This is a genomic window from Rhizobium ecuadorense, from assembly GCF_001187535.1.
GTDB classification, from domain to species: domain Bacteria; phylum Pseudomonadota; class Alphaproteobacteria; order Rhizobiales; family Rhizobiaceae; genus Rhizobium; species Rhizobium ecuadorense.
This window is the reverse complement of the sequence record NZ_LFIO01001579.1, coordinates 1-56,490: the sequence shown is the minus strand read 5'-3', so window position 1 is coordinate 56,490 and position 56,490 is coordinate 1. Positions and strand designations below refer to the sequence as shown.

Here is a 56,490-nt window from a genome sequence, read left to right as displayed (position 1 = left end):
GCCCATTGGTCGGAGAATGGCGATGGCGCCGGCGACTCTGCGCTGCCCGCAGGTGTCACGCCGCTCCTCGCCCATATTAGCGCGCCTGCCGCACTCACCCGCCGCCTGCGCCAGATCGGCTTGGTCGCCGATGGGGACGCCAAGCGCCTGATGGCGGCGCTGCAGCCCGGCCAGCGGCTGGTGACGAAAGCGGGCGCCGTCTATCGCTGGGATGGCCACGTGACCGGCGCCGACGCGCCGAGCGCCGCAGCCCTGCGCCTTGCCCAGAAGAACCGGCTCGCCGAACTCGAAGGCGAGGCGGCCCTTGCCCGTGACGTGCTTGCCGAAGCCGAGGAGCGGCAGGCGGCCGCCACTGATGCGATCCGCGGCGAGGAGCGCCGGCTTGCCGAGGCCCGCGACATGAGCCGTCTTTCGGCCCGTCATCTCACTGAAGCGCGCGAAGCGCTTGTTACTGCCGAGCGCGCCTCCGGCGACCTGATCCGCCGCCGCGATGTCGTCAGCGAGGCCGTCAGCCAACTCGGCGCGCAGCTGGAGGAGATCGGCATCCAGGAGGAGAATGCCCGCATCGAGCTGGAGGATGCGCCCGATCTCACCGCGATCGACGAGCGGCTGCGCTTCCAGCAGGCGGAGGTCGCGACCGATCGCGGCGCGCTCGCCGAGGCCCGCTCCCGCCATGAGAGCCTGGCGCGGGAAAATGAGGCCCGTCAGCGCCGCATCATGGCGATCGGCCAGGAGCGCGAGACCTGGCGCCAGCGGGCGGCCAGCGGCGAGGATCAGGTTGCGACGCTGCGCGAGCGCGAGGAAGAGGCGCGCGAAGAGGCAGCCGAACTCGAAATGGCGCCGGATGAATTCGACGACAAGCGCCGGGCTTTGCTCAGCGAATTGCAGAAGGCCGAAGAGGCGCGCCGCAATGCCGGCGATCTCCTGGCCGAGGCCGAACGCATCCAGCGCGAGGCCGACCACCAGGCGGCAACCGCGCTGTCGGAACTTGCCGAATGCCGCGAACGCCGCGGCCGCGCCGAGGAGCGCCTGGTCTCCGCCCGCGAGAAGCGGCAGGAAAGCGAAAGCCGCATCCGCGAAGTTTTGAACGTCGCCCCGCACGAGGCGCTGCAGCTGACCGGGCGCCCGGCCATGCAGGCGCTTCCCGACCCGCGCGAGGTCGAGCGCGAGTTGGAGCGTCTGCGGATCGAGCGCGAGCGGCTCGGCGCCGTCAACCTGCGCGCCGACGAGGAACAGAAGGAACTGAGCGAGAAGCTCGAAGCGCTGATCAAGGAGCGTGACGACGTCATCGATGCGATCCGCAAGCTGCGCGGCGCCATCCAGAGCCTCAACCGCGAGGGCCGCGAGCGGCTGATCGCCGCCTTCGACGTCGTCAATGCCCAGTTCCAGCGGCTGTTCACCCATCTGTTCGGCGGCGGCACCGCCGAGCTGCAGCTGATCGAATCCGACGATCCCTTGGAAGCCGGCCTCGAAATCCTGGCCCGGCCGCCCGGCAAGAAGCCGCAGACCATGACGCTGCTCTCCGGCGGCGAGCAGGCGCTGACGGCGATGGCGCTGATCTTCGCCGTCTTCCTCACCAATCCGGCGCCGATCTGCGTGCTCGACGAGGTGGACGCGCCGCTCGACGACCACAATGTCGAGCGCTACTGCAACCTGATGGACGAAATGGCGGCCTCCACCGAAACCCGCTTCGTCATCATCACCCACAATCCGATCACCATGGCCCGCATGAACCGCCTTTTCGGCGTCACCATGGCCGAGCAGGGCGTCTCCACCCTCGTCTCAGTCGACCTGCAGACGGCTGAACGCCTGCGTGAGATTGCTTGAGGGACTGCGTTGGGGGCGTGCCGGCAGGAGGCGCAGACTGAAGGAGGCGCCAGCGCATTCCTATCCGGCCATCGCTGTTTTGCCGCGGAGGTCACCCCACCCGCCGTCCTCCTCGGGCTTGACCCGAGGATCCACCTTCGTCTCCATCGCAGCAGGGCGTGGATTCCAGGCGCGAGAGCGATTGGCGGGAGGTGCACGGTCATATTGCGTAACACCTCGCCATAAGCCGTGATAATTTGCGGCTGACGGAACTGCGGGTGATAGGCCAAAATGGTCAGGCTGAAGGCCGAAACAAGCCGAAAACGCCTGCACTTTCACCAGAATTGTCGTAACCACCAAAAAAGGTCGGCTTCTTTGCGGCCTGTACCCCATTTGGGTGATGCTCTTTGCGATGACTTGCATTAGAAGTTGTTTCAACGCAACCTGCTGCTTCAGCGCAAGCGTGGGCGGTCAAGGTTGCTTATTGTCGAATTTGCATGCGGTTTTCCGGGCAGAGGGCAAGGACCGGAAAATCTGGGGCAATTCCAGGAAACGCGCCAAGCGGCTTTCGCAGGAATTGCGTGAAGATGAAGCGATAGGGCATTCCATTATTTGAGGAAAGTGCCCTGGGTTGAGGGACCCCCCGTCCGGTTTTCCTGGCCGGACGGAAACAAGGCTTTGCGGGACCTGTTGCAGTCCCGCAAAGCTTTTTTTATGCCTTCCTCTGCATCCGGCGAAGTTTCAATCGTTTCGAACGCGGCCGGGCCGAAGATTTATTGTGCAACGCAACATTCCGCCGCATTTGTCGATTTTCATTTCAACACCAACGGATTAAGCTAATCCCGGTTTGGTGTTGGGGGGAAGATGACCAAGTGGGTCTATACGTTCGGCGACGGGCAGGCTGAGGGCCGGGCGCGCGATCACGAGATTCTGGGCGGCAAGGGCGCCAATCTGGCGGAGATGTGCGCGCTGGGATTGCCCGTTCCGCCGGGTCTGACGATCATCGGCGATGCCTGCAACACCTATTACAGGAACGGCCGCCATATCGAGGACGGTGTGAAGGCCGAGGTGCGAGCCGGCATTGCTGGCATTGAGGCGATCACCGGCCGCCGCTTCGGCGCCGGCAGCCAGCCGCTGCTGCTTTCGGTGCGCTCCGGCTCCCGTGTCTCGATGCCGGGGATGATGGACACGGTGCTCAATCTCGGCCTCAACGACGAGACGGTGCAGGCGCTCGGCCACGATGCCGGCGACGCGCGTTTTGCCTGGGACAGCTACCGCCGCTTCATCCAGATGTATGCCGATGTCGTCATGGGCCTCGGCAACGATGCTTTCGAGGAGATCCTCGAAGACGAGAAGGCCAAGCTCGGCCATGAAACCGATACCGAACTCAGCGCCACCGAATGGCAGCATATCGTTTCCCTCTACAAAAGGCTGATCGAGGAGGAACTGGAGCAGGAATTCCCGCAGGATCCCGAGGTTCAACTCTGGGGCGCGGTCGGCGCGGTCTTCTCAAGCTGGATGAGCGCACGCGCCGTCACCTACCGCCAGCTGCACAATATTCCGGGAGCCTGGGGCACGGCGGTCAACATCCAGGCGATGGTCTTCGGCAATCTCGGCAATGCCTCGGCCACCGGCGTCGCCTTCACCCGCAATCCCTCGACCGGCGAGAAGGCGCTTTACGGCGAATTCCTCGTCAATGCGCAGGGCGAGGATGTCGTTGCCGGCATCCGCACGCCGCAGAGCATCACCGAGGAAGGGCGGATTTCCTCCGGCTCGGAAAAACCCTCGATGGAAAAGCTGATGCCGGAGGCGTTTCGCGAGCTCTGCCGCATCTGCAGCGAGCTCGAGATCCATTACCGCGACATGCAGGATATCGAATTCACCATCGAGCGCGGCAAACTGTGGATGCTGCAGACCCGCGCCGGCAAGCGCTCGACCCGGGCGGCAATGAAGATCGCCGTCGACATGGTCGATGAGAAAGTGATTACCGAGGAACAGGCGGTGCTGCGCATCGAACCCTCCAGCCTCGACCAGCTGCTGCATCCGACGATCGATCCGCGCGTCACCCGCCAGGTGATCGGTACCGGGCTTCCGGCCTCGCCGGGGGCGGCCACCGGCGCCATCGTCTTCACCGCCGAGGAAGCGGTGGAGGCCGAGGCCGAGGGCCGCAAGGTCATTCTGCTCAGGGTCGAGACCAGCCCGGAGGATATTCACGGCATGCATGCCGCCGAAGGCATTCTGACGACGCGCGGCGGCATGACCAGCCATGCGGCGGTCGTCGCCCGCGGCATGGGCATCCCCTGCGTCGTCGGCGCCGGCACCATGCGCATCGATCAACGCAACGAGCGGCTGCTCGGCATGGGCGTCACCCTGAAGAAGGGCGATATCATCACCATCGACGGCTCGGCCGGCCAGGTGCTGAAGGGCGAGGTGCCGATGATCCAGCCGGAACTCTCGGGCGATTTCGGCCGCATCATGGGCTGGGCCGATCGCGCCAGGCGCATGACGGTGCGCACCAATGCCGATACGCCGGCCGATGCGCGCGCCGCCCGCTCCTTCGGCGCCGAGGGCATTGGCCTTTGCCGCACCGAACACATGTTCTTCGAGGGCGAGCGCATCCATGTGATGCGCGAGATGATCCTGGCCGAGGACGAGAAGGGCAGGCGGCTGGCGCTCGACAAGCTGTTGCCGATGCAGCGCCTGGATTTCACCGGCCTCTTCACCGTCATGCACGGCCTGCCGGTGACGATCCGCCTGCTCGATCCGCCGCTGCACGAATTCCTGCCGAAGACCGACGACGAGGTGGCCGAAGTCGCCTTCGCCATGGGCATGGAGGCTTCGGCCTTGCGCCAGCGCGTCGATGCGCTGCACGAATTCAACCCGATGCTCGGCCATCGCGGCTGTCGGCTGGCGATCTCCTACCCTGAGATCGTCGAGATGCAGGCCCGCGCCATCTTCGAGGCGGCGGTTGCCGCAGCCAAGGAGACTGGGGCGGCCGTCGTGCCTGAAATCATGGTGCCGCTGGTCGGCCTGCGCTCCGAGCTTGATTACGTCAAGGCGCGCATCGACGAGGTTGCCGGCAACGTCATGAACGAGGCCGGCATGAAGATCGATTATCTCGTCGGCACGATGATCGAGCTGCCGCGTGCGGCGCTCCGCGCCCATGTGATTGCCGAAGCCGCCGAATTCTTCTCCTTCGGCACCAACGATCTGACGCAGACCACCTTCGGCATCTCGCGCGACGACGCCTCGGCCTTCATCCCCACCTATCAGCGCAAGGGCATCATCGAGCACGACCCCTTCATCTCGCTCGATTTCGACGGGGTCGGCGAACTGATCAGCATCGCCGCCGAACGCGGCCGGCGCACCCGCAACGACATGAAGCTCGGCATCTGCGGCGAACATGGCGGCGATCCGGCCTCGATCCGCTTCTGCGAGACGATCGGGCTGGATTATGTCTCCTGCTCGCCGTTTCGCGTGCCGATCGCCCGATTGGCGGCGGCGCAGGCGGTCATATCGGAAAATCTGAAGGCGCCGCCGGGGAAATAGCCGAAGCGCTGCATGCGCCGGCATCTGCGCTCGCGGCAGCCCTTTCGGCGCGGGGTCAGCCCTTTGGGGCGCCCGGGCAGCCCTTTGGGCGCCTGGGGTCAATGATGATGGTGCCAGTGATTGCGGTAGACATAAGGCCCGTTGAGATCCCAGGCCATGCTCTGCATCATCTCCGCACTCTGCGCCCGCGATTCGGCCCGCCGGTCGAGCTCGATGCGCTGCAGGCAGGTGGCAAAACCATCGGTGCCGCGGCGGAAACCATAGCTCAGGCACTTCTGCTCATCCGCCGCCCGCCGCTCCTCCGGCGTCATCGTCTGGCAGGCGGACAGGACGGCGGCGAGGGTGGCCATGGTGATGAGAAGGCGGATGCGCATCGGGTATTCCTTGCTTTTCCCTGAGGAAATGCCATTCGGGTGCGGGCGTCAAGCGGGGAGGCCGAGATGCCCCTCATCCGCCTGCCGGCACCTTCTCCCCGCGCGCGGGGCGAAGGGGATATGCCGCAACCTCTCCGTCCCTCGCCAACCTCTCGCGGGGCATGTCCCCTCTCCCCGTCAGAACGGGGAGAGGGTTAGGGTGAGGGGCAACCACACGGCACAACCAAAATCAAGCCGCCCCAGCCGGATCGCCGATCGGCAACAGTGCCGGATCGAGCGGCGGATCCTGCGGGTTCTTCGTATCTCCAGGGTCCTGCACCGGTGTCAGCGGCGGTTTTTGCTGGATGGGGTCGGGAATGCCAGGCGTCGGCGTCGGGCCGCGCGGGGTGTCGGTTGTCGGTGTTGGGATGGGATCTCTGTTCGGCATGATCGCCTCCTTTTCAAAAAAGGAACGGCATCCCTGGCATATGGTTCCACTTTCACGAGTCGGCATTCCTCTGTATGAGGACACCTGCAAACACTGGAAACCAGCATGGCCATCCGCGATCGATTTTCGAAAAAACTGAACTGCCCGCAATGCGGCAATGAGGGCTTTGCCGAGGCCTCGGAGATCGATGATCCCAAGCGCAAGCACCCGGATTTCAAGGTCGATCAGCTGCCGCGCGGTTTTGGCGTGCAGCGCCCGTCCAACCACCAGGAGAGCTTCATGCTCAAATGCGAATGCGGCCGCAAGTTTCCCTTCCGCAGCCTGGCGGAAGCGGCGGCCGAGCGGCGCTAAAGCAATTCCAGGAAAAGTGTGCAGCGGTTTTCCCAGGCAAAGCGCGAAGCGCTTTTGCCGGGAATTGCGCAAAAAAATCAAACTTAAATCCGCTCCAGCAGCTCGACAAAAGCATCGGCGAAGCGCACCAGATGCGCGGTCTCCTCATCGGGCGCCTGCATGCGGATCTCGGTGCCGGCATAATCGAGCAGCGCCAGCACGACGCGCATCTCGTTGCCCTCATCGGGAATGCGCAGCACCGCGATGCGCCGGCAATCGGCGATGAGGCCGCCGGCCGGCAGGTCGAACAGCAATTCGCCGCCCGCCCGGTTCGCCGCCTGGCGCACCGCCTCGCAGAAGCCGGCATCGCCGCCGGCATAACCTTCGAGCGAAAGTTCGAGCTCGACGAGCTCCAGCGGCAGCATCGGCTCGCTGTGGTCGATCCCGCCAAGCGCAGACGCCTGCGGCCTGGCTGCTATCTCGGGTGAAATCATCCCGCCTCTCCTTGCCTTTAAATCAGGAGATGAAACCGCGGCAGAATGACCTTTTTTTGCCATATCAGCAAGGGCTCATGAATCGGCCCGGCCATCGCCTCGATCATGTCAGGGGAATTCCAGCTGATATTCCAAGACAACAGTTTCAATTCAGCCGAATCTTGCCCAGATCCGGATGATTTTAGGCCGGGCCGGCCTAAAATCTGAATCCGGATCTGAATCAAAGAAATAGAGCATGATGTCGTCCGAAAACCGCTTCACACTTTTCGGCATCATGCTCTAAACAAGGATATGGCGATTTGCGTGGTCGAGGACGCGGCGCTGACGAGCAACCGGTAAGTTTGATGGCCATCCGTTACGACCGTCCCGTTTCCAGCGCCGCCCGCTTTGCGCGGCTGCTCGGGGCGTTTTCGCTGGTGCTGGCGCTGGCGGTGCTGATCGCCCATCGCTTCGGCGGGCTGGCCACCCCCTATCTCGTGCTGCTCTTGATCGCCGCCGCCGGCTGCGGGCTGCTGGCCGCGCTGCTGGCCGCCGTCGGCCTGCGCAGCCTCTGGGTCTCAGGCGCCGAAGGCGGGCTCGCCGCACTCGCCGCCCTGATCTATGCCGCCTTTCCGCTTACGATCGGCGCCTTTGCCGCCGAGCAATATCTCAGCCTGCCGGATATCTACGACGTCTCCACCGATCCGGTCTCGGTGCCGGACTGGCTGTCGCCGCCGCACGCCGATCAGATCTGGCTGAAGCGCAATCCGGTGACGCCGGAGGATCGCGAAAAGCAGATGACTGCCTATCCCGAGCTGACCGGCCGGCGTTATGAGGGGGCGCTCGACCGGGTGCTGGAAGCGGTGCGCAAGGTCGCCAAGCAGAGTGGCTTCACGATCGTCAGGAGCAGCGGCACCAGCGAGCCGGATCGCGACCCGGAGGACGGACCGGCCAAACCCGCCCCCGGCGACGAGGCCGTCGCCGATGCGCCCGGCATCATCCCGGTGCCGACGCCGCGCCCCTATGACGACGATGTCGCCAAGCTGATCCGCGGTGCCAACGGCGTGACGCTGCAGGCGAGCAACCGCACGCTGATCCTCGGCCTGCGCTTCGATATCCTCATCCGCCTGCGCGAAGAGGCCGAAACCACCTTCGTCGACATCCGCGTCGCCTCCCGCTACGGCCAACACGACCTCGGCTTCAGCGCCGCCATCGCCGGCGATTATCTGAAGGCGCTGGATTCCGAACTATTAGGGATTGCGGGTGGGTGAGCCGCGGTGGCGCAAAGCGCCAGCAATCGATCCAGTGAATCGATTGCAGCGGCGAACGCCCTGAGCCAAAGCGAAGGGCCGGGAGAGGGTGCGGCAGGCTCCGGCCTCCTATCACCGCACACCAGCGAAAATTTTAGCGCGAATGCTACCCCAACCTCCCTCATTCCTGTGCTCGTCACAGGAATCCAGTGCGCCCAAGTCTTTGGGCGCGGAAGACATTTCACGCTTGGTGAGAGTCAATCACCGCGCAGACGCGCGGTGGCTGGATTCCTGTGACGAGCACAGGAATGAGGGAGGAAAGGGTGTGCCGTGCTGGCCCCCCTCTGCCCTACCGGGCATCTCCCCCACAGGTGGGGAGAACACAAGTGGCCCAAACTTCGCGCCCCCTCTACCGTTCCGACGGGCTGCAACGTCAGTTGTTTGGGGAAGCCAGCGCTCCCAGCCGATCTCCCCACCTGTGGGGGAGATGCCCGGCAGGGCAGAGGGGGGCTCACACGGCAGGCCGGCTGAGGTGAGGAAGAACGACCTCACTCCACCACCAACCACCCCGTATACCGCACCACCAGCCCTGTCAGCCGCCCGCCGATCTCGACGTGAAAATGGAACCGCCCCTCACGCTCCTCCTCGAACGTCTCCCCGCCCGGCGCCAGGAACAGCGGCAGCGGGATCCCGCAAAAGCGCCAGCCGCGCACCACCAGCCGCAGCTTGTTTCCTTCAGGCACCAGCGCCACCAGCACCCGGAACGGCCCGAAGACTTCCGCCAGCAGGTGCCGGTCGCGGCCCTTGTCCTCGAGCTGCAGGCTGTGGAAGCTCTTGCCCCCGAAATCCCGCGTCCAGATCTCGTTGTCGCCATCGGCGGCGAAGCGCACCGTGACCGGCACATCCTCACTCGCCGGAGGAAAGCCGATCAGCCGGGCGACGATCCTCGCCAGCCACCCGCTGCCGCGCTCGATCCGCGCCCGGCCGGAGGCGACACGCGCGCCGCCCGCATGCATGGCTGATATGGCCGGCGGCAGCCGCTCGAAGGCGCTGCCGAGAACCCTGTGGTAAAGCGGCAGGCCGGCGCCCTCGCTTTCCGCCCTGATCCCTGTTGCAATCGAGAAGCGCTGGAATTCCGCTTCGAAATCCGCGAGCTGCAATTCCCCCGCCGCCGGCCGGGCGCCATTTTCCGGCCGGACACCCTTGAGCAGCCGGCGCACCAGCGCCGCCACGCCGGTGACCGGAATGAACGGCCCGTCATCCCCCTCGGCAATCAGATGCCAGCCGCAGGCAAGCGGTTTGCCGGCGGCATCGAGGCCGCTCAGGCGCACGAACATGCCGCCGCGATGCTCGCCGATCGCCAGGCCGTGGCTCGCCCGCTGCATCAGCCGCGCAAAGGGCGTCAGCGACGGCAGCAGCTTCAGCCGCGTGAGCCCCGCCGCAAACCCGAGCAGCCGCTGCAGCGCCTGCGGCTCCGTTCCGACCCCGGTGAAGCTCGATTGCAGGCCGGCAAAACGCCTCGGCAGCAGCGCCAGATCCGGCGCATCCACCAGCAGGAAATTCCGGCTGCGGAGCGGCGCCACGCCGGGTGGCGCCACCGTCACCCGCATCGCCTCGATCAGCCCGCGTCCCTGCGCCGGCCGCCCCTGGCGCAGCACCGAGACCGGCTTGCCGGCATAACTCGCAATTGCTCTCACGACATTGAGGCCGATCTTCACATGCGCCGACGGGGCAATGCCCGCAGCCACCGCATCGATCCGGGAAAACCGCGGCACCATCACATCGAGCGCTGCGAAGGACAGCGCCGGCAGGCTGCTGAGGCCGGAAAGCGCAAAAACGCCCTTCGCTTTCGCTTGCGTATCGAGCCCGCCGATCCCAGCGACGAAGCCGGTGCTGTCGGCGAGATCGGCATAATCGATGTCGAGCCCGATGCAGGCGCGCACGACCTTATAGGGGTCTTCCCCAAAACTCTGGAACGGCCCGGAGGCATCGACGACGAGATCGGGCTGCAGCCGCATCAACTGTTCGCTGAGATCGCCGTCACGATCGAAGCGCACGGCCTGCAGGCTCGCCCCCAGATTGCTGCTGCCCAGGCCCTCGGATCCATCTTTCGGCGATCTGAGATCGGCAACGAAATCGTCGGCCTTCTCAAGCGACCGCCCCCCGATCAACAGCCTGAGCCGCGGTTCATCGCCAAGCAGCCGCGCCAGCCGGCCGCCGAACGTGCCGTAGCCGCCGATGATCAGCAGCGAAAGCCGCTCGCCGCTCATGCGATGAAGCGGCTGCGCTGCTCCGCCGTCGGCACCATGCAGCTCTGCCGGCCGGCGATCTTCAGCCGGTTGCGGGCGATGAATTCATAGAGCGTATCGGCAAGGCGGCGCGGCAGCAGCCGGAAGAGCTTGACCAGCGAATAGGGAAAGCCGAGGCCGGCCACCATGCGGATCGAGCCGTCGGACTTGAAGAAGGCGCGGCCATTCTCGATGAAGATATTGGTCTCGTAATCGCGCTCATTCAGCCCATAATGCCGGTAGAGGGCTGCGCCGAGCGGCGACTGGGCGGCGAGGAAGCGGTATCGCCGTTGCCTGTCATGCTTCAGCGCGAATTTCACCCAGCCGGAGCAGAAGACGCATTCGCCATCGAAAATGATCAGCGGCTGGTCATCGGCAAAATCCGGCACATCGGCATCATCGCGATAGCTGTAAGCGGTGCGCGTCATGGTAATCTCCCCATCTCCCGCTTACAACAGCCGGTAGGTGGCGGCAAGAGAAGGCGGCCCATCCGCGGCGATCTCGCCGCGCTCGACGAGATCCTCGATATGGGCGAGCACGGAAAGGGCCGCCGCCCCATGCAGCTTCGGGTCGGTATCGCTGTAGATCGCCTTCACCATCTCGGCAATCTTAGCGTCGCCCGCCCGGATGCGTGCCAGCACCGCCCGCTCGCGCTTCAGCCGATGCGCCTTCAGCGCCGGCAGAAAACTCGCCGGCGCCGTCACCGCCCCGCCATGGCCGGGCAGCAGCAGACGATCCTCACGCGCTATCAGCCGCTCGAGCGAGGCCATATAATCCGCCATCGACCCATCCGGCGGCGCGACGATCGAGGTCGACCAGGCCATGACATGATCGCCGGAGAAGAGAATATCGCGGCCTTCGAGCGCGAAGGCGGCATGATTGGCCGTATGCCCCGGCGTCAGCACCGACGTCAGCGCCCAGCCATCGCCCGCAATGGTCTCACCGTCGCCGATCGCGATATCGGGCGCGAAGTCCAGATCCGAGCTTTCGGCAAACGGATTGATCTCGCCATCTCTGAGCCGCCGTGCCGGCCGGTGCGGCCCTTGCCCCACCGTCACCGCCCCCGTTTCCGCCTGCAGCCGGCGGGCCAGCGGCGAGTGGTCGCGATGCGTATGGCTGACGAAGATATGCGTCACCTCCCGCCCGCCAAGCGCTGCCATCAACGCCTGAAAATGCGCCTCATCCTCCGGCCCGGGATCGATGACCGCGACCGAGGCGGCGCCGACGATATAGCTGTTGGTGCCGAAAAAGGTGAAAGGCCCGGGATTCTCCGCCGTGACCCGCTCGACCCCTGGCGCCACCGGCACGGCGCGCCCATAGGCCGGCTCGAAAGCAAGGTCGAATGCGGGGCTTTCCATGAGGGACGATGCTCTCGAGGCCGATGACACCGCCCATTCCTAGCACGGCCCTTTGCGCTCTGCAGCGCATAAATCTGCGCGAGGGGCAACTTAGTCATTGTGACAGACGGAGAGCTTTGCTAATCAGGCGTCGAATTGAGCCGGCGCTTCGCGCCGAAAGCTCTGGTGGGGCGTCGCCAAGCGGTAAGGCAACGGTTTTTGGTACCGTCATCCCTGGTTCGAATCCAGGCGCCCCAGCCATCTTCACCCCGCTGCGCTCTCGTTCAATCCTCTGATCACCTCGACGAGCTTCTTCGTCTTCTCGAAGTCGAAGACCTGCTGCGGACCTTCTGGTGCAACATCGATGAATGGGCTTTCGTAGAGCAGGGCGGGATCCATGACGCCTCTCTCCGTCAAGTGCTCAATGACCATTTCGATGAATTCGATCTGGTCGGCCGTGGCGCCGCTGTCGGAGACGAAGCCGGAGAAGGCTTCGGCGACGGCCGCCCGGTCGAGCCCAACCAGCGAGCGGACGAACGCGCCGAAGCCGTGCGCGACTTCCGTCGCCTTCTCCAGATGCTTGACATCGCCGATGCCGGCCGAAAGCAGCATGGCCTGCAACTCTTCGATATCGGTCGGCGTCAGCGGCCTGCCGTGGCGCAGCTTGGCGATGGCGATGTGGTCCTCGTGCTCGCGCAGGAAATGCCGGGCCTTCCGCTTGAAGCGGGCGAAATCCACTTCGCCGACCTCCGGCAGATCGATCTCAGCGCCCAGGCCCAACTCGTCCTCGAAATCGGTATAGACGATCTTGCGCTTGCCCTTCTCGATGTGTTGCACCAGCCCACGAAGCCTCAGCCGCACCAGTTCGAGCAGCGGCACGGTAATGCCTTCCCACCAGGGGTCCGAGAGGATGTCGAGGATTAGCGGATGCTGGGCGGCGATGATCGGGATCGCAGTCTGTTCGTCCAGCGCCGAGGCAATCTCGATCAACTGCTTCTTCAGCCGGTCGAAGCTTTTCGAACCCTTGAGCAGCGCCAGCTCCAGCCCGAAAATCAGAAGATCGAAGCGTTTGGCTTCCTCCGGCTCGCCCTTCACTTCGGTTGGCAGCGGCGCAACCTCGTCGAGCAACTCGTCACGCACCGCGTCTGTCAGCTGGTTCCAGGCCTCAGCGGATTTATATTTCTCCACCGTCCGCCGCTTCGCCCGTACGATGAAGTTATCGAAATTCATGCCGGCAACGTAGGTCTGCAATGCATCCAGCGCTTCGTCGCGGATCGCCTGCTCATTGAGCGGCTTGCCAGCGCCGGCGTCGTAACCTTCCTGGCGGGCCTCGGCCATGCCAGAAGCGTCTAACCTGTGCTTGTTGTCCAGAGCGCGGACGAGATTGAAGCGGGCGGCGAACAGGCTTTCGTTCAGGCTTTTCGCATTACGGCCGTCGTCGGGCTGCGGGTTCTGGCGGAAGAATTCCAGGTTCTGGCAATAGTCGAAGACGCGGAAGAATTCCTTGTCCTCACCGGGGCCGAAGAGATCGGGGCAAAGTCGCGTGCCGCGCCCGATGATCTGCCAGAATTTCGTCTTCGAGCGGATCAGCTTGAACAGCACGAGGTTGACCACCTCAGGCACGTCGATGCCGGTGTCGAGCATATCGACGGAGATGGCGATATGCGGATTGCCGTCCTTCTTGGAAAAGTCGTCGATCAGGCTCTGGGCATATTCGGTCTTGAAGGTGATGACGCGGGCAAAATGGCCGGCAAGATGCGGATAGGCGCGGTTGAAGCGCTCCTCGATGAACTCAGCATGCTGCTGGTTCTTGGCGAAGATGATGGTCTTGCCGAGCCGGTCACCGCCAGCGACTTTCAGGCCCTCGGTCATCACATGCGCCAGCACCTTGTCGACGGTGTCGGCGTTGAACAGCCATTTGTTGACGGCTTCGGCGTTGACCGTATCAGGCGGATCGCCATCCTCCTCGTCCCATTCCAGCATGTCCCACTGCTCTTTTTCCTCCTCGGAAAGATCGTCGTAGCGGATGCCTTCGCGCTGGAATTTGAGCGGTACGGAGACCGAATGTGGCGGCACGAGATATTCGTCTTCCACAGCCTTGTCGAGGGAATAGGCGTCTGTGGGAACGCCATCCTCGAGGTCGAACAGACCAAAGGTGTTGTGGTCGATCTCGTCCTTCGGCGTGGCGGTGAGGCCAACCAGCAGACTGTCGAAATAATCGAAGATCGCGCCGTAGCGCTGATAGACAGAGCGGTGCGCCTCATCGATGATGACGAGATCGAAATGGCCGGGGCCGAAGCGGGCTTGTCCCGCTTGCCGCTCGTCGATCAGGTTCATCATCGTCGGATAGGTGGAGAGGAAGACGCGGCCTTCGGCGTTTTTCTCCGTTACCAGGTTGACCGGCGAGGTCTCCGGCAGTTGCCGCTTGAACTCCCGCACCGCCTGGTTCACCAGCGCCACGCGGTCTGCCAGAAAAAGCACGCGCTTCACCCAGCCGGCGCGCATCAAAAGGTCGACCAGCGCGATTACCGTGCGGGTCTTGCCGGAGCCGGTCGCCATGACCAGCAGGCTCTTGCGCTGCTTGTGGGCCTCAAAGCTCTCGGCGACACGCGAGATGGCCCGGGTCTGGTAATAACGGCCGGCGATTTGTCTGTTGACGGGCAGTCCGGCAATCGGCTTGCGGCTCGCCCGCCGCTGGATCATCAGGGCCAGCTCGTCCTTCTTGTAGAAACCGGAAACGGCGCGCTGCGGATAGGCGGTATCGTCCCAGATCCAATGCTCGTAGCCATTGGAGGTGAAGATCACCGGCCGCTGACCGAACTGCTTTTCCAGGCAATCGGCATAGAGCTTGGCCTGCTGCTGGCCGGCGCGCGGATCACGCTTGGTGCGCTTGGCCTCGATCAGCGCTAGGGGTTTGCCGTCGTCACCCCAAAGCACGTAATCGACGAAACCCTTGCCCTCGCTGTTCGGCATGCCCTCGACAGGAAACTCCCGATCACGCGGCTGGTTGAGCTTCCAGCCGGCTTCCTTCAGCAACAGGTCGATATAAAGATCGCGTGTCTGCGCTTCCGAATAATCGTGATGGTCGGGCTGCGCCTCGTTTTCATGGCGGGCAGCGGCCACTTCAGCGCGCAGCCGCGTCAACTCGGCGTCGAGATCGGCCTTGTCACGCAGCATGGCTTCGAAGGCGGCGTCCTTCGCTTCCATCTCGCTCTTCATGCGGGTGAGTTCGGCGAAGGCGCGCTTCACGACGTCGGCCTTGCGGGTGAGATGCACGGGATCGAAGGCGAGCCCGTCGGCCGGGCGATCCTTGCGTGCATAGGTGCGGGCCAGCCAGAAGCAGAGATGGAACAGCTCACGCACGGCATTCGCCGCTTCGGCGGGCTTCGTCTCTCGGCTTTCATGGACGGCCTGGTTGCCGATCTTGATGATGACGCGGGCTTTGGAAAACACCGCCTGGCCGGTGAGCTTCTGAAAACTCGGCTCGTGGATCAGCGCCGAGATATTGCTCTGATAGGGGAAGTTCAAGGCCGGGTCATGTTTGTAAGCCCATTGCACCGCCAGTTCCACCGTTCGCCGTGCATAAAACGCCGCCGCCCGCGGATCGCCCTCGGCCAGAGCTTCCGCCCGCTTCGCGCTGTCGAAGATTTCTGGAAATTCGGCGGCTAGGAAGGCGAAGTTGGACATGGAGCCTCAGAGCTGACCGGAGAAGGCGCGGTGCTGGAAGGAGGAGAATACCTCATCCATTCTCAAAGTCATGACCTCGATCGCGCCTAGGCTGCGTTTTATTGATGCTACCCGTTTGGAGAACTGTTGTTGAATTTCGATTGGCGGGACTCTGAATGCAAACGATCGGCAGGCTGGGAGTGGCAGATGTTTCACGGTCGAGCCCGATGAGCCTTGTCTAAACTGCTCCGACAAGAATTTTGATTGAAATGAACGAAGCATGTATTCAGAAGTCATTTTTTTTCGGTCGGGTCGATAAAGCATTAGTCTCTGACCAAGGAAAAAATTACCGGGAACGTCTAGTATGCCGACTTCACCTACTGGGGCCTCGCGAGTCAAAATCACGTCGCCGATTTGCGGCGTGGCTCTCCTGTTCCATTTGGTAAATGTTTCTTCATCAACGTAGCGAACCTCTGAGAGTAAAAGACGTCCATTCTTGACGTTCGTCGTTCGAATCATTTTGAAATCGGTGGAGCGCTCCGCCAGAGGCGCAGTGCGATTGACACAATCAACGATAAGTTCGCAAAAGTTTTCTACCGTTTGCGTTTCCCAGCCCATCGGATTACTCACCACATCGCCGAACATATCCAGAAAGATCGACTGGGTGAGGCTGTCGAGCAGCGCGATGGCCTGGCGGCGCTTCTGGCGCAGCTGATCGGCCTTATCCAGGATCGCAGCAATCCGCCTCTGCTCGGTGAGGGGTGGGAGCGGGATTTCGAATTTGGCAAGCGCTTTAGGGCTAAGCCGAGGAAGATTCGCGCCTTCGGACCGAGATGCTGCGAAGTCGATCATCGAAGGTTGGCGGAGAAAGTGGCCGAGATAATTACGATCAAGATTAGGCCCCGGTAAAATCGGGAGAATGTCGGTGCTGCAGATGCCTTCAAATTCCGGTAGCGCTATTTTTGCCAAATAGGGCCGAAGCTTTCCGTAAAGAATATGTTTTGTTCCGAAGGCGAACTTCGTGCTTTTTAACTCGCCATTTGAAACAGGCTTGATATCGAGCAACCTACCGCCAGACTCGATATGCTCCAGCCCAACGTATGGCGTTTCTCCGTCCAACGACGTTGGATCAATAGCCGTCCGCTCAATCGTCGCAACTTCGTCCAGAGCTACAGATTGCCAGCTCACAGCATCGCCTCCAGCTCTTTCAGGCTCTCGGCAATGTCGTCCTCCAGCATCAGCAATTCCGCAATGATCTCCTTCGGCGGGCGGTGTTCCGTCGCCTCATGCACCACTTCCTTATAGCGATTGAGCGACAGGTCGTAATCGGCCCTGGCGATCTCGTCCCGGTTCACCGTAAAGCTTTGGCCGGTGCGCGGGTTATCGTGCTCGCGCCCATTCCGCTCAGCCCAGCGGGCGACGACATCCGGCAGGTTGTTCTTCGCGTTCTCGCCGTCGCCGAGCTTTTCCTTCGGAACCGGGCCGAACTTTTCCTCCGGCACCAGCAACTGGCGCTTGTCGTCGAGGCTCATGCCGTCGGCCTGCACGTCGTAGAACCAGACGTGATCCGTGCCGCCGGAATTGGTCTTGGTGAAGAAGACGATCGCCGTGGAGACGCCGGCATAGGGCCTAAACACGCCCGACGGCAGCTTGACGATGGCATCGAGCTTGTGGTCGTCGACCAGCATCTTGCGGATCGCCTTGTGGGCCGTCGACGAGCCGAACAGTACGCCATCCGGCACGATCACCGCCGCGCGGCCACCGGGCTTCAGAAGCTTCAGGAACAGTGCCATGAACAGAAGCTCGGTCTTCTTCGTCTTGACGATGGCAAGCAGGTCGTTGGCGGTCGTCTCGTAATCCAGCGAGCCGGCAAAGGGCGGGTTGGCAAGGATCAGCGAATATTTGTCGGCATCGTCGCCATGATTGGAGGAGAGCGAATCCCGGTAGCGGATATCGGCGCCCTCGACGCCATGCAACTGCATGTTCATCGAGCCGATGCGCAGCATGGTCTGGTCGAAATCGTAGCCGTGGAACATCGTGTTGTGGAAATGCTTATTCATCGACGTATCCATGAACAGCTTGCTGTGGTGCTCGCGCAGATATTCGCCGGCCGCGACCAGGAAGCCGCAGGTGCCGCTCGCCGGATCGCAGATCACGTCCTGCGGCGTCGGTTTCGTGAGTTCGACCATCAGCTTGATGATATGGCGCGGCGTGCGGAACTGGCCGTTCTGGCCGGCCGAGGCGATTTTGCCGAGCATATATTCGTAGAGATCGCCCTTGGTATCGCGGTCTTCCAGCGGAATTTCCGCCAGCATGTCGACCACCTTGGCGAGCAGACCGGGCGTCGGGATGGTGAAGCGCGCGCCCTTCATATGTTCGGAATGCGCGGTGCCGGCCTCAGCCATCTCTCGCAAGAAGGGGAAGACGAATTCCGACACCAGCAGGAACATGCGCGCCGGATCTTCATTTTTAAGCAGCGACCAGCGCAGCTCCTGATAGTTGACATCCTTGCCGTCCCGATCCTGCCGATAGACGCCTTCGGGAAAGATCACCCGCTCGATTGGCCGGCCAAGCATGTTGGCCTTGTTCTCCTCGCGCGTCTGGATGTCGTCCAGACCGCGCATGAAGAGCAGATAAGTAATCTGCTCGATTACTTCGAGCGGATTGGCAATGCCGCCCGCCCAGAAGGCATTCCAGACCTGATCGATCTTCGCGCGAATTTCACCTGTGAGCATGCGTATTCCTTCACCAAATCAGTGAGGGAGACATTACCCGGGAGATTATGAGGCGCAAGCACCGAGGTCGGTCTGATGGTCGGTATATTCACAGTTGCATGGCCGCTGACGGCGTTGGCCCGGCGGATGATCTACGCGGAACGTACCAGTCTTGCGCCTTAGGGAGGCTCCACAAACGGCAGAACCGCAGTCGATCCCGCAAGCTTCTCCGCCAGCGCAGCCCGAAACCCGACCTCACCCACCTCCGCAGCCATCGAATGGTCATGCCCTACATCGAAATCATAAGGGCGTGATATGACCAGGAAGGATTGATGCGCTTGTTAAATTTCCTGCGGGGGATCTAGGATGAGGCGAACGCATATCTAAGAAATGGGAGGGGCAATGGATATCTCAGAAGAACAGGCCCGGCGGTCTGCAATGACTTCGCGTCTGGTTGATACAGGATGGGCGGAAGAGCTAAACACGGCACTCCAGCTCGAAGCTCGTAACCTCAGAGTCATATCTCCGTTTCTCAAGCAGAAGGCCATCAGGCGCGTCTTGTCGCATGCCGCTCAGTCGGTGCGGGTAATAACACGCTTCAATCTTGCAGACTTCGCGGAAGGAGTAAGCGACACCGCAGCGATTAGAAGCTTGCTAATCGGTGGTGCAAAGGTGCGCGGGATTCGGAATCTTCACGCCAAGGTGTATGTCTTCGGTTCTAGGCGCACAATCGTGACATCTGCCAACTTGACGGAGGCCGCGCTGACCAGAAACCATGAGTTCGGTCTCGTTTCCGACGATGCAGAAGTAATTTCCGCATCTACTCGTTATTTCGATGCACTCTGGGCGCGCGCCGGAACAGATTTAACGGCAAGGCAGCTGGATGAATGGGAGCAAACGGTCACGATGCACCTCGCCAGCGGAGGACCGCGCTTTCGCCTCGAGACGTTACCGGATTACGGCACCGATGCTACAGGGGTTCTTTACTCCGGCGCACCGCCAGTTCCAGTTCCGGTACCCCAGGCTGAGCAAGCGTTCGTGAAGTTTCTCGGCGAGGGCAGCAATAGGGTTCCTCTGTCCTTTTCGACGCGAGATGAAATCGACAGTGCTCTTTGTCATTGGGCGCTTGCATATCCGGCCACTAAGAGACCCCAAGCAGTCAAGGAAGGCGCGGTGATGTTCATAGGCCGGCTGACCTATGATCCAACAGACATCAGGATATTTGGCCGCGCCACGGGGATGCGACACCTGCCTGGACGTGACGATGCCTCGGCAGATGAAATCGCGCAACGGCCATGGAAGAAGACATGGTCACGATACATTCGAGTCCATCATGCTGAATTCGTCGCGGGAACGATGGAGAATGGAATCTCCCTCAATGAATTGATGGGCGCCCTCGGCCCCGATGCATTTACCTCGACACAGCGAAATCAAGCTCGGGGTGAGGGGAATACGAACCCGTACAACGCCTATCGACAACAGGCAGCAGTTGAACTCTCGCCCCAAGGGCAGCTTTGGCTGAGCGAGCGGCTACAGAGGGCTTTGGAGGTGCACGGCATGGTCCCACAGGAGGATCTGAACAAGCTTGGATGGCCGAAGATCCATAAAAACTTGATCGCTACGTCGGCATAGTCTACCGGGTTGTGCGACTGCTCAAATAACTCTGTGAGGGCGGGCCGGTTGCTCAAGCGCCGGCGTCGCTCCTCCGCCTCAGCCGTGCCGTTCAAAGAGACGAACACCTGTGAGGTCAACCAACTTCTCCACCATCGCATCCTGAAACCCAACATCACCAACCTCCGCCGCCGCCTCCCGCCGCTGCCGATGATACCAATACCCGCCGCTGACCCTGGCCGCAGCATCATCGCTCGTCGCCAGCCACGTCTGCGTGAGATGCCCCATCTCCAGATCATCCGGCGCCCCGGCACCGCCCATCTTGGTCGGCACCCAGCCGGGATCCACCGCGTTGCTCAGAACATCTGGCCAGTGGCGGGCGAGGGCGGCGGCGAGGGTGGCGATGTAGAGCTTGCTTTCCGAATAGGCCTGGCTGGCGTTCCATGGCCGCCGCTGCCAGTCGATATCGTCGAGGCTGCTGGCGCCGCTACGGTGCATGCCGCTCGTGAGATAGATCAGGCGGTGGGGCCGCGTGATCCAGGCGGTGAGGAGGTAGGGGGCGAGCAGGTTGACCGCCAGCGTCTTGGCGTGACCATCCGGCGTTTCGCCGCGGCTGCGTTCGAGGTAGATGCCGGCATTGTGGATGACGGCGTCCATGCGGCCGATGGCGTTGACCTGGTCGGCGATGGAGCGCGTCTCGGCGGCGCTGGCGAGATCGCCGATGACGAGGCCGAGGGCGGCGGTTGACGTGTCTGCGATGGCGGCGGCGCGCTCGCGGGAGCGGGCGTGGAGGACGACGTCGTGGCCTTGGCTGATGAGGGTGCGGGCGGCTGCTAGGCCGAGGCCATCGGTGGAACCGGTGATGAAGATGCGGCTCATGGGGGTTCCTTTCGCGTGCGGCGTGGATGAGCCTAGAGTGCTTGGCTGTGGGTCCTCGGGTCAAGCCCGAGGACGACGGAGAGTGGGGAGAGGGGATTGGCTGGAGGCGGAGGGTAGTGTGACTCTATTAGTATGTGGGGGCGGTTTTGCCTGTGGTTTTGCCCCTCACCCTAACCCTCTCCCCGTAAAAACGGGGCGAGGGGACGTGCCATGCGAGACGTTGGCGAGGGACCGAGAGGTTGCGGCATATCCCCTTCTCCCCGCGTGCGGGGAGAAGGTGGCGGCAGCCGGATGAGGGGCATTTTCGCGGTGATTTCAGCGGCTTGACGCCGGTTCCCGTCGTCGTCATCGGCGAGGGGCGTGGATCCTCGGGTCAAGCCCGAGGATGACGGAGAGTGGGGTGGGCTCAGCGAAAACGGCAGCGTCGTCAGCCTGCGCTACTCCCCCTCAACGCGATCCTCATTCTCCCTCCCGCCGCCGCTCCGCTCCGGCCGCAATCGTCTGCACCAGCTCGTCCACCTCCCTTGCCAGCCGCTCCAGCGGCAATCCCACGAACCGGCCTTCGAGGCTGATGCTGACGACCCCGTGCACGGCGCCGAAGAGGGTGCGGGCGCGGATGGCGCGGTCTTCGGAGGGCATGTCGGGCTGCAGTTCGGCGAGCGGTTCGGCGATCACGTCCATCAGGAAGAGGTGTTCGTCGAGGTGCCATTGCGGCGTCGGGCTGGTTTCGGGGGGGAAGTGGTCGAACAGTGCCTTCCAGAGGTTGCGGTGCTCGACGGCGAAGGCGAGGTAGCCCTGGGCGAGGTTGCGCAGGCGGTCGGTCGGGCTTTTGTCGCGGGCTTCGGGCAGCGTCAGCCTGGCTTCCAACGCCTTCAGCGTCGACGAGTTGACGTGGATGACCAGTTCGGCGAGGTCGGTGAAGACGGTGTAGAGGCCGCCGAGCGCGCAGCCGGCGTCCTGGGTGATGTCGCGAGCGCGCAGATTGGTCAGCCCGTCGCGGGCGATGCGCTCGCGCGCTGCCTCGATCAGCCGGGCTTTCAAATCCTCGCGTTTTTCTTCTCGTCTGCCGGCCATTCACCATTCCACTTCGATTTTTTGAACGACGTTCAAAATTTATCTTGAACGTCGTTCATGATTCTGCCATAACAGCACTCGTGAACAACGTTCATAAACCGGAGGAAAGAAATGTTCAAATTGATTTCCACATTGCTGCGGGGCAGGGCGCATGATGCCGAGCAGGCCTTTGCCGATCGCCACGCCGTGCCACTGCTTTCCCAGCAGATCCGCGATGCCGCCCAGGCGATCCAGTCGGCGCGCCGCAGCGTCGCCGTCGCCATCGCCCAGAACGAGCAGGAGCGGGCGCAGCATCAGACGATCGTCGGCCGCATTGCCGATCTGGAGAGCCGCGCCATCGCGGCGCTCAGCAAGGGCAATGACGGGCTGGCGCGGGAAGCGGCCGAGGCGATCGCCTTTCTCGAAGCCGAGCGCGATGCATCGGAAAAGGCGCAAGCGCAGTTCACCACTGCGATTGCCAAGCTGAAGGGCATTGTCCGGGCCGCCGAGGCGCGGCTGCAGGAGCTGCAGCGCGGCGAGCGGCTGGCCCGCGCCACCGAGCAAGCGCAGAAGCTCGATGTCGTCGTCGCCGGCCCTGGTCTCGCCACCCTCGATGAGGCCGAGGAGACCTTGGCGCGGCTGCGTCTGCGCCAAAGCCAGAACGAGCTGACGGCGGCGGCGCTGAAGGACATGGAGAGCACGACCCGGCCTGCCGGCATCATCGAGAAGCTTGCCAATGCCGGCTGCGGCGCGCCGCTTACCTCGTCTGCCGATGACGTGCTGGCCCGGCTGAAGAGCCGCATCACGCCGGGCGCCTGATCTCATCCAACCATTCACCCCTCAAAATTGAAGGATCACTGCAATGAACGACAGTTTCCAGAAACACTCCGCCAGCTGGGTCAGCTTCTCCTACATCTCCTTCGGCTCCGCCGCCTTCATGCTGGCGCTCGGCCTTTACATGATGCCGCTCGATCTCTGGGGCAAAGGCTATCTCGCCATGGGCATCCTGATGCTGGTGCAGACCACGGTGAACATCACCAAGACGCTGCGCGACAACGCCGAATCCGAGAAACTGATCCGCAAGGTCGAGGATGCCCGCACGGAAAAACTGCTCGTCAAGTTCAATCGTAGCGATGAAGATTGATCTTCCTTAACCACAGCGCAGAGTTGTTGCCGCATTCAACCAATGGGTAACAACTCTGTGGCCTTCTCAGCCTGCCGAAAGAGGGACCCACGCCGTGCAACACAATCTGATGACGTCTAGGAAATTCGCGCCGCTGTTCTGGACTCAGTTCCTCACGGCCTTCAACGACAATTTTCTGAAGAACACGCTGGTGTTCCTCATTCTCTTCAAGATGTCGGCGAACGAGGGCGCCGCTCTGGTGACGCTCGCCGGCGTCATCCTCATCGTGCCCTTTCTGCTGCTCTCGGCGCTCGGCGGCGAGCTGGCCGACAAGCATGACAAGGCGAAGGTGGCCGAACTGCTGAAACGATGCGAGATCGGCATTGCCGCCCTTGCCGTCGTCGGCCTCGGCTTCTCCTCCATCTTCGTGCTGATGGCGGCCCTCTTCGGCTTCGGCGTCATCTCGGCGCTGTTCGGGCCGATCAAATACGGCATCCTGCCCGATCACCTCGAACGCCGCGACCTGCCGAAGGCCAATGCCTGGATCGAGGGCGGCACCTTCATCGCCATCCTTGCCGGCACGATCATCGCCGCGCTGGCTTTCTCAAGCGGCGACAATGTGCTGCTCTTCGGCTCGATGATGATGGGGCTGTCGCTGCTCTGCTGGCTGGCGAGCCGGATGATCCCGGCGACCGGCTCGAAGGCGCCGGATCTGCAGATCGACCGCAATGTCATCCGCTCCAGCTACACGCTCGTCATGGAAATCCGCGCCGACAAGCGGCTGTGGCGTTCGGCGCTGATGAACTGCTGGTTCTGGCTGGTCGGCGCCTTCGTGCTGTCGATCCTGCCGACCATGGTGACCGAGCTGCTCGGCGGCTCCGAGCTCGTCGTGCCGGCCTATCTCACCGTCTTCGCCATTGCCGTCGCCGTCGGTTCGGGCATTGCCGCCTGGATGTCGTCGGGCCGCATCGTGCTGCTGCCGGCCCCGGTGGGAACGGCGCTGCTCGGCCTCTTCAGCCTTGATCTCGCCTGGAACCTCTGGGGCCTGGCCTCGACCGCCCATGCGACGACGATCCTCGCTTTCTTCGCCGGTGAAAATACCATCCGCGTCGCCATCGATCTCGCCGGCATGGCGATCGCGGGCGCCTTCATCGCCGTTCCCACTTTCGCCGCCCTGCAGACCTGGGCCCATGAGGATCGGCGCGCCCGCGTCATCGGCGCCGCCAATGTGCTCTCGGCGCTGTTCATCACCGTCGGCCTCGGCCTCGTCGCCGTCATCCAGGCGCTCGGCGCCTCCATCCCTCAGATCCTGATCGGCCTCGGCATCCTCAATTTCGCGGTCGCCTGGTTGATGCTGAAGACGCTGCCGACCAATGCCTTCCGCGATTTCATCTCGATCCTGTTCCGCGCCTTCATGCGCCTCGAGGTCGAGGGGCTGGAAAATATCAAGAAGGCCGGCCGGGCGCCGATCATTGCGCTGAACCATGTCAGCCTGCTCGATGGCGCGCTCGCGCTCGCCATCACCGAGGAGGAGCCGACCTTCGCCGTCGATTACAAGATCGCCCAGGCCTGGTGGGTGCGGCCCTTCCTGAAAATGTGCAAGTTCCTGCCTCTTGACCCCACAAAGCCGATGGCGACGCGCTCGCTGATCAAGGTGGTGCAGGACGGCAGCCCGATCGGCATCTTTCCCGAAGGCCGGCTGACGGTGACGGGAACGCTGATGAAGGTCTATGACGGTGCGGCCATGGTCGCCGACAAGACCGGCTCGATGGTCGTGCCGGTCAAGATCGACGGGCTGGAGAAGAGCTATCTCTCCTATCTCGATAACGGCAAGATCCGCCGCCGGCTGTTCCCCAAGGTCAAGGTCACCATTCTCGAGCCGGTGAAGCTGGAAGTGCCGGCCGAGCTGAAGGGCCGCAAGCGCCGCACGGCGGCCGGTGCCGCCCTCTATCAGGTGATGTCGAACCTGCTGTTTGAGACCGCCGATACCTCGTCGACCGTTCTCGGACGCGTCATTCAGGCAGCCCAGGAATTCGGCATGAAGAAACTCGCCGTCGAGGATCCGGTCACCGGCAGCCTCACCTATGGCAAGCTGTTGACCGGCGCGGCCGTGCTCGGCGCAAAATTCCGCGCGCGCTTCCCGGAGGCAAACATCGGCGTCATGCTGCCGAATGCCAATGGCGCCGCCGCCACCATTCTCGGCGTGATGAGCGCCGGCAAGGTGCCGGCCATGCTGAATTTCACCGCAGGGGCCGCCAATATCCTCTCCGCCTGCAAGGCCGCCGAGATCAAGCACGTGCTGACCTCGCGCGCCTTCGTCGCCCAGGCCAAGCTCGGCCCCGTCGTCGAGGAACTGGAAAAGCAGGTGACGATCGTCTGGCTCGATGATCTGAGAGCCGAGATCGGCGCGCTGGACAAGATCCGCGGACTGCTGCGCAAGGGCCGGCCGCTGGTCAAACGCCAGCCCGATGATCCGGCCGTCATCCTCTTCACCTCGGGGTCGGAGGGCACGCCGAAGGGCGTGGTGCTCTCCCACCGCAACATCCTGTCGAACGCCGCCCAGGCCGCCGCCCGCATCGATTTCCACAGCGGCGACAAGGTGTTCAACATCTTACCCGTTTTCCATTCCTTCGGGCTGACCGCGGGCACCGTGCTGCCGCTAATTTCAGGCGTGCCGGTCTATTTCTATCCGTCGCCGCTGCATTATCGCATCGTGCCGGAGCTGATCTATGTCTCCAACGCCACGATCATCTTCGGCACCGATACCTTCCTCAACGGTTATGCCAGGACCGCGCATCCCTATGACTTCCGCTCGATCCGCTATATCTTCTCCGGCGCCGAGCCGGTGAAGGCCTCGACCCGCCACACCTATATGGAAAAATTCGGCCTGCGCATCCTGGAAGGCTACGGCGTCACCGAGACGGCGCCGGTCATTTCCATCAACACGCCGATGTACAACCGCTCCGGCACGGTCGGCAAAATCCTGCCTGGTATGGAGTGGAAGCTCGAACCGGTGCCCGGCATCGACGAGGGCGGCCGGCTGCATGTGCGCGGCGCCAATGTCATGGCCGGTTATCTCCGTGCCGAAAAGCCCGGCGTGCTCGAGCCGCTCGCCGATGGCTGGCACGACACCGGCGACATCGTCACCATCGACGAGGACGGCTTCGTCAAGATCCGCGGCCGCGCCAAGCGCTTCGCCAAGATCGGCGGCGAAATGATCTCGCTCGCCGCCGTCGAAACACTCGCCGCCGAGCTCTGGCCGGGCGCGCTCTCCGTCGTCTCGTCGCTCCCCGACGCCAAGAAGGGCGAACGCCTGGTGCTCTTGACCGAAGCCGAAACCGCCACCCGCGCCGAATTCCTTGCCTTCGCCAAGTCGAAGGGCGCCATGGACATGATGGTGCCGGCCGAGGTCACCATCGGCAAGGTGCCGGTGCTCGGCTCCGGCAAGGTCGATTTCGTCGCGGCGCGCAAGCTGGCGGAGGGTGCGATGCAGACAGGGGAGGCGGCGTAGGCGGGCGCGGAACTCTCGCCGTCCAGTTGGCGCCAATTGAACGACCGGGTTGATGGTCGACACTTTGGACCGGGATGATACCTGACAGTTTTCATTCTGTCGTGTGTGCTGCTTCGGGCCTCATCGGCCTGGGCGGGCGCGGCGGAGCGAAGCGACGGAAGCGGCCGTCCAGGCCGATGAGGCCGATGTCGCGGTTGCAGAAGCGCACGACGTGATCGCCGTTTTCCAGCTCGCTCAGTCCGACGAGTTCGCCGGCAAGGGCTTCGCTGACGAACAGCCGGCCTCCCTTCCATTTGATCTCGCCGCTGTCACGTACACGGCGCACCTGGTGGTCGGCATCATACCAGGGATCGTCGAGACGCTCAGGCATCGCGCGCGGCTGGCAGGGCCGATAGAGGTCGGCGGGCGGGCGTTGGCCCAGCGCTTCATGCGGGCGCTCCTCGTTGTAGTGCTGGCGGAAGGCATCGAAACGGACCTGCTGCTGGCCGGCATTGTCGGCCGGCGGTTTGGATGTCTGGGCCTTCAGAGTGCGATGCATGCGTTCGTGCCTGCCGTTCTCCTGGGGCGATGCCGGCGTGATGAAGTGCGCCTCGATGCCGAGCTTGATCCACCAGGTCGACAATCGGGTCAGGCCGCCGGCTCCATGGCTGCCGAAGGGCGAACCATTGTCACAGCGGATCGCAAACGGCAGGCCATGGGTGCGGAAGGCCTCTTCGAACACCGGCCGCACGCCCTCGATGGTCTGCGGAGCAATGCGCACATCGATCAGAAACCGGCTGTAGCTGTCGCTGATCGTCAGCGGATCGATGCGCTGCTGGTCGCGCGTGCGGAACCAGCCCTTGAAGTCCACGCTCCATTCATCATTGGCTTGTCTTGCCTCGCTGAACGGGCGACCCTGATCCAGGGCCCTGCGCCGCCGCCTGGAAGTCTCCACAAGACCTGCCCGTTTGAGGATGTCGCCGATCGTCGAGGCCGCCGGCCAAGATGTCTGCGCCGACTGGCGCCGCAACAATGCCAAAAGCTTGCGCGGCCCCATATGCGGAAACCGCTGACGCAGCGCAATCACCTGATCGACAAGGGCTGCCGGCGTGCGATGTGGGCACGAAACCGTACCGTGCGAGCGGTCGACAAACCAGTCTTCCGCACCGCTCATCTGCCGCTTGCGCCAAGCGTAAAATGTCTCCCGGCTCACACCGTAACGACGGCAAAGATCACTCACACTCCAATGCCCCGAAACATAGTCCGACAGCATCCGAACACGTTCTTCCATGCGACAAGTCTCCACAAATGGCATCGGAAGCCCTCCCTCCGATGCACTATGACTTGTCAACCATCAACCCGGTTCATTCTGTCAGGGATCTGCCCGGGCTGTACCAATGGCTGCCCCTCACCCTAACCCTCTCCCCGTTCTGACGGGGAGAGGGGACGTGCCCTACGCGACGTTGGTGAGAGACCGAGAGGTTGCGGCTTGCCCCCTTCGCCCCGCGTGCGGGGAGAAGGTGCCGGCAGGCGGATGAGGGGCAGGCTTCGCCGATCTCCTGGGCGAAGCCGCGGCCTCAACCAGCGCAACAATTTCATCCCGCCGACGCCGGCTTCAGCACCTTCAGCCTGAGACCGACAACCAGCGGCACGGTGAGCGCATAGACGGCGACGACCGATAGCCAGATGGCGCCCGGCCATTGCTGCCGGAAGAGGAAATAGAGGCTGGAAAAGCCAAGCGGCGCGATGATCGAGGCGAGGCTGACCGCCGAGGCCAGCACGCCCTGGAACTGGCCCTGGCTGTTTTCGTCGACCTGCCGGGTCGCCAGCGACTGCAGCGCCGGCACGCCGATGCCGCCGAGGGTGAAGACCGGCATGATCGCGAAGATCATCCAGCCCTGGGTGGCAAAGGCCATGACGGTGAGCGCGAGTGAGACGCCGGCAACACCCAAGAGGATCGCCGCGCGTTCGCCGAGGCGCCGGACGGCCGGCCCCGGCAGCAAGGCCTGGGCAAACGTCTGGCAGATGCCGAAGGCGCCCAGCGAAAGGCCGATCGATAGCCCGTTCCAGTGGAAGGCGTCGCTGCCCCACAGCGCCCAGCAGGTGCCGTAGGCCTCGCCGGTGGCGCTGAAGATGAAGAACAGGGTGACGATCGGCAGCAGGCTTTTGACCTCCAGCACGGAGCGCAGCGGTTTCAGCGGATTGAGCGCTGCGAGATCGATCGTCTCGCGGCTGCCCGGGCGCGATTCCGGCAGGACGAAGACGGCGAGCAGCAGGTTGGCGCCATTGAGGGCGGCGGCGGCGATGAACGGCAGCCGCAGCCAGTAATCGCCGAGCACGCCGCCGAGAACCGGGCCGATGATGAAGCCGAGGCCGAACATGGCGTTGAACAGGCCGAAGCGGCGGGCGCGTTTCTCTTCCGGCGAAATGTCGGTGATATAGGCGGTGGCGACGGACATATTGGCGCTGGTCAGGCCGGCAATCGCTCGGCCGATGAAGAGCAGCGCAAGATTGGGCGCGAAGGCGAGGAAGAGATAGTTGACGGCGGCGCCGCCAAGCGAAATCAGCAGCACGGGCCGGCGGCCGAGCCGATCGCTGAGAGCGCCGAGCATCGGCGCGAAGATGAACTGCATGGCCGCATAGAGCGCCGTCATCGTGCCGATATAGGGCGCGACGTCTGCGGCATGGGTGATATCCTCAAGCAGCGACGGCAGGATTGGGAAAATCAGCCCGATGCCGACGGCATCGAGGACAATGGCGGTGAAGATGACGATAAGGGATCTGGTCATGGGTGCGTTCCGGGTCGACGCGAGCGCGCAGCGCCGACAGAGTGCGCCGAAGGCTCACGATGAGGCCTGATCTCAGTCAGGCACTGGTTTCTGGGAGGTGCTGGCCGAACCATGGCTGATGCGCATGGCTGGCGTGTGCTCGACCGCCTGGACGACCCATTCGTCCACCTGTTTACTCCGCCACTGAGCGGATCAAGGGAGGCAATCGCTTTTCGCGACTGAAAAGACATACGCCGAATGGTTGCGTGCGGCAAGTCTGTTTTTGTGCGGGGGGGGCAGACTGATGTCAGGAAATGAAACCCGAAGTTGCCCCTCACCCTAACCCTCTCCCCGTAAAAACGGGGAGAGGGAACGTGCCATGCGAGACACTGGAGAGGGACGGAAAGGTCGCGGGATAACCCCTTCTCCCCGTAAAACGGGGAGAAGGTGGCGGCAGCCGGATGAGGGGCGGGCGGCCCGGCACACCCTCTCTCCAGCCTCATCCTGAGGTGCGTAGCCCAGAGGGCGAAGCCTCGAAGGACGGGGCTGGCCACCGCAGCCACCCGCCCTCGTCCTTCGAGGCCCCTCGCGGGGCGCCTCAGGATGAGGGCTAATCGTTGTGCGTGTCGCTTGGGGATCGCGCCAACAAGACCGCAGCACCCCCAATGGCGCGTTTCGCCTGCCGTTCGGCGCATATGAGGTTGTCTCGCCGGAACAGTCGCTTCACCATGAAGGGAACTTCAGCTCCGGACAGAGACAGGCAGGCTATGACAGATATCGCGCAGATGCAGGAACAGCGATTGAACGCCCTTCGACAGACCGCGTCGGGCGCGCCGAAACTGCCGTCCAACCCGTTTTTCGGCGTCGGGCCGATCACCGATGCGACGACCGATGAGGTGGATAGCCGCCTGCGGCGCATCGCCTTCGACGCCTGGATCGAAAAGACCTATCGCAAGTTCGACGACCGCGGCAACGATATCGGCGGCTTCACCACGGCCGAGATCTCCCGCAGTATGCATCGCGGCTATCCGGCCGACAAGATCCTGACCGACATGATGCGGGCGATCCATCGCTATTTCGGTTTTCCCAAGACGAACCGCATGGCGGTCGGGCTCGGCGGCGGCCATAGCGGTTTCACCGTCTGCATCCAGCACCTGATGAATGCCAACGATGCCGCCCAGCGCGTCTATGTCGATACGCCGCGGCCGGAGAGCGATCCGTCGAAGGCCGCCGGCTTCTTCCGCCAGTCCTGGGCGACGCAGCTGATCGAGATGCAGCGCTTCGCCGAAAAGGGCTGCGAGAGCCGCATCCATTTCGCCGCCTCCGAGGGCGTGATCCCGACGGCGGCCGAACTGTCCAGCCTCGGCGTTTCGATCTTCGTCGGCGTCGGCCACGAGACAACCGGCGCCAATGCCTATACCAGCGCCGAGATCCGCGAACTGTTGAGCTGGCTCGACGGCGACCCGGCCAACCGCCATGCGGTGTTCGACGCCACCTCGATGCTCGGCGCCATGCCGTGGGAGCCCGAGCTCGTCAGCGCCGTGATGGCGAAATGCTGCCTGTTCATGCCGTTCCAGAAGGCGATCGGCGGCATCTCCGGCTATTTCGTTGCCTCCTTCACGCCGCATGCGCTGGCGCTGATCGAAAAGAATCAGCAGGATCCGGCCTGGGCGATCCCGCGCCAGCTGAAGATCGCCCCGCCGATCGATCCGCGGCAGCCGTTTTCGGCCAAGCGCTCCGTCGATGCCGGCCCGTTCTTCGATCCGGCCGAAGACCGCATGCTCGGCGGCGTCATCAACACCTACAGCGCGCTCGCCTTTGCCGAGACCACCTTCGGCCTGCTGCAGTCGGAAGCCCGGGTCGGCACCATCGTCGAGCTCAACCGCCGCTCCGCCGCCAATCGCGCCGTGATCGACGAATGGGTCAAGTCGCATCCGCTGCTGTCGCTGACCGTCACCGATGCCGAGCGCCGCGGCGCGGCCGTGACGCTGCTGAAGGTCGAGGACGACGGCATCACCGATGCCGGCATCCACGCCCGCATCATCGCCCGTTCCAAGCAACTGCTCGGCTATGAGGGCATCACCCATCCGAACGGCGACTACGAGCCCGGCCTCGATGCCGCCCGCTACGTCAATGCCTTCCCCGGCACCCCCGGCGATTACCGCGCCTGGGTCGGCGGCATCCGCGAACCGGACGATGTCGTGGCGCTGCTGGAAAATCTGCAATATGCCTATCTCAGAGCCAAGATCGTCGTTCTCGAAGAGGAGCTGGCGAAGCACGGCGTGACCTTCGAGGCGCCCGCCAAGGCCGATGGCGCCGTGCGCAAGGACGATCCGAACCGCGCCTATACGGTGCTGATCGCCGATCTCGTCGGCTTGCGCTTCGGCGCCGGCGGCGAGCCAGATTACAGCGAGGTCAAGGCCTATATCGAGGAAAAGGGCGGCAGCTTCCATCTTGGCCCGGCCGGTGATCGCGCCGGCCTCGAAAAGGGCCGCATTCATTTCTTCTATCAGCCGAACCTCAGCACCGAGGCGGAGATCCTGCCGCAGACCGACAAGGGCCAGTATGACGCGCTGATCGCGGCGGCGACCTTCATCCCGAAGGCCTCGGTCTTCCCGCTCGGCGGCGTGCGCATCGGCGCCGGCACCGGCAATATGGGCTCGGCCTCCTGGGGCGGCGGCAACGGCGAGGGCGGCGAAGCGGCGCTGATGAATACGCCGGGCATCAACAGCCGGGCGACCGCCCAGATGGCTGTGAAGGCGATCCTGAAGGTCGTGCCCGACCTGCCGGTCGATAGATTGCACCGGATGGTCGCCGGCGGCGATTTCGATACCGGCCGCCAGCTGAAGGATTTTCCGACGGCGAAACTCGAGGGCCGCAAGCTTGCCGTTCTCGGCTACGGCAATATCGGCCGCGAAGTCGCCAAGCTCGCCAAGGCCTTCGGCATGAAGGTGGCGATCTATGCCCGCGAGCATCACAAGCGCTGGATCGAGGCTGAAGGCTTCGACTATGCCGCAAGCCCTGTGGAAGCGGCAAGCGGCGCCGACGTGCTCTCCGTCCATATCGGCCTCGGCCGGCTGGATGCCACGACCGCCACCTATTCCAATGCCGGCACCGTCGATGCCAAGGTGCTCGGCGCCATGAAGGACGGCGCGGTGCTGGTCAATTACGACCGCGGCGAAGTCGTCGATCCCTATGCCCTCGATGCAGCGCTTGCCTCCGGCAAGATCGCCCATGCGGCGATCGACGCCGACCTCTTCAGGGATGCCGCAACCGGCACGCTCAGCGGTCCGATGCTGCCCTACCTGCCGCTCGAAGCGCGCCACAAGGGCAAGCTGGAACTGCTGCCGCACGCTGCCGCCGACACCGACCACCCCTCGCGGGTGACCGGCGCCAGGCAGGCGGTCGACCAGATCTTCGACGTCATCCGCTTCAAGTCGGTCGTCAATCTCAAGGGCGACCTGCCGGAAGGTTACCTCTCCGGCGGCAGCCGCACGCCGGCCGGCATCGGCAAGGTGACGAAGCAGGTCGTCGCCGAGGCCGGCCGCAAGGCAGAGATTCTGGAAGAACTGCGCCAGGCCTCGGAAAAGATCGCCGCCATCACCGGCGCACTGGCGGCCGTTTCCGACGAGGAGCATCGCCAGCGGATTGTCGAGCGTTACACCGGTCTGTTGGTCGAAAGCGCCGGTCGGCAGCGCGCGCTGCTCGACCAGCTCGGCCTTTACGGCCCGGCGGAAGGGTGAGGCTATCGACGGCACGGCGAGTGGCGATGGTTTCTAGTCGCTGACGCCCTGCCGTGCAGCCCCCTCATCCGACCCTTCGGGCCACCGCCCGGGGGCGAAACCTGTGGCTCGCCCCCGGGCGGTGGCCCGAAGGGTCGGATGAGGGGGCCACACGGCACAACCTAACATCATCATTCGTTCCGTGACTCCGTGCCCGAGGCCGTTCGCCTGCATCCGTGCGGATGCTTTGAGGCTGAACTTGTGGAGCCCAAAACAAAACAGGCTGCACATCGGCCGCCTGTTTCGGTGTGTTCGGGTCGCCCGTTACTTGTCTTCCGGCGCCAGGAACTCGGCGCAATAAGACGGGCCGTTGACGCCGGGAATGTCGGCGACCGTGCGGATGTCGCGGATCGTGTAATCCGAACTGGTGGTGATTTCGGCCTGGCAGCGCAGATAGGCGGTGCGGGCCGACGCGATCTGCTTGCCGCGCTTGCCGTCGGCGCCTTCGGCATATTTTGCCGGAATGCGCACGGTCTTATAGCCGCCGCGCCAGGTATAGACGGTGGTGGCGCCTTGCTCGCTGTCGCTGATCGGCGGCCCGTAGGCGGCAAAGAAGATGCCGGCCGATTTGCCGACCCAGCGGGCCTCGATCGGATTGCCGGCGGAAGGTATGGTGGTGCATCCGGCAAGCCCAATTGCAAGCCCGGCCGCGGTGATGGTGCGGAGTTTCATCGTGTCGTCCCTGATCTCAAGCGCAGTGGCTGCGAATCGGCTGTTTACGCGCGGTTTCGCCTGTCCCGTCGAGCCCTTTAGCGCGGAACCCGGCAAAAGAAAATTGCCCCTGTGGCACTTCCAGACGATTTGCTCCGGGTGTGTCTTTTTGCAGCAGCACCCGCTCGCCACGCCCTGTCATCAACCCGTCAAAAATTCCACCGGATTTTTGGAATTTGGTGCTTGTGCAACCAGATAGGCTGTTCTATAGAAGCGCCGCTGGTCACGGAGTGTAGCGCAGTCTGGTAGCGCACCACGTTCGGGACGTGGGGGTCGAGTGTTCGAATCACTCCACTCCGACCAGCTAGAAACCCCGCTCCGGCGGGGTTTTTCGTTTCCGCTGATATCAGCAAAAAATCCCCAGCATGTTCCCCAACCCGTGAGGGAGGAACGTGCGGCACTGTGCTTCGATCTCAGCCGCCGACTGTGATCTCGCCATCCGCAACACGTTTCACAAAAATCTTCAAACCTTCATGCCTCAGTTTCTTCCAGCCGCCGTCGGACACCATTGATTTCGCCAGATTGGCAAACCCTGTGGTGAGGTAGGGAACCTGCGATGCCGGTCGTTTGCCGAGCGCTTGAATCAAGCAGTCAGTTCTTGGCGGGGACGAGAAGGTGTTTCCTGAACGTTGCATGCCGATCTCCAAATGATCTGTGCCGTCTGGAAATCTGATCGTCCCATAGCCGCATTTGGCGGCTGCATTCACTTCGGCCTTGGAGAGATTGTCCTGCAGGAGAAATGACAGCTGGCTGAAACTGTTGTCCGTGTAGTCGAACTGACCCAGAATAATGAAGTCCAGCTCGTTCTGCCCCTTCTTGGCACCTTTGATCTTGCCGAAGAAGTTGGAATTCACCTTGGTGTCCTTGCCAGTCTTCATGGCAAGCATTTCGCCCAGCTTGATATAGGTCCTCGGTTTTGACGAAACGTTTTCGACGCCAGCCGCGGCGTTGCCTGAAGGCAGACTTGCGGTCTCCGGCTTGGCATAGGCGTCAGCGAAGGCCTGCAGCGTCGTGAGGTTGAGCGCCTCGGGAAGCGAACCGCTGTCGAACTTGCGGCAGGAAAGCGCGGCTTGCCGTGTTGTCTTGTCAGGCTTGCCCTCGACATTTCCCGGCTTGCAGCCCAAATGAGCCAGTTGCTGCTGCAGCCTCTTGAGCAAACCTGCTTGTTCGGCCGAATAGTCGCTGACACCGCGGGTCACGCTGACATTGCGGACATCGATGTGGATACCCTCCGGCTGCACCACGTCAAACTGAGACGTATGATTGTCATAGGTCTTCCAGTCATGCCCCCAACCCATCATCACCGGGCCGAGAATGAAGTTGAATGATTTCGGGTCGCGGTTCGATTGCGGCTCGCACTCGTTCGATTCCCAGCAATGCGGGGCCTGGTTGGTCGCTTCGCCTTCGGCGGCGTAGATCACCTTGTTGTCGCAGCTGGCCGTAACCCATCCGCCCTCATCGTTTGCCCATCGGATTTTCAGCGAGAATGTCGCCCATTTGCCGAAATCCTCCGGTTTTTGGCATTGGCGGGCGAGAAAGTTCACGCCGTTGCGCGTGTCGGCTTTCAGCATGTAGATGAAATTGTGGACTGCCGGTCCTTCCCAGGAGGCGAAACGCAAATGGCTGTCCCAGCCATCGGGATAAAAGCCGTTGGCGGAGTTGTTGTGCCAGCCTTTGTAGGCAAAAGTCGGATCGAGCCGGAAATCAAACTTGTATTCGACGCTTTCGCCAACCTTCATGTCTCGCGTATAGCGGATCGTTGAGCGGACGTTGCCATTGCGGCAATCATTTTCACCGCGTCCATCTCCATAGTCGACATTGGAACATTGACGGTCGAATATCTGAAAGCGGGTCACGCCGTCCTTGACCTCCGGTCTGACCGATCCGTTGAATTTGTGGCGTTCAAAACCTTTGGGAAGCGGATCGGCAATGGCTACTGCGTGAGGCACGAAAACACTAAGCGCGCCAACCGCCAGAACTATATGATTTTTCAGCATAGTTCTTTCTCCCGCTTCAGACTCCAACCATATCACGATCTCATTTGGGATGTAGGGTTTAGATCAGCTTCAGATCGGTCCCTTGCGGAGAAGGGCTCGCCAGCTCGCTCTTCTCTTCCGTTATAATTTTTCTGCAGGAAAGTTATAACGACGCGGTTGAACACCAGCGCGCTGCATCGGCGCGCCCGAATCAGCTTTATGCGCCGTGCTTTCGAATCAACCGGAACGAGTCCCAAAGTGATTCGTTGAGTCGCGTTCCGTGTGAGATACTGCGCCATGAGCAAGCGACGAAGCTTCAAACCGGTGAAGATCACCATCAATGGCAAGGTGAGGACGGTCTATAATGTCGTCCAGGCCGGCAACGCTTTGCTGAATGACTGGCCCGACCAGACGCCGGCGGCCAAGGTTGCCGAGCGGCTTGTGCTTGATGTGTTCAACGATGCCGCCGAGCCCGAGCAGGTGCGCCGGGCCTTCATTACCGCGGCCAAGGCGAGCGATATCAAATATAGTTCCTGATCGGCGGTGCTGGGCAAAGCCTGGGCTTACTTCCATGACACCTGCTCCTGATTGGCGAGGTCCTCGCTCTTGAACCGCGTCTCCATCCAGGCGGCCGTGACGATCGCCGCGAGGAAGCCGAAGGCGAGGCAGGTGATGGCCTGCTTGCGCCAGGAGATGAAGCTTACCGGCGCCGGGGTGAGGGGCTTTTCCGCGCAATCACCCGGCCGGCAGGCGCAGCCGGAAAAGGCCTTGACGATGCAATCGGCAGACATTTCCGCTCCCCTCAGGCGTAAAGCTGATCATGATCGGTCATGCCCATAATCTGCCGGGCATAGCGGTAATGTTCCTCGACGGAGGCGCGGGCGCCGCGCAGCCAGGAGGGGCCGCGCACCGAATGTTCGGGACGGTGGAGGAAGGCAAAGCCGAGGGCGCCCATGCGCTGGGCCTCGATCGCCATATAGGCGCTGCAGTCTCCCATCCCCAGCGCGCCATTCCAGCGGGCGTCGCGCCTGCTTTCCACGGTTTCGATATTGCGGATGTGCTGCATCACCCCGTCCTCTCACGCGCCGCTGATCGGCTTGCGAGACTAAGGTATATATAATACCTCATTGCGTCAACCATCTAGGGTATTAAAAATACCTTACAGATTGACGAGGTACGAATCATAGGCGTATGTCTGTCGCCAGTGATTGGGCGACCGGGTGCAACTCCCGAGCTGACGAAGCCCAGCGGCGCGGGAAGCGAAAGTCCTTAAGTGCGCTGTCAGAAAATCAGGACGAGGGCGAAGCGAATGGCCCCTCTGGCACGTGTCCCATCCCGGCTCCGGCCTTCAGGACCTGGCCAATGCTCTCCCGGCTTCATGGGCTTTGCTCATGGGGTAGGGGGAAGCTTTGGCCGGAACCCTCCCTCACCAGCCTTCAGGAGCGAAGACAGAGAGATAGAAAACAAGGTTCTCTTGGAGTCTGATGCTGCGAGAAAAAACGGGAGGGCGTAACGAGATCGGAATCGCCGCCGCGGTGATCGAGCCCGGACCTTGGGGTCGCCGAATTTTCGATTCGTGTGTGAGGGCTGCCGAAGGATATTCCCCTCGGTAATGGCGTGCGGGTGGTGTCCGGAGTTTCGCAATGTCTCGTTTCAGAGGAGGGGCGTCCCGATCGCCCTCGGTGATCCCGATCGCCCTCGGTGATCCCGATCGCCCTCGGTGATCCCGATCGCTCTCGGTGATCCCGATCGACGGATGGGGAGGTCGGAGCGAGATCCTACAGGCCGTATATCTCGCGCGCGGCGCTGAAGGCCAGGAGAAGCATCGTTGATGTGGCGATGTAAAACCAGATTCTACCGGCGCGAGAGGAAGGGCGGATCGTCTTGGTTTCCTTGATAAATATGGATTATCCGCAACAAGCATCTCATCCCTACATCTCGATGATCGATCGGCGGACGCGGCCGACGATGGTGACGGCGCCCTGGAATTCCGGCGGCGGCACATCCTCGTAGGAGGCGGGCTGGAAGGGCGGGTTGTCGTTCGGGCGATAGCGCTTGTAGGTGGCGGCCCCCGTCTCGTCGGCGACGACATAAAGTGCGTTCGGCGCCAGGCGCTTGTCGCGCAGGTTGACGAAGATGATCGAGCCCGGCGGCGAGATCTTGTTCATCGAATTGCCTTCGACCTCCAGCGCAATCCATTCGCCATCGGGCAGATCGAGGGCGGCCACGGTCGGGAATTCGGAAAAGTCGGTGATCGGCGCCTGCTCGCTCAGTTGGCCGGCGCTGACCCAGGAGATCTTCGGCACGTCGGCGACGGAAGCCGGCAGCTCATCCGGATCGAGCGCGTTGCCGGTTCCGAACTGCAGCCAGTTGAGATTGACCTTGAAGGCGCGGGCGTACTTCTTCGCATCGGCGATGCCGAAGCCGTTGCGGCCGGACTCATGCGCCTTGTAGACATTCGCATTCCAGCCGAACCGATCGACGATCGCTTTCGGCCCGGCAAAGCCGGCGTTCTTTCTGGCCATGACCAGCCGCTTTGCGCGTTCTTCGCGCTCAAATTGTTCCTGATCTTTCAACATGATATAAAAAATACCCCATTTCAGGGTATATGTCATGCTTTTTTCTGCTTGACGTACGGGGTATTAAATGTACCCTATACGCATGACAAACAGCCAAAACATCAGCGCCTCCACAGAGGCAGCAGTCGGCCCATTCCAGCGCGAAAGCTGCCGCTACACCGGCTGCCCGAACTGCGGCAAGGCACTGTCGATCGCCGAGGTGATCGAGCGCCATTGCGAAAATTGCGGCCGGCAGACCAGCCCGAAAGAGATGCGGCCGATCGCTGATCCCGGCGCGTCGCCGCTCGCCAATCCCGACAGCCTCACCCCTCCCTGACGGCTCTCGGTGGCCGGCGTCGTCGCCCTCCCTCGGCGACGCCGGCAGCTATCCCCCGGGCGGCCCCGGCAGACGACTGGAGCGCCGCCGATGAATTCACATGAAGCACCTAGGCAGCGCCCGCTTCGGCGGCAACGGCGTTCTGCGCGCGAAATGGACAAGAAGGATCACATCGGCATGAACGCGCTCGAACTCTTCCGCACCGGCAGGGACTATATCGAAATCGCAGCCATTCTCGGCCTGTCGGTGCCTTCGGTGGAAATCGAGATCCACCGGCTTCGAAGCGCCGAGAAGGGCGACACGGTCCAGCAGGATCATGCCGGCGCGGAGATCCGCCGGTTTCCCCACCGCATCAGGCCCGGCACGCCGGTCAGTTTTGCCGGCGGGCAACGGCGGTGCGTTTGAGCGACCGAAAAAGGAAAACGGCATGGCGAAGGAAACAATGAGCAAGGAGATCATGGACATCCTCAGCCCGGTGCTGGGGGAGGAACTGGCGGCAGCCGTCATCGAGCATCGCAAGCGCACGCTGAGGAAACCGCTGACCGCTTACGCCGCCCGCATCCAGGCCAGAGAATATCTGCTGACCGGCGATCCGGCCGGTGCTGCCGAAATGCAGATCTTCCGCGGCTGGCAGGCGATCAAATGTGACTGGTACCTCAAGGAGAAGGCGAGGGAAGCCGGGTCGATCAACAGCAGCACGAGAAGGACGACAGTCGATGCCGCAAGAGATTTCCTCTCCGGTGAAGATCATAGCGGGGATGCTTTCGGGTTTCCCGGCATCCGCAGGCATTGATCCCGACATGCAGATCCGCGCCTATCTGCTGGCCATCGACGGCATCCCGCTGGAGGCCGTCTGGCAGGCGGCCAAACTCTTCATTTCAGGAAAGGTCAGGAATCATAACCGCGCCTTCGCACCGAGCTCGGCCAGTTTCGCCGAGCAATGCCGCCGGCAGCAGGCGGCCATCGCGGCGCAAAGCCGCCCGCGCGTCGAGCGGGTGCCCGAGCCGCCGCAGCCGAAAGTCGCGGCCTACAAGATGCAGCTGCTGCGCGACGCGGCGAACGGCAGCCGCAGCGCCAAGCGGGAGCTGGCGAAAATGTTTCCCGACAACCCGATCATTGCACGAGCCACACGACACGAGGAGGCATTGAGGTGAGAAGCCTGTTCTGGACGGAAGACAAGATCGTCAAGGCGCAGAAGCTCTGGCAGCAGGGGCTCTCGGCAAGAGAGATCGCCAATCTGTTCGGCTCGAAGAAGAACACCGTCATCAACATGACGCACCGCAACCGCGACAGGTTTCCCGCACGGCAAGTCACCCGGCCGCCGCCCGAGACCTGCGAGGCGCCGGCGCCGATCCGCCACCCCGACCGCGTCACGCGGGTGACCTTGTCGGGGGCTGAGGTGACGATGCCGCGGGTGCCCTGCATCGATGGGCCGGCATCATGAGCCCGGCCATCAAGAGCAACATCACCCCGCGCGAAACCGAAATCATCGGCTGGATGGCGGCCGGAAAGACCGCCGCCGAGATCGGCACCATTCTCGGCATCTCCCCCATCACCGTGAACACGCACATCGCCAACGCCAAGGCGAGACTCGGCGTCTTCAAAGACACCGCACTGGTCGCCGCCGCACTGCGCAACGGCATCATTCGATAGGAAGGACAATCAGCATGGGTGGCAAAGCAGCCAAGATAAAGACGGCACGGGCAAACAAGGGCGCCGGCCGGCCGCGCAAGGCAAATGTCGAGCGTTTTCCCTGCGGCAAGATCAAGCCGTTCGAGACCGAGAAGGACAATATCAGCGTCGCGATAGCAGCCCGCCGCCGCATCCACGGCTTCGGCCGAACGGTCGACGACGAGACGGTCAAGAGCCCGTTTGCCGGTTATACGCTGGGGCGCATGTTCCTCGACGGCCTGATTTCCGCAGAGCAGCGTCAGGCCGGCGACGATTATGCCGAAGCCATGGCCCGCTACCACAAGACCACCGGCATCCCGGCCCCGAGCCCCAGGGCGCAATCGCTCTTTTCCGTCAAGGGCCACGAAGGCGAAGTCACCGAAAGCCTCGCCGACCGCGCCCGCAAAGCCAGCAACCGCATGATGGCCCTGCAGGCCATCCTGCTGCGCTGCCAGGACGGCCCGCAGGTGCGCAGCACCGTCTACAACGTCACGGTGATGGACTACGAACATCTGCGCCAGATGCCGCCGCAGCAATTGCTGTGGCTGCGGCGGGGGTTGATCGCGCTGCGCGGGGCGAAGGGTGGGTGATGAGGGGGCGGTGGGGCGCGTGTCAGTCGTCGATTTGGCGGCATGAATGCGGATGACTGCCTTTGCAAGACCGTAGCGAAACTGGCCCCTTCTCCATCCGCCAATGCTGTGTTTGCCCGGCGCTCACCCCACTCTCCGTCCTCCTCGGGCTTGACCCGAGGATCCACGCCGGCCTCCATCAGCTGCGGCGTGGATCCCAGGCTCAAGGCCTGGGATGACGGAGGTTGGGGGCACTTTCGACAAACGCCTTGCCGATCGAGCGCAACATTTGCGAGCGAGGTCAATCTTCCTCGCAGTTGGGGAGGGGGCTTGGCCAGCCACCGGCGCCAACCGAACAGCCGGGGTTCAAGGCCTGGGGATGACGGAGGGGAGCGGGAGCGCCGTTGAAAGAATGTGACACGCTTCTATTGTGGCGTGTAACAGGAGTGGGCCGCGCAGAGTATCGAAGTGCATGGCTGTGTTATGACGCACCTCCACACGGCCCATCATACTTACGATTTCAGGCGCTTCTTGTTCCCGCGCCGCCGGAAAATTTTGATTTGTCGCGTGCCATCTTCGCCGCGTCGCCAGATATTTTCAGCGGCCGGTGATGACGGCCTCAAAGGTATCCGCGCCTTGTCTCAACGGCTCACGATTGGCGTCAGTTGTACTTCGACTACCGATATGTTTCAAAAGCGGATGACCGATGCTATCGCTCCCCGTCTCCTGGATCAGCGCATCCGAAATCGCTTCATCGAGCTCTTCGACGTTTTGTCAAAGGGCGACGAAGCCGTCAGAGACCTTGGATGGGCGGAATATTTCAATTACTTCTTCGACTGGTTCCCCGATGAAGGTCCGATTCAGCTCCTCTCTACGATGACCGATCAGGAAACCGAGGCAGCTGAAAGAGTTCTTGCGGCAATGCGGGACGCCTGCGATGCCACTCCACGCTTCATGACCGACGATGACCTGATTTCAACCGGATGGCCGAAGCGCATTCTGCCGATCGCCAAGCAGGCGGCCGATATTTTTCTCAGGCGCGGTCGCTTTGATGAGGACGTCGTCGAGCCCGAAAGCTCGTAGCAGCGGGCGCAAGCCGCTTGAAAACCCGTCGTCACCCACATCATCATCCTTTCACCACCGAAAAGAACAGGAACCGCGGCGTCGCCGTCAGGCTCCGGTAGGCCTGCGGAAACAGCGCGGCGGCGCGAGGATCGGGCTGGGGTTCGCTGACGATATCGATCTGAAATCCGGCCGCCTTGAGGGCGTCGAACATGGCGTGCAGCGGCCGGTGCCAGAAGCGCATGGCGATCTCCAGTCCGCCGCGCTGCCAGGTCTCGTCGAAGCTGTAGGTCTCGAAATAATTGTCGTGGCCGCTCGACGGGTGATCCATGAAGGGATGGTGGGTGGAGAAAACCAGGCGGCCGCCTTTCGGCAGCAGCCGGCTGAATTCCCGGAGCGGCGCCGACCAGTCCGGCAGATAATGCAGGACGAGCGAGGCGAGGATCAGCTCGAACGCTTGATCCTCGAAGGGCAGTGCTTCACCGAGATCCGCCTGCAGCAGGCGCGCGCGTCCTTCCAGGCGGCGTTGCGCGATCTGCAGCATGCCGGCACTGGCATCGATCCCGGTCACCACGGCCCCGCGCTCGACAAGCGCTGTCGCATGCGCCCCGCCGCCGCAGCCGGCATCGAGCACGGAACGCCCGGCGACCTCGCCGACCAAGGCAAGAATGGCCGGCCGCTCGTAATAGGCATTCCAGGCATTGGCCTCATTATCCGCGTCATAAGCCGCCGCGAAGGCATCATAGTCATTCTCGGCCATGGTTTGCCTTTCCGTGGGGTGTCGGACGATTGCGTTCGGTCATGCGTGTTTGACTAAGGGGCAGCCGTACCATTTTTGCGAGAAACGCTGGTAGATGCAAGCCGCCGCAGAGCGCATGGCTGCCCCTCACCCTAACCCTCTCCCCGTAAAACGGGGAGAGGGGACGTGCCCTGCGAGACGTTGGTGAGGGACGGAGAGGTTGCGGCATATCCCCTTCGCCCCGCGAGCGGGGAGAAGGTGGCGGCAGCCGGATGAGGAGCGCGCGGCAATCTCCCAGTTCGAGGAAAGCATTTCTTTCCCAAACGACCCTCTCAGCAGCGGGCATGGATCCCAGGCTCGAAGCCTGGGAGGACGGAGATCAGGGCGCCAAATTCCCGGCTGAGGTTAAGCCTTGCCCAGATGTTTCGGCCAGAACTTCTGATGCACCGCGGCGGCTTCGGCTTCGAGGTTCGTCGGGCCAACCACGGTGACGATGCGCGCGCCGGTCTGCAGCACTGCCCGGCTCGGCACGTTCAACCCGATGCCGGCGATCTCGCCAAGCCGGGTTTCGGAGCACGCAAACACCATATGCCCGATGCCCGACCAGTAGATCGCCCCGGAGCACATCGCGCACGGCTCCGTGCTGGTGTAGAGCGTGCAGTCGGCGAGAAAACCGGTGTCGTAGTGCTGCGCCGCAGATTTCACCAGGTTCATCTCGGCGTGGTTGGTCATATCGTGGCCGGTGAAGACGCTGTTTTCGGCGCGCAGGATGACCACGCCGTCCTTCACCAGCACCGAGCCGAATGGTTCGTCGCCCCGGTCCATCGCGGATTTCGAGAGCGCAATCGCCTCGCGCAAAAACGGCTCGTGATCTTCCATCAGAGTCTCCCCAAAAGCTAAAGCGGGATGATTTTGTCTTGAATCGGCGGGATTTCCAAGGGCTGCAAATTGGGTTGAGGATCGGCGATCGCGTGCAGACACCCGCACCTTACGAAAATGTATAGCCCCGGCGAGGTGCCCGTGAGTTTTCCGGCGCAGGTTTGGCGCAGTCGTTGCCAAGTCGAAGGCCAGCTCACTCATGAACATGCGCGCCACACCCGCCGCCCTGATGCCGGCGATCCATCCGGTCAGCCTGCGGGTCGATACCTATCTGATCAATCTCGATCGGGCGCCGTTGCGGCGGTTTCGGATGGAGCGCCTGCTTTCCGGCATCGGCCTGGCCTTCGAGCGGGTGGCGGCGGTGGATGGTGCGGCGCTCAGCCTGCCGCATCCGGATTTTGACGAAGCCGCCTATCTGAGCCGGCATGGCCGGTGGCCGAACCCTTTCGAGATCGGCTGTTTTTTCAGCCATGTCGAATGCGCCAGGCGCTTCCTCTCCGGCAATGCCGAATTCGCGCTCATTCTGGAAGACGACCTCGATTTCGACGATGATCTCGCCGAGGTGCTCGAGGCGGCGCTGCAGCATCAGAGGCGCTGGGACATCCTGCGTCTTTCCACCGTCAATACCGGGCGCAAGCATCACGTGGCGCCGCTGACGGCGTCGCGCTCGCTTGCCATTGCGCTGACCCGCGAGAAGGGCTCCGGCGCCTATCTGATCAACCGCAAGGCGGCGGGCTGGATTGCAGGCGCCCTGCTGCCGATGCGGCTGCCCTATGATCTCGCCTTCGATCTGGAATTCGACGAGGGCCTGAGCGCCTGCTTCGTCGATCCGTTGCCGGTCAGCCAAAGAGCGGATGCCTGCTCGCAGATCCAGGCAGGGCTTTCGGCCTATCGGCTCGGCCGCCGCCGGCCGTGGAGCGTTCTGCCCTATCGCGCGGCGGCCGAAATCCGCCGCTTTACCGCCCGCTTCCGCCGTCTCGCGGCGTCGAGGATTGGGGGTCAGGTTCGCTCCGCCGGGAGTAGCGGAAAGGCGATCGAGACGATGAGGCCGGGGTGATTGTCGGCCATGGTGATCTCGGCCGCGTGCAGCTCGGCGATCGCCTTGACGAGGCTGAGCCCGAGCCCGCTTCCGGGTGTCGTGCGGCTTTTGTCCAGCCGGTAGAGCCGCCGGAAGACTTTTTCCCTTTCGCCGGCGGGAATGCCGGGGCCGCTATCGGCGACGGAGAGGATGGCGCGATCGGCTTTGCTGCGCAGCGAAACCGTGATCACCGTTCCGGCCGGGCAGTGGTTGATCGCATTCTCCACCAGGTTGGCGATCAGCTGCGTCAGCAGATCGCGGTCGCCGCGGATGATGGCGGGAGTGCGCGCCGTTATCGTCAGCGATTTCTGCGCATCTTCGGCGACATCGACATAGACTTCCGAAATCACCGCCAGCACGGCGTCGAGATCGGTCGCCTGGAAACGCTCCTTGCGGGCGCCGGCCTCGATCTGCGAGATGCGCAGCAGCGCTTCGAAGGTGGCGTTGATCCGGTCGCTCTCGTTTCTCGCCTCGTCGAGAAGGGCTGAGACATCCGCCTGCCGGTCATTGCCCGCCACCGCGGCATCGAGCGTCAGCCGCAGCCGGTTCAGCGGGGTTTTCAGATCATGGGCGATATCGCTGCTCACCTGCCGCATGCTCTCGACCAGGCTCTGCAGCCGCACCAGCGCCGCGTTGATCTGGATCGCCACCGTATCGAGATCGTCGCCATTGCCGCTGATCGGAATGCGGGCGTCGAGCGCGCCGTGGGAGACATCGTTCATGGTGAGGGCCACCCTGTCCAGCCGCGCCTGGGCGCGAACGGCGAGAAACACGCCGCCGCCGATCGCCGTCGCCACGACGATCGCTGCCGCCCATTCGAAACTTTCGAGCACGATCCGCAGCATCTCGTCGACATCGTTGAAGTTTTCGCCGACCACCAGGCTGTAGGGGCCGATCGTCGACACCTGCATGCGGTAACGTTCGTGACCCTTCAGCCCGACATCGCGCGAGCGGACGGTATAGACGCCGTTCGGGATGGGCGGTGCGGCGAAATTGCCGGCGAGTTTTTTGCCGGCATGGTCGGTCAGCGAATAAAGCCCGTCCGAGGTCGACTGGAAGCTCGCATAATTGTTCAGCGTGTTGACCAGATCCTGGGTGTCACCGGGCTCGTAGGTGGAGACGATGAGCGAATTCATCTCGGTCAGCGACTGTTCGAGATCGCGGGAAAGGCCGAGGTCCAGCATGTGATAGATGACCGCGCCGCTCAGAAAGAAGGTGACGACGAAGAGCACGCCGAAGGTGACGGCAAGCCGGAACGGCGTGCTCCGGCGCAGGCTGGAGAAGGATGCCGAAAAGCGTGTGCGGTCGGGAAAAATCATCCCTTTCTAACGCGGCGCATGCAGGCTGTAGCCGGTGTTGCGGACCGTGTGCAGGAGCTGGGCCTGGAACGGCCTGTCGACCTTCGCCCGCAAGCGGCTGATATGGGTCTCGACGACGCTGGTCTTCGGATCGAAGTGGAAATCCCAAACCCGCTCCAACAGCATCGTCTTGGTGAGGACCCGGCCTTCGCCGCGCATCAGCACCTCGAGCAGGGTGAATTCGCGCGGCTGCAGCTCGATCACCTGGCCGGCGCGCCGCGCCTCGCGGCGGATCAGATCGAGCTCGAGATCGGCAACCTTCAGCACCGTCTTCTGCTCCTGCACCGGCGGCCGCCGGCCGAGCGCGTTGACGCGGGCCAGAAGCTCGGAGAAGGCAAAGGGCTTGGTGAGATAATCGTCGCCGCCCGCCTCCAGCCCCTCGACCCGGTCGTCGACGCCGCCGATCGAGGTCAGGAACAGCGCCGATGTGCCGACCTTGGCAGCCCGGAGCGATCGAACGATCGCCAGCCCATCGAGCCCCGGCAGCATGCGATCGACGACGATGACGTCATAGGCCTCGCGCTGCGCCTGAAACAACCCATCGCGCCCGTCGCCGACCACGTCGCAGACATGGCCTGCCTCGGAAAGGCCCTTGGCGATATAATCCGACGTCTTCCGATCGTCCTCGATAAGCAGGATCCGCATCAGCCCGATCATTCCCGGTATGGCGGGGCAATCTAGCGGAGCGGGCGGCTGGGCGACAACTTACGGATTTGTAAGGTGGGGGCGTGGTCGACGTCGCAACCGGACTTCAAGAGTTTCCCACCGTTCCTTGAAAGATGCGACGAGTTAGGCTTTTCTCGTCTCGGTACGTTTACATGACGGGGAGGGGACGATTGGCGAACATTCCAGATAGTATGAAATCAGAGCTCGCCGCCTGGAATGATGGTCGAGGGATCAGCCTCGGAGACTGGACCGCCAACAGCGGGAACTTCTCGCTCGCCGTAGGCTATGCAGAGATATTCTGGCCTCGCTTCGTCGAGTTTGAAAAATATATTCTCGTTGATGGTTTCAATTTGGAGGGCTTACGATCCTTTGAACGAAATGCTGAGGCAACGCGCCAGTCTATCGAATGGGTCATGAATCATTTTCACATCGCTGACATTCAGCACTCGGCATGCATAGATGTCGCCGGCGACAAGCTGGCGATCCTGGGCGAACGCCTGCGCGAAATCTACATCGCAAAGCTTGGGTGGCAATTTCCTGATCGTACATTCGTCGTGGAGTTTGTTCAGCCGGAATCGCCCGATGAATTCGAAGATTATCAGATAAGCTTTTTCCAAACGTGATTTTTGCTATCGACGGTGGCCTGTTGCGCGAGGCGCAGATATCGTCCGTTCTTGACAGGAAATGGTTCGCCAAGCGCTACGGGCCGCAGCCGACACAAGGCTTGAGAATCCCCATCAGAGCCAAGACTAAGCCGAAGGCAGCCGGTCCCGGTTCGACACTTGTCGCGAATCCGACCTCTCGGGAAACCTGACCGACCTTGGCCTTATCGACGCTTGTTCCTCGGCCCGTTTTCCTAAATCCCCGATCCGTCGAGCTGCTCGGCGTCGTCGCCTTCCCAGGGGGAGGGCATCGAGAGGCGGGTGAGATTGGCCGAGGGCAGCGGCATCCAGCACTTCAATTCCGGCTCGGCATATTCGATGATCTGCCCGGGCGAGGAATCGGAGGCGCGCCAGCTCTCTGCGCCAAACTGATCGCCATGCGACCAATAGGCGAGGTCAACTTCTGCCGGCCCCTGTTCGGACGGGCGGATCGTCACCAGGATCCGACTGCCGTCTTTCGGTGCGCTGGCCATGCTGCGCCAGCGGTCTGCCTCGTCCATCGCTTTGCCTCCTGCCTTGCTGCAGGTGCAACTGTCGCCTCACCATCGAAAGCGGTCAACTCAAACTTTGCGGGGAGCCTTGGCTATCGATGGCGGCTTGAGCTATCCTGAAGTACCGGGTGGAGGATGATGGCATGGCGAAGCTCGTCTTCGGAATGAACCTGTCCCTGGATGGCTATGTCGACTACCAGGAATTTGCGCCCGATCCCGTGCTCTTTCGTCACTGGATCGAGCAGGTGCGCGGCCTGACGGGGAGCCTCTATGGCCGCCGCATGTACGAGATCATGCGCTACTGGGACGAAGACCACCCTGAATGGACCCCGGAGCAGCGTGACTTCGCTGTGGCATGGCGGCGCCAGCCGAAATGGGTCGTGTCGCGCTCGTTGACGTCGGTCGGCCCCAATGCCACGCTTGTTTCGGAGGATGTCGAGGCGGTGATCCGCGGGCTGAAGGCCGGGCTTGCCGGGGAAATTCAAGTCGCCGGGCCGGAGCTTGCGGGTGGTCTGACCGAGCTTGGCCTGATCGACGAGTATCGGCTCTACTTCCACCCCGTCGTGCTCGGCCGCGGCAAGCCCTTCTTTACCGGCCCGAGGCCGCCGCTCCGCCTTGTCGCCAGCGATCGGATCGGCGGGGATGCGGTGCGATTGACATATGTGCCTGGTTGATTGGGTTCACGGCGATGGAAGCGGCTGAAGAGCGATCATGAAAGGCGTGCCAATGATGATCCCTCTATCCGGAAGCATCAACACTGCGAAGGGTTGATGGCACTTTTCGTTTTGATGGACGCCCGTCTCAGACCAGTTTCGCGGTCATCTGCTGATGCTCGGTTTCACGCTTTTTTTGGGGGGTGGTGGAGGCTTCAGGCGGATGCGAAGCGGACGGCCTTCGGCGTGATCCACCTCGAAGGCGTTCGTCTTCTTCACCAGATCGATCAATTTCTTGATTCCGAAAGTCCGTCGATCGAAGTCAGATGCCAGATTGGCAAGATGCTTTCCAACGGCGTCAAGCGGCACCCATCCATCCTCGGTCTCCATCTGCGCGATCACCCTTTTGATGATCGGCGTTGCGGCGCTCGGCGGCTTCGGTGACGATGCAGCCTGTACGGCGTCAGCTCCGTTCGAGGCGATCGAAGGAGCCAGATTTTCAGTATAGATAAACCGCCGGCATGCCTGGCGGAAGCTCTCCGGTGTCTTCTGTTCGCCGAAGCCGAAGACGTCGATCCCTTGTTCCCGGATGCGTGAGGCGAGGCGCGTGAAATCGCTATCGGACGACACCAGGCAGAAACCGTCGAAGCGGCCGCTATGCAGCAGGTCCATCGCTTCGATGACGAGCGTGATGTCGGACGCGTTCTTGCCTGGGGTGTAGGCAAACTGCTGCTGAGGGATTATCGCGTGTCTTGCGAGGATATCGATCCATGCTTTCGAGCGAGTACTGGCGAAGTCGCCGTAGATGCGCCGCACGATCGCTTCACCAATCTTGGCTATTTCCTCGAACAGACCGTCGGCGATTTTCGCCGAGGCATTGTCGGCATCGATAAGAACCGCAAGACGTGGCGAGCGTAGTTCAGGCATGTCGAAGCTCCCTGGCGATTGATGGGTCCCAAACTCAAGATGCCAGTTATTTCAACCAGAAGTTTTCGTCGCGGTCTATAGCGATGGAAGCAGCGGAGGGGCGGATGAGGGGGTCACACGGCGCGAAGCCAACGACAAGTTTGTCTCACCCACAAAAAGGAAACGCCAGAGCAAAACCCTGGCGTTTCGGTTCAGGCCACCAGACCCTTGGTCAGCTCCAGCGCCTGCTGCTCGAACAGTCGGCGATAGATGCCGTCGTGGCGGCGGATGAGCGCCTGGTGGTCGCCCTCTTCGACGATCCGGCCCTTGTCGAAGACCAGCAGCCGGTCGAGCGCCCTGACCGTCGACAGCCGGTGGGCGATGACGAGTGTGGTGCGGCCGTCCATCAGGCGTTCCATCGCCTGCTGGATCTGCATTTCGCTCTCGCTGTCGAGGCTGGAGGTCGCCTCGTCGAGGATCAGCACCGGCGCATCGGCCAGGAACGCGCGGGCGATGGCGACGCGCTGCCGCTCGCCGCCCGATAGTTTGACGCCGCGTTCTCCCACCATGGTTTCATAGCCCTTCGGCAGGCTCAGGATGAAGTCGTGGGCGCTCGCCTGTTTCGCCGCCTGCTCGATCTCGCGCCGCGAGGCGTTCGGCCTGGCATAGGCGATATTCTCCGCCAGCGTGCGGTGAAACAGGATCGGCTCCTGCTGGACGATGGCGATCTGGCTGCGCAGGCTCGATTGCCGGACCCTGGCGATATCCTGCCCGTCGATGCGGATCGCGCCCGCATTGACGTCGTAGAGGCGCTGGATGAGCTTGACGAAGGTCGTCTTGCCCGAACCCGAATGCCCCACAAGGCCGACACGCTCGCCCGGCTTGATGGTGACCGAAAAGTCCTCATAGAGCGGGGTCGGATGCGCGCCGTATTGGAAGGTGATGCGGTCGAAGACGATCTCGCCGCTGCCGATATTGATCGCTGTGGCGTCCGGCCTGTCCTCGATCCCCAGCGGCATCTTGTCGAGCAGCACCAGCTCTTCCATGTCGTTGACGGCACGCTGCAGGTTGCGGATGTCCTGGCCGACATTGCGCAGATAGCCCTGCAGGACGAAGAACATCGCCAGCACGAAGGTGACGTCTCCAGGCGTCGCCAGCCCCTGCTGCCACATAATGAGGCCGGTTCCCAGAATGCCGGCCTGCATCGAGACCATCATGAAGCCCTGGATCGTGCCGCTCAACGTGCCGCGTTTCCATGTCCGCCGCGTGCGGCTGTCCCAGGTGCCGAGCACCCGGCCGAGCCGGGTCTCCTCGCGGCTTTCGGCGCCGAATGCCTTGACCACCGAGTTGCAGCTGATCGCATCGGCGAGCGCGCCGCCGAGCTTGGTATCCCAGGCATTGGCCAGCCTTGCCGCCGGCGACACGAAGCCCATGGAAAGCGCCACGGTGACGCCGATATAGACCAGCGATCCCAGGCTGACGATCAGTCCCATCACCGGCCAATAGCTGCCGAGCACGATGCTGGCGCCGACCAGCATGACGATCGACGGCAAGAGAGCGACGAGCAGCAGGTCGTTGAGCGAATCCAGCGCCCACATGCCGCGGGTGATCTTGCGCACGGTCGAGCCGGCAAAGCTGTTGGCGTGCCAGTCGGTGGAGAAACGCTGCACCTTGTGGAAACCGCCATTGGTGACATCCGCCATGGTGCGCAGCGTCAGCCGGATGATGCCGTTGAAGATGAAATAGCGCAGCGCCACGCTGGTGAAGCCCAATGCCACGACGATGACGAAGGCGCGGAGTGCGCCGTCGGCCGCATTGCCGCCGGCGATGGCATCGACGATCTGGCCTGAAAAGACCGGCACCATGACTTCGGCGAGCGTGCTTGAAATCACCAGCACGATGATCAGCCCCACCAAACCAGGCCGGTGGGTCCAGTGATGAAAGATAAAGCCGAGCACGTTGCGATAGGCATCGGCGCGGAAATCGAGCTTCTTGCGAGTCATTTGAACCAACCCGGCCGCATATCGGCAACCGGTCCTCAAAATCGAGCGTTAATTGGCACAGCCCAAGCGGGAGACGAAATAATCCCGTCAGATCAATCGGGCTATGAACGGAGTGAAAACCGCATGTCGGGCGCGCTTGAGGCGGGCCGCGAATGGAAATGACCTAGTGTCGGGACATTCCGCACGGGAGGATTTTGGTGATTGCTGATGATGTCATGCAACGCCTCCCTTTTGTTCGATCTGACGCGGTGAGCCTCTTGTAGCGAAGGTGACGGCGCTTGCCAACCGGGAAATTGCAACCTGACAGAAAGTGATGCGAAAACGACACAATCTATAACGTGCAGGTTTACGCACCGCCGTTTCTTGCCGGGTTCGCCGAGCCGGTGCCGGACACGTTATGGCAGGCGCGAAAGGTCGGTCGGCTCCGGTTTTGCACCGGCTGCCGTCAGCATCGCGTGGACCTGGCCGCGGTGATGGGTCTGGTGGTTGAAGAGTTCGATCGCACAGTTCGCCTTCGGCTTCTGGACCCGCGTTGCACCGTCGCCGGGATACCAGACAAGCATGCCGTCGAGCTCGGCGTCGCGCAGTTCTCTCGCCCAGGCTTCGATTTCGGCATTGCGTTGCAGACGCAGGCTCTTGAATGCATCCCAATCGGATGGGCTTGTCAGCGAGTGCGTGATGGTTTCCTCGGGCCGCTCATTGCCCTTCAACCGCGCGAGGATCAGGGCGTCGGCCCAATAAAGATGGTTCAGCGTCGCGGCGATCGATTGGAAGAACGCGCCCCGATCCTTCCAGCGATCGGCATGCGTCAGCCCGTCGGCGGCGGTGACGAGAGAGGTGTTCTGCCAGCTGTTGTAACGGGCCATGAGTCGGCAGTATCCGGCTGAGATCATTGTCTCGGACTCCGATGGTTAGCGGTGTTGGGGGAGATCGGCGGATGCAGAGAAAACCCGTAGGGGCTGAGGCCGATGGAATGGATCTAGGCCACCTTCACTGTTCGTCAAGCTTGATTTACATCGTCTGATTGTAAGCGGGTCGCCCCTGGTTATAAGGGCGCTGATAGTTTCGATATTGGGCGGTCATGAAATATAAATTAGCACTTTTGATCCCGATCGCATTTGCTCTCACAGCCTGCGGACACCCCGGGAAACTCAGCCCTCAACAGCGGGAGGCTATGGTCAAACGACATATGGATCGCTGCTTGGCTGAAGGTATCCGCGACCAGACCGGTTTGATACGCTGCACGCTTGACAAGATGTGCTGCTCCGCGCCGACGAAGCAAGCGGAAGACGCCCCCATTTTTGATGCATCGACGGGCAAGATGCTGACAGGCAATGCCGCGGTAGCTGCGAGAAGGCGCGCCAACCGCCAGAATTAAATTCTCTTTGGGAAAATACCGCGCGGTACCTGCCCAGAACCTCACCCCACCCTCCGTCCTCCTCGGGCTTGACCCGAGGATCCACGCCGGCTGCCACCAGCGGGGCCATGGATCCCAGGCTCAAGGCCTGGGATGACGGAGATTGAGGGTACGGTTTCGCCAAACTCAGCCGTCAGCCTTGGTCTATCTTGCTGCGCTGCCATTACACGGCACAGCATCATCTCCTCGGCACTTCTCATCCTGGCGGCTCGGCGCCGATTTCCCCGACAAGCTCCCATATGTCGACCTTCTCGGCGCGTCCCTTGACCGGGGCGAGGCCGAAGGGGCGGAAGGTGAAGCGGTCGGGGACGGCGTTGCGGGTGGCGGCGCTGACCAGGATCGATGTGTTCAGCTCCTTGTTCATGCCTTCGAGCCGTGACGCGACATTGATCGTATCGCCCATGGCCGTGTACTGCTGACGCGAAATCGCGCCGAAGCTGCCGACGACGGCCGGGCCGGTGTGCAACCCGAATCGCGTCAGGAGTTCCGGGCGGCCATTGCTGCGATTGGCTTCGTTCAAGCCGTCGACCGCCGCTTTCATGGCGAGTGCACATCGACAGCCGTGTTCGGCATGTCTGCTATCGTCGACCGGGGCGTTCCACATGACGAAAATGGAATCGCCGAGATATTGCACGACGGTGCCGCCGTTGCGCTCGGCGATGGTGTTCAGCTGTTCGAAATAGGCAGAAAGCGTGTCCACCACCTCCTCGGGCGAATGTTGTTCGGAGATGGTCGTGAAGTCTTTGATGTCGGTGAACAGCACGGTCACCTCCTGCCGCTTCGCCCTGACGATCGTTCTCGTCTCGGGATTGACGATCTGCCGGACCACTTCGCGCGGGACATAAAGGGCAAACTGACCGATGGCATGACGGCTGGCCGACAGCGCGCTCGCCAGCGTGTTGATCTCGCTGATCCAGGAGTGGGACATCGGTTTCTCGCCGACCTCCAGATCGCCGATCCTGCGGGCCTCGTCCGCCAGCCGATAGAGCGAGCGGCTGACCATGCGCGACAGCATCACCGAGGCGCCGACGCCGGCGAGCAGGAACGCGGCGGCAATGAACAGATTGCGCCGGAGCAGCCGATTGGCCTCGGCCACCAGATCCGCCAGCGGCACGATGATGGCAGCCACGCTGCCCGTGAACAGGCCGGAGACGCTGACCGGAGCGATCTGCACCAGATGGGTTTCGCCATCGAAATCGACCCGCGCCAGGCCGCCGCCGGCAAAGGCCGGATCCTGCCGCAGTCGCGTCACGGTTTCGAGGCTCGGGTCGAATCGGTTTGCGGTCGCACCAAAGGCGCCTGATGTTCTCGACCACAAGCCGATGATCCTGCTCATGATATCAGGGTCGGAATGGGCGACGAGATTGCCGTTGGCATCGATGATATAGGCCCGCGCCCTTGGCGAAATCTCCTCGGCGTCGAGCAGGCGGCTGACGGTCTGCAGGTGAATGTTGATGCCGAGCACTACTTTTCCATCGTCCCGCATCGGGGCTGCGATCGTCAGCGTCGGAACATTGAGGGTGCCGGTGACATAGGGGCCGACGGAAACCGGCACGCCGTCCTGAACGACCGATCGATACCATGGGCGTTGCCGCGGATCGAAGGATGTATCCTCGACATTGCGCTCCCCGATCACCTCAGCATCGCTGTTGAGAAAACGCAGCGTCGAGATGATGTCGGGGCCCTGCCTCCGTGCGATCATTCTGATCGCGAAAGCCGTGCCATCGGGTGCGGCAAGCGTCTGGCGAGCGTCGCGCCGGGCGGTATTGATCACCTGCAGGTAGGAGCCGTCGGGGTAGCCGGCGTAAACGCTGGTGGCGTTGGGGACGTTTCGCAGAACCTCCTGAAAGAACTGCTGTTTTTCCTTGATGTCCTGAGGCGGCAGGGAAACCAGCTGCGGCAGGGTGGATGCCAGCGCCACCGCCTCGGTGACGCCCTGCAGCGTATTGCGGTATCCCTCGATCAGCCGCAAACTCATCGCCCGCATCTGCTGCGCGCCGGCACTGACCGCAGCATCGCTTCCGCGGCTGAACGCCATCCAGATGATCGGCGCCGACGTGCACAGCAATGACGCGACGACCAGGACGCCGAGGTGCAGTCTGAGCGGTTTGGACCAGCGCACGCGATTTCCCCCGAAATGCGGACACGTCTCAGCACGGATAGCGCAAGGTCTGTCTGGCATGCGCTACCCAACGATGCCAGCTAACTGCTTTTTGAAGGCTTGCACAAGCTGGTGATCGCTGCGTTTGCCACGGAGCTCACCCCCGAGGGCCGAAGGGGCAATGGCCTTTTTTCCGCCACACAGCGCTGGATTTGCCACGGCGCTCACCCCACCCTCCGTCCTCCTCGGGCTTGACCCGAGGATCCGCGCCGTCTCCACCAGCGGCGCGCATGGGCGACGAATTTCATTGCTTGGGAACCAGGCCATCGAGCAGGAAGTCGAGGCCTTTGCTGAAGGCGCCGTCCCAGTCATTGTCGAGCAGCAGCCGGGAGCGTTCGATGGTGGGGTAGTGTTGACTGAGAGCTGTCAGGCGCTGCTGCGCGGCGGCTCTGTCCTCGTCCGAGAGGTCGAAGCTTGCCCTTGTGGTGGTGGCGCCGATCACATAGTTCCAGAGCGACCATATCGCGACGTTCAGATCGGCGTCGGCCACACCGGCTCTCGACAGGGTGCTGCCCAGCAGTTCCAGGCGCGCAAGGATGTTCGGGCCGAGCGCCCGGCGCGGCAGGAGCGATGCCGACCAGGGATGGCGCAGCATGGCGGCGCGCCAGTCCTTGAGCAGATGAACGACGTCGCCGCGCCAGTCTTCCGACGCATCGACTGGCGCCGGGCCGCGATAGGCGAGCACCGAATCGAGCGCCAGGTCGAAGACTTCCTCCTTGTTGCCGACGTGCCAGTAAAGGCTCATCGCGCCGGCGCCGAGGCGATCGGCGAGCCGGCGCATCTTCAATCCGTCGAGCCCCTCGGCATCCAGCAGCTCGATGGCGGTCGCCACGATCCGTTCCGGCGAGAGAGGCTGTTCACTGCGCGGCTCCGGCCCGGACGGAGGAGCTTTCCGTTGAGGCGGCTTATCCGCCGCGCCGCTGCGTTTGGCTGCCATCCGTTTTCCCTGCTGATCGGTTTGTCGATTTAATCCGACAAAGCGATGAATGTCGATGCTGACGGATTGACTCGTACAATGTACGATGCAAGTTAATCGTACATTGTACGAGACAATCACATAGGCGACAAACCGACGTTCAATCCTGCCGGCTGCGGGGAGGTGGCCCGCAGTCCTCAACGCTCAAGAGAAAATCATGTCACGCGCAATCACGCATCTGCTCATCGGAGGGCTCATCATCATGACCATTGGAATTCCCGCCAAAACGGCAGCCAACGAGACCAATCTCAAGCTGACCATCGTCAATCCGAAAAACCTCTACGATCCCTCGCCGAACGGCTACAGCACGGCGGTGATCGTGCCGAGGGAAGGCCGGCTGGCCTATATATCCGGGCAGGGCGGCCAGGACAGCAGCGGCGCCTTGTCGCCCGACTTCGCCGTCCAGGTGAAGCAGGCCTACGCCAATCTGCGCAGCGCCCTCGATGCGCTTGGCGCCAGGCCCGATCAGGTCGCCAAGCTGACGGTGTTCGTGGTCGATCACGATATGTCCAAGCTTCAGGTGTTGACGGAGAACGTCAAGGAGATGTTCGGCGCAGCCCTGCCGGCGCAGACGTTGATTCCCGTTCCCAAGCTGGCGATCGACCCCATGCTCTTCGAGGTCGAAGCCGTCGTCCTTTTGGACTAGAGCCTTTCCTGGTTAGATTGAAGCATTCTGCCGGAGCAGGTTTTCGTCAGG

General features: G+C 62.6%; 51 protein-coding genes, 2 tRNA genes and 1 pseudogene (1 of these 54 only partly in view). 25 read left to right on the top strand and 29 right to left on the bottom strand.

The annotated features are described in order from the left end of the window. Together AF337_RS32565 and ppdK are read left to right on the top strand one after the other, a co-directional pair. Positions 1-1,827: the 3' portion of a chromosome segregation SMC family protein gene (locus AF337_RS32565; RefSeq protein WP_049735346.1), read on the top strand. The gene continues 1,635 nt to the left of window position 1, outside the view; the window shows 1,827 of its 3,462 coding nt (coding positions 1,636-3,462); its start codon lies off the left edge, out of view; the stop codon is at positions 1,825-1,827. An 843-nt stretch (positions 1,828-2,670) separates the two neighbouring features. Next, positions 2,671-5,355 carry a pyruvate, phosphate dikinase gene (ppdK, locus tag AF337_RS32560; protein ID WP_049735345.1) on the top strand — a complete coding sequence of 895 codons (2,685 nt, stop codon included), beginning with the start codon at positions 2,671-2,673 and terminating at the stop codon, positions 5,353-5,355. A gap of 98 nt (positions 5,356-5,453) precedes the next feature. Here the strand turns inward: ppdK and AF337_RS32555 are convergent, their stop codons facing one another. Continuing rightward, positions 5,454-5,729, bottom strand: a complete 276-nt coding sequence (locus AF337_RS32555; protein WP_049735344.1) for a hypothetical protein — start codon at positions 5,727-5,729, stop codon at positions 5,454-5,456. Positions 5,730-5,958: 229 nt separating this feature from the next. Further along, positions 5,959-6,156, bottom strand: a complete 198-nt coding sequence (locus tag AF337_RS32550) for a hypothetical protein (RefSeq protein ID WP_049735343.1) — start codon at positions 6,154-6,156, stop codon at positions 5,959-5,961. Between the two features lie 105 nt (positions 6,157-6,261). Between AF337_RS32550 and AF337_RS32545 the strand changes: the two genes are divergently transcribed. Continuing rightward, the gene (locus tag AF337_RS32545) at positions 6,262-6,507 is read left to right on the top strand and encodes a hypothetical protein (protein ID WP_037073946.1); all 246 of its coding nucleotides are present in this window, start codon (positions 6,262-6,264) and stop codon (positions 6,505-6,507) included. A gap of 83 nt (positions 6,508-6,590) precedes the next feature. On the opposite strand, the gene AF337_RS32540 is transcribed toward AF337_RS32545, so the two are convergent. Then, positions 6,591-6,980, bottom strand: coding sequence for a hypothetical protein (locus AF337_RS32540; protein ID WP_049735342.1), 390 nt, complete (start codon positions 6,978-6,980; stop codon positions 6,591-6,593). Between the two features lie 344 nt (positions 6,981-7,324). Here AF337_RS32540 and AF337_RS32535 point away from each other — a divergent pair, with 344 nt between their 5' ends. Continuing rightward, positions 7,325-8,230, top strand: coding sequence for a DUF1499 domain-containing protein (locus AF337_RS32535; RefSeq protein WP_049735341.1), 906 nt, complete (start codon positions 7,325-7,327; stop codon positions 8,228-8,230). A 147-nt stretch (positions 8,231-8,377) separates the two neighbouring features. Here AF337_RS32535 and AF337_RS45845 read toward each other — a convergent pair. The 4 genes and pseudogenes from AF337_RS45845 to AF337_RS32520 all read right to left on the bottom strand — a co-directional run. Further along, a pseudogene (locus tag AF337_RS45845) lies at positions 8,378-8,528 on the bottom strand (tRNA lysidine(34) synthetase TilS); the annotation flags it as partial. 229 nt (positions 8,529-8,757) lie between these two features. Beyond that, positions 8,758-10,479: a saccharopine dehydrogenase family protein gene (locus AF337_RS32530; protein WP_049735340.1), complete on the bottom strand. Its 1,722-nt coding sequence runs from the start codon at positions 10,477-10,479 to the stop codon at positions 8,758-8,760. Beyond that, positions 10,476-10,925, bottom strand: coding sequence for a thiol-disulfide oxidoreductase DCC family protein (locus AF337_RS32525; RefSeq protein ID WP_049735339.1), 450 nt, complete (start codon positions 10,923-10,925; stop codon positions 10,476-10,478). The genes AF337_RS32530 and AF337_RS32525 overlap by 4 nt, the downstream gene beginning before the upstream one ends. Before the next feature lie 21 nt (positions 10,926-10,946). Further along, entirely contained in the window at positions 10,947-11,855 is a 909-nt protein-coding gene (locus AF337_RS32520; protein WP_049735338.1) for an MBL fold metallo-hydrolase, read from the bottom strand. Between the two features lie 166 nt (positions 11,856-12,021). Here AF337_RS32520 and AF337_RS32515 point away from each other — a divergent pair. Next, positions 12,022-12,095 (top strand) — tRNA-Gln (locus AF337_RS32515). A gap of 3 nt (positions 12,096-12,098) precedes the next feature. Here the strand turns inward: AF337_RS32515 and AF337_RS32510 are convergent. The 3 genes from AF337_RS32510 to AF337_RS32500 are packed head-to-tail and all read right to left on the bottom strand — an operon-like array spanning position 12,099 to position 18,235. Then, positions 12,099-15,521 (bottom strand): DEAD/DEAH box helicase family protein, encoded by a 3,423-nt coding sequence (locus AF337_RS32510; RefSeq protein ID WP_049735337.1) that lies wholly within the window; start codon positions 15,519-15,521, stop codon positions 12,099-12,101. Between the two features lie 6 nt (positions 15,522-15,527). Further along, complete coding sequence (locus tag AF337_RS32505; protein WP_049735336.1) at positions 15,528-16,688, bottom strand: restriction endonuclease subunit S; 1,161 nt, start codon at positions 16,686-16,688, stop codon at positions 15,528-15,530. Next, entirely contained in the window at positions 16,685-18,235 is a 1,551-nt protein-coding gene (locus AF337_RS32500; RefSeq protein WP_049735335.1) for a type I restriction-modification system subunit M, read from the bottom strand. The genes AF337_RS32505 and AF337_RS32500 overlap by 4 nt, the downstream gene beginning before the upstream one ends. A gap of 381 nt (positions 18,236-18,616) precedes the next feature. Between AF337_RS32500 and AF337_RS32495 the strand changes: the two genes are divergently transcribed. Then, on the top strand, positions 18,617-19,846 hold the full coding sequence (locus AF337_RS32495; RefSeq protein WP_049735334.1) for a phospholipase D family protein: 1,230 nt from the start codon (positions 18,617-18,619) through the stop codon (positions 19,844-19,846). Positions 19,847-19,924: 78 nt separating this feature from the next. Here the strand turns inward: AF337_RS32495 and AF337_RS32490 are convergent, their stop codons facing one another. Both AF337_RS32490 and AF337_RS32485 read right to left on the bottom strand, forming a co-directional pair. Next, a complete protein-coding gene (locus AF337_RS32490; RefSeq protein WP_049735333.1) occupies positions 19,925-20,704 on the bottom strand; it encodes an SDR family NAD(P)-dependent oxidoreductase in 780 nt (259 codons plus the stop codon). A gap of 459 nt (positions 20,705-21,163) precedes the next feature. Further along, positions 21,164-21,778: a TetR/AcrR family transcriptional regulator gene (locus tag AF337_RS32485; RefSeq protein ID WP_049735332.1), complete on the bottom strand. Its 615-nt coding sequence runs from the start codon at positions 21,776-21,778 to the stop codon at positions 21,164-21,166. A gap of 111 nt (positions 21,779-21,889) precedes the next feature. Between AF337_RS32485 and AF337_RS32480 the strand changes: the two genes are divergently transcribed. The 3 genes from AF337_RS32480 (at position 21,890) to AF337_RS32470 (ending at position 26,391) form a co-directional block, all read left to right on the top strand. Then, positions 21,890-22,576: a PspA/IM30 family protein gene (locus AF337_RS32480; RefSeq protein WP_049735331.1), complete on the top strand. Its 687-nt coding sequence runs from the start codon at positions 21,890-21,892 to the stop codon at positions 22,574-22,576. A gap of 43 nt (positions 22,577-22,619) precedes the next feature. Next, on the top strand, positions 22,620-22,901 hold the full coding sequence (locus AF337_RS32475; protein ID WP_003569708.1) for a YiaA/YiaB family inner membrane protein: 282 nt from the start codon (positions 22,620-22,622) through the stop codon (positions 22,899-22,901). Between the two features lie 94 nt (positions 22,902-22,995). Further along, positions 22,996-26,391 (top strand): acyl-[ACP]--phospholipid O-acyltransferase, encoded by a 3,396-nt coding sequence (locus AF337_RS32470; protein ID WP_049735330.1) that lies wholly within the window; start codon positions 22,996-22,998, stop codon positions 26,389-26,391. 91 nt (positions 26,392-26,482) lie between these two features. Here the strand turns inward: AF337_RS32470 and AF337_RS32465 are convergent, their stop codons facing one another. Both AF337_RS32465 and AF337_RS32460 read right to left on the bottom strand, forming a co-directional pair. Next, positions 26,483-27,685, bottom strand: coding sequence for an integrase core domain-containing protein (locus AF337_RS32465; RefSeq protein WP_049735329.1), 1,203 nt, complete (start codon positions 27,683-27,685; stop codon positions 26,483-26,485). A 280-nt stretch (positions 27,686-27,965) separates the two neighbouring features. Next, positions 27,966-29,159 carry a TCR/Tet family MFS transporter gene (locus AF337_RS32460; protein WP_049735328.1) on the bottom strand — a complete coding sequence of 398 codons (1,194 nt, stop codon included), beginning with the start codon at positions 29,157-29,159 and terminating at the stop codon, positions 27,966-27,968. A gap of 746 nt (positions 29,160-29,905) precedes the next feature. On the opposite strand from AF337_RS32460, the gene AF337_RS32455 reads away from it, so the two are divergent. Further along, positions 29,906-32,881 carry an NAD(P)-dependent oxidoreductase gene (locus tag AF337_RS32455; RefSeq protein WP_049735327.1) on the top strand — a complete coding sequence of 992 codons (2,976 nt, stop codon included), beginning with the start codon at positions 29,906-29,908 and terminating at the stop codon, positions 32,879-32,881. 303 nt (positions 32,882-33,184) lie between these two features. Here AF337_RS32455 and AF337_RS32450 read toward each other — a convergent pair whose 3' ends face one another. Beyond that, on the bottom strand, positions 33,185-33,592 hold the full coding sequence (locus AF337_RS32450) for a hypothetical protein (RefSeq protein ID WP_049735326.1): 408 nt from the start codon (positions 33,590-33,592) through the stop codon (positions 33,185-33,187). A gap of 265 nt (positions 33,593-33,857) precedes the next feature. Here AF337_RS32450 and AF337_RS32445 point away from each other — a divergent pair. Then, positions 33,858-33,934 (top strand) — tRNA-Pro (locus AF337_RS32445). A gap of 110 nt (positions 33,935-34,044) precedes the next feature. Here AF337_RS32445 and AF337_RS32440 read toward each other — a convergent pair. Continuing rightward, complete coding sequence (locus AF337_RS32440) at positions 34,045-35,628, bottom strand: hypothetical protein (RefSeq protein WP_049735325.1); 1,584 nt, start codon at positions 35,626-35,628, stop codon at positions 34,045-34,047. 276 nt (positions 35,629-35,904) lie between these two features. On the opposite strand from AF337_RS32440, the gene AF337_RS32435 reads away from it, so the two are divergent. Beyond that, complete coding sequence (locus tag AF337_RS32435) at positions 35,905-36,144, top strand: DUF982 domain-containing protein (protein ID WP_049735324.1); 240 nt, start codon at positions 35,905-35,907, stop codon at positions 36,142-36,144. 26 nt (positions 36,145-36,170) lie between these two features. Here the strand turns inward: AF337_RS32435 and AF337_RS32430 are convergent, their stop codons facing one another. From AF337_RS32430 to AF337_RS32420, 3 genes are all read right to left on the bottom strand, one after another. Then, positions 36,171-36,398, bottom strand: a complete 228-nt coding sequence (locus AF337_RS32430; protein ID WP_049735323.1) for a hypothetical protein — start codon at positions 36,396-36,398, stop codon at positions 36,171-36,173. Positions 36,399-36,409: 11 nt separating this feature from the next. Next, positions 36,410-36,673, bottom strand: coding sequence for a hypothetical protein (locus AF337_RS32425; RefSeq protein WP_049735322.1), 264 nt, complete (start codon positions 36,671-36,673; stop codon positions 36,410-36,412). An 865-nt stretch (positions 36,674-37,538) separates the two neighbouring features. Then, the gene (locus AF337_RS32420; RefSeq protein ID WP_049735360.1) at positions 37,539-38,186 is read right to left on the bottom strand and encodes a S24 family peptidase; all 648 of its coding nucleotides are present in this window, start codon (positions 38,184-38,186) and stop codon (positions 37,539-37,541) included. Between the two features lie 82 nt (positions 38,187-38,268). Between AF337_RS32420 and AF337_RS32415 the strand changes: the two genes are divergently transcribed. The 8 genes from AF337_RS32415 (at position 38,269) to AF337_RS42880 (ending at position 41,825) form a co-directional block, all read left to right on the top strand. Then, positions 38,269-38,502: a hypothetical protein gene (locus tag AF337_RS32415; protein WP_049735321.1), complete on the top strand. Its 234-nt coding sequence runs from the start codon at positions 38,269-38,271 to the stop codon at positions 38,500-38,502. A 153-nt stretch (positions 38,503-38,655) separates the two neighbouring features. Further along, positions 38,656-38,907, top strand: coding sequence for an RNA polymerase subunit sigma-70 (locus tag AF337_RS32410; protein ID WP_049735320.1), 252 nt, complete (start codon positions 38,656-38,658; stop codon positions 38,905-38,907). 22 nt (positions 38,908-38,929) lie between these two features. Next, entirely contained in the window at positions 38,930-39,295 is a 366-nt protein-coding gene (locus AF337_RS32405; RefSeq protein WP_049735319.1) for a hypothetical protein, read from the top strand. Next, on the top strand, positions 39,261-39,656 hold the full coding sequence (locus AF337_RS32400; protein ID WP_049735318.1) for a hypothetical protein: 396 nt from the start codon (positions 39,261-39,263) through the stop codon (positions 39,654-39,656). The genes AF337_RS32405 and AF337_RS32400 overlap by 35 nt, the downstream gene beginning before the upstream one ends. Continuing rightward, positions 39,653-39,946: a GcrA family cell cycle regulator gene (locus tag AF337_RS32395; protein WP_049735317.1), complete on the top strand. Its 294-nt coding sequence runs from the start codon at positions 39,653-39,655 to the stop codon at positions 39,944-39,946. Before AF337_RS32400 ends, AF337_RS32395 begins: the two co-directional genes overlap by 4 nt. Beyond that, a complete protein-coding gene (locus tag AF337_RS32390) occupies positions 39,943-40,155 on the top strand; it encodes a response regulator transcription factor (RefSeq protein ID WP_049735316.1) in 213 nt (70 codons plus the stop codon). The genes AF337_RS32395 and AF337_RS32390 overlap by 4 nt, the downstream gene beginning before the upstream one ends. A gap of 14 nt (positions 40,156-40,169) precedes the next feature. After that, complete coding sequence (locus AF337_RS32385; protein WP_049735315.1) at positions 40,170-40,763, top strand: hypothetical protein; 594 nt, start codon at positions 40,170-40,172, stop codon at positions 40,761-40,763. A gap of 462 nt (positions 40,764-41,225) precedes the next feature. Further along, entirely contained in the window at positions 41,226-41,825 is a 600-nt protein-coding gene (locus AF337_RS42880) for a hypothetical protein (protein WP_152971286.1), read from the top strand. 43 nt (positions 41,826-41,868) lie between these two features. Here the strand turns inward: AF337_RS42880 and AF337_RS32375 are convergent, their stop codons facing one another. Together AF337_RS32375 and AF337_RS32370 are read right to left on the bottom strand one after the other, a co-directional pair. Beyond that, positions 41,869-42,564 carry a class I SAM-dependent methyltransferase gene (locus AF337_RS32375; protein WP_049735313.1) on the bottom strand — a complete coding sequence of 232 codons (696 nt, stop codon included), beginning with the start codon at positions 42,562-42,564 and terminating at the stop codon, positions 41,869-41,871. A 384-nt stretch (positions 42,565-42,948) separates the two neighbouring features. After that, entirely contained in the window at positions 42,949-43,422 is a 474-nt protein-coding gene (locus AF337_RS32370; RefSeq protein ID WP_049735312.1) for a nucleoside deaminase, read from the bottom strand. Between the two features lie 199 nt (positions 43,423-43,621). Between AF337_RS32370 and AF337_RS32365 the strand changes: the two genes are divergently transcribed. Further along, positions 43,622-44,479 carry a glycosyltransferase family 25 protein gene (locus AF337_RS32365; protein ID WP_049735311.1) on the top strand — a complete coding sequence of 286 codons (858 nt, stop codon included), beginning with the start codon at positions 43,622-43,624 and terminating at the stop codon, positions 44,477-44,479. Here AF337_RS32365 and AF337_RS32360 read toward each other — a convergent pair. Together AF337_RS32360 and AF337_RS32355 are read right to left on the bottom strand one after the other, a co-directional pair. Beyond that, positions 44,422-45,819 carry a sensor histidine kinase gene (locus AF337_RS32360; protein WP_049735310.1) on the bottom strand — a complete coding sequence of 466 codons (1,398 nt, stop codon included), beginning with the start codon at positions 45,817-45,819 and terminating at the stop codon, positions 44,422-44,424. The two genes, AF337_RS32365 and AF337_RS32360, sit on opposite strands and share 58 nt — an antisense overlap. Before the next feature lie 6 nt (positions 45,820-45,825). Further along, positions 45,826-46,503 carry a winged helix-turn-helix domain-containing protein gene (locus AF337_RS32355; protein ID WP_049735359.1) on the bottom strand — a complete coding sequence of 226 codons (678 nt, stop codon included), beginning with the start codon at positions 46,501-46,503 and terminating at the stop codon, positions 45,826-45,828. Positions 46,504-46,694: 191 nt separating this feature from the next. On the opposite strand from AF337_RS32355, the gene AF337_RS32350 reads away from it, so the two are divergent. Next, positions 46,695-47,147 carry a hypothetical protein gene (locus tag AF337_RS32350; protein ID WP_152971285.1) on the top strand — a complete coding sequence of 151 codons (453 nt, stop codon included), beginning with the start codon at positions 46,695-46,697 and terminating at the stop codon, positions 47,145-47,147. A gap of 233 nt (positions 47,148-47,380) precedes the next feature. Here the strand turns inward: AF337_RS32350 and AF337_RS32345 are convergent, their stop codons facing one another. After that, entirely contained in the window at positions 47,381-47,686 is a 306-nt protein-coding gene (locus AF337_RS32345) for a hypothetical protein (protein WP_049735308.1), read from the bottom strand. 134 nt (positions 47,687-47,820) lie between these two features. Between AF337_RS32345 and AF337_RS32340 the strand changes: the two genes are divergently transcribed. After that, complete coding sequence (locus tag AF337_RS32340) at positions 47,821-48,351, top strand: dihydrofolate reductase family protein (RefSeq protein ID WP_049735307.1); 531 nt, start codon at positions 47,821-47,823, stop codon at positions 48,349-48,351. A 144-nt stretch (positions 48,352-48,495) separates the two neighbouring features. On the opposite strand, the gene AF337_RS32335 is transcribed toward AF337_RS32340, so the two are convergent. From AF337_RS32335 to AF337_RS32325, 3 genes are all read right to left on the bottom strand, one after another. Beyond that, entirely contained in the window at positions 48,496-49,257 is a 762-nt protein-coding gene (locus AF337_RS32335) for an NYN domain-containing protein (protein ID WP_049735306.1), read from the bottom strand. A gap of 191 nt (positions 49,258-49,448) precedes the next feature. Then, positions 49,449-51,239: an ABC transporter ATP-binding protein gene (locus AF337_RS32330; protein ID WP_049735305.1), complete on the bottom strand. Its 1,791-nt coding sequence runs from the start codon at positions 51,237-51,239 to the stop codon at positions 49,449-49,451. A 395-nt stretch (positions 51,240-51,634) separates the two neighbouring features. Further along, positions 51,635-52,132, bottom strand: a complete 498-nt coding sequence (locus tag AF337_RS32325) for a DinB family protein (RefSeq protein WP_049735304.1) — start codon at positions 52,130-52,132, stop codon at positions 51,635-51,637. Positions 52,133-52,440: 308 nt separating this feature from the next. On the opposite strand from AF337_RS32325, the gene AF337_RS43435 reads away from it, so the two are divergent. Next, on the top strand, positions 52,441-52,617 hold the full coding sequence (locus AF337_RS43435) for a hypothetical protein (protein ID WP_160320394.1): 177 nt from the start codon (positions 52,441-52,443) through the stop codon (positions 52,615-52,617). A gap of 235 nt (positions 52,618-52,852) precedes the next feature. On the opposite strand, the gene AF337_RS32315 is transcribed toward AF337_RS43435, so the two are convergent. Next, a complete protein-coding gene (locus AF337_RS32315; RefSeq protein ID WP_049735302.1) occupies positions 52,853-54,778 on the bottom strand; it encodes an adenylate/guanylate cyclase domain-containing protein in 1,926 nt (641 codons plus the stop codon). 283 nt (positions 54,779-55,061) lie between these two features. Next, positions 55,062-55,754: a TetR/AcrR family transcriptional regulator gene (locus AF337_RS32305; RefSeq protein WP_049735300.1), complete on the bottom strand. Its 693-nt coding sequence runs from the start codon at positions 55,752-55,754 to the stop codon at positions 55,062-55,064. Between the two features lie 196 nt (positions 55,755-55,950). Here AF337_RS32305 and AF337_RS32300 point away from each other — a divergent pair, with 196 nt between their 5' ends. After that, on the top strand, positions 55,951-56,439 hold the full coding sequence (locus AF337_RS32300; RefSeq protein WP_049735299.1) for a RidA family protein: 489 nt from the start codon (positions 55,951-55,953) through the stop codon (positions 56,437-56,439). Positions 56,440-56,490 lie beyond the last annotated feature (51 nt).

Coding starts and splice junctions, on each gene's coding strand:
- AF337_RS32480 (WP_049735331.1), top strand. CDS start 21,890: ATGTTCAAATTGATTTCCACATTGCTGCGGGGCAGGGCGCATGATGCC.
- AF337_RS32405 (WP_049735319.1), top strand. CDS start 38,930: ATGGCGAAGGAAACAATGAGCAAGGAGATCATGGACATCCTCAGCCCG.
- AF337_RS32370 (WP_049735312.1), bottom strand. CDS start 43,422: ATGGAAGATCACGAGCCGTTTTTGCGCGAGGCGATTGCGCTCTCGAAA.
- AF337_RS32355 (WP_049735359.1), bottom strand. CDS start 46,503: ATGCGGATCCTGCTTATCGAGGACGATCGGAAGACGTCGGATTATATC.
- AF337_RS32425 (WP_049735322.1), bottom strand. CDS start 36,673: ATGCAGCACATCCGCAATATCGAAACCGTGGAAAGCAGGCGCGACGCC.
- AF337_RS32340 (WP_049735307.1), top strand. CDS start 47,821: ATGGCGAAGCTCGTCTTCGGAATGAACCTGTCCCTGGATGGCTATGTC.
- AF337_RS32520 (WP_049735338.1), bottom strand. CDS start 11,855: ATGGAAAGCCCCGCATTCGACCTTGCTTTCGAGCCGGCCTATGGGCGC.
- AF337_RS32415 (WP_049735321.1), top strand. CDS start 38,269: ATGACAAACAGCCAAAACATCAGCGCCTCCACAGAGGCAGCAGTCGGC.
- AF337_RS32330 (WP_049735305.1), bottom strand. CDS start 51,239: ATGACTCGCAAGAAGCTCGATTTCCGCGCCGATGCCTATCGCAACGTG.
- AF337_RS32390 (WP_049735316.1), top strand. CDS start 39,943: ATGAGCCCGGCCATCAAGAGCAACATCACCCCGCGCGAAACCGAAATC.
- AF337_RS32335 (WP_049735306.1), bottom strand. CDS start 49,257: ATGCCTGAACTACGCTCGCCACGTCTTGCGGTTCTTATCGATGCCGAC.
- AF337_RS32325 (WP_049735304.1), bottom strand. CDS start 52,132: ATGATCTCAGCCGGATACTGCCGACTCATGGCCCGTTACAACAGCTGG.
- AF337_RS32300 (WP_049735299.1), top strand. CDS start 55,951: ATGTCACGCGCAATCACGCATCTGCTCATCGGAGGGCTCATCATCATG.
- AF337_RS32555 (WP_049735344.1), bottom strand. CDS start 5,729: ATGCGCATCCGCCTTCTCATCACCATGGCCACCCTCGCCGCCGTCCTG.
- AF337_RS32360 (WP_049735310.1), bottom strand. CDS start 45,819: ATGATTTTTCCCGACCGCACACGCTTTTCGGCATCCTTCTCCAGCCTG.
- AF337_RS32545 (WP_037073946.1), top strand. CDS start 6,262: ATGGCCATCCGCGATCGATTTTCGAAAAAACTGAACTGCCCGCAATGC.
- AF337_RS32305 (WP_049735300.1), bottom strand. CDS start 55,754: ATGGCAGCCAAACGCAGCGGCGCGGCGGATAAGCCGCCTCAACGGAAA.
- AF337_RS32465 (WP_049735329.1), bottom strand. CDS start 27,685: ATGCCATTTGTGGAGACTTGTCGCATGGAAGAACGTGTTCGGATGCTG.
- AF337_RS32540 (WP_049735342.1), bottom strand. CDS start 6,980: ATGATTTCACCCGAGATAGCAGCCAGGCCGCAGGCGTCTGCGCTTGGC.
- AF337_RS32440 (WP_049735325.1), bottom strand. CDS start 35,628: ATGCTGAAAAATCATATAGTTCTGGCGGTTGGCGCGCTTAGTGTTTTC.
- AF337_RS32530 (WP_049735340.1), bottom strand. CDS start 10,479: ATGAGCGGCGAGCGGCTTTCGCTGCTGATCATCGGCGGCTACGGCACG.
- AF337_RS32365 (WP_049735311.1), top strand. CDS start 43,622: ATGAACATGCGCGCCACACCCGCCGCCCTGATGCCGGCGATCCATCCG.
- AF337_RS32490 (WP_049735333.1), bottom strand. CDS start 20,704: ATGAGCCGCATCTTCATCACCGGTTCCACCGATGGCCTCGGCCTAGCA.
- AF337_RS32500 (WP_049735335.1), bottom strand. CDS start 18,235: ATGCTCACAGGTGAAATTCGCGCGAAGATCGATCAGGTCTGGAATGCC.
- ppdK (WP_049735345.1), top strand. CDS start 2,671: ATGACCAAGTGGGTCTATACGTTCGGCGACGGGCAGGCTGAGGGCCGG.
- AF337_RS32535 (WP_049735341.1), top strand. CDS start 7,325: ATGGCCATCCGTTACGACCGTCCCGTTTCCAGCGCCGCCCGCTTTGCG.
- AF337_RS42880 (WP_152971286.1), top strand. CDS start 41,226: ATGACGCACCTCCACACGGCCCATCATACTTACGATTTCAGGCGCTTC.
- AF337_RS32495 (WP_049735334.1), top strand. CDS start 18,617: ATGGATATCTCAGAAGAACAGGCCCGGCGGTCTGCAATGACTTCGCGT.
- AF337_RS32525 (WP_049735339.1), bottom strand. CDS start 10,925: ATGACGCGCACCGCTTACAGCTATCGCGATGATGCCGATGTGCCGGAT.
- AF337_RS32435 (WP_049735324.1), top strand. CDS start 35,905: ATGAGCAAGCGACGAAGCTTCAAACCGGTGAAGATCACCATCAATGGC.
- AF337_RS32455 (WP_049735327.1), top strand. CDS start 29,906: ATGACAGATATCGCGCAGATGCAGGAACAGCGATTGAACGCCCTTCGA.
- AF337_RS32475 (WP_003569708.1), top strand. CDS start 22,620: ATGAACGACAGTTTCCAGAAACACTCCGCCAGCTGGGTCAGCTTCTCC.
- AF337_RS32385 (WP_049735315.1), top strand. CDS start 40,170: ATGGGTGGCAAAGCAGCCAAGATAAAGACGGCACGGGCAAACAAGGGC.
- AF337_RS32430 (WP_049735323.1), bottom strand. CDS start 36,398: ATGTCTGCCGATTGCATCGTCAAGGCCTTTTCCGGCTGCGCCTGCCGG.
- AF337_RS32400 (WP_049735318.1), top strand. CDS start 39,261: ATGCTTTCGGGTTTCCCGGCATCCGCAGGCATTGATCCCGACATGCAG.
- AF337_RS32510 (WP_049735337.1), bottom strand. CDS start 15,521: ATGTCCAACTTCGCCTTCCTAGCCGCCGAATTTCCAGAAATCTTCGAC.
- AF337_RS32375 (WP_049735313.1), bottom strand. CDS start 42,564: ATGGCCGAGAATGACTATGATGCCTTCGCGGCGGCTTATGACGCGGAT.
- AF337_RS32450 (WP_049735326.1), bottom strand. CDS start 33,592: ATGAAACTCCGCACCATCACCGCGGCCGGGCTTGCAATTGGGCTTGCC.
- AF337_RS32460 (WP_049735328.1), bottom strand. CDS start 29,159: ATGACCAGATCCCTTATCGTCATCTTCACCGCCATTGTCCTCGATGCC.
- AF337_RS32345 (WP_049735308.1), bottom strand. CDS start 47,686: ATGGACGAGGCAGACCGCTGGCGCAGCATGGCCAGCGCACCGAAAGAC.
- AF337_RS32485 (WP_049735332.1), bottom strand. CDS start 21,778: ATGGCCGGCAGACGAGAAGAAAAACGCGAGGATTTGAAAGCCCGGCTG.
- AF337_RS32550 (WP_049735343.1), bottom strand. CDS start 6,156: ATGCCGAACAGAGATCCCATCCCAACACCGACAACCGACACCCCGCGC.
- AF337_RS32420 (WP_049735360.1), bottom strand. CDS start 38,186: ATGTTGAAAGATCAGGAACAATTTGAGCGCGAAGAACGCGCAAAGCGG.
- AF337_RS32410 (WP_049735320.1), top strand. CDS start 38,656: ATGGACAAGAAGGATCACATCGGCATGAACGCGCTCGAACTCTTCCGC.